We start from the raw sequence: 51,530 nt of genomic DNA, 5'->3' as shown, positions 1-51,530 counted from the left end.
CCGTCACCCCGGCTCCCGTCCCATCCCTACCACAGACGCACTCTTCGCGCCTGCAAGAGAAGAGGTACAGGAGTGACCGCCTCAGGGGCCCAAGCCAACCTCGCCGACATGATGAACGGCGCCATGGCGTCCACCATCCCGATCGCGCACAAGATGGGCGTCAAGGTCGTCGAGGCCCGGCCCGGTTTCGCGGCCACAACGGTGCCCGCCGAGGGCAACGGCAACCACTTCGGCGTCATCTATGCCGGCGTGCTGTTCACCGTGGCCGAAGTCCTCGGCGGCATCATCCCGCTCGTCACCTTCGACAGCGCCAAGTACTTCCCATTGGTCAAAAGCCTCGACATCCAGTTCGTCGCGATGGCCAAATCCGACGTGCGCGCCCAAGCCAGCCTCGACGAGCGGACGATCGCGCGCATCGAGGCCGAGGCCGCCGAGCGCGGCAAGGCCGACTTTGAACTGGAGGCGGTGGTCACCGACGCAGACGGTCAGACCGTCGCCACCACCCGCGGCCTCTACCAACTACGCGCGCACGCCAAATAACCGGCGAGAAGACGCAGAATCGCACGATTTCAGTTGTCGCAGTGCGATTTTACGTCTGCTCGACGTTGGCGCGGCGCGGCAACTTCCAGTCGGGGCGGACGTAGTGGCACGTATACCCGTTGGGGTAGCGCTCCAGATAGTCCTGGTGCTCGGGCTCGGCCTCCCAAAACTCCGCGGCGGGCGTCACTTCGGTGACGACCTTGCCCGGCCATAACCCGGACGCGTCGACGTCGGCGATGGTTTCCTCCGCGATCCGCTTCTGCTCGTCGTCGAGATAGAAGATCGCCGACCGGTAGCTGGTCCCGACGTCGTTGCCCTGCCGGTTCTTGGTGGTGGGGTCGTGGATCTGGAAGAAGAACTCCAACAGCCTGCGGTAGTCGGTGCGCGCCGGGTCGTAGATGATCTCGATGGCCTCGGCGTGGCCGGGGTGATTGCGGTAGGTGGGGTGGGCGTTCTCGCCGCCGGTGTAGCCGACCCGCGTCGACACCACGCCGGGTTGCTTGCGGATCAGGTCCTGCATGCCCCAGAAGCAGCCGCCCGCCAGGATCGCCTTGTTATTGCTCGTCATGCTTCGAGGATAGGAACTGCTCGACAAAGCTGGGTAGAACGTGTTCTAGTTTTCCCGTGACCACCCGCACCTTCAGCCGCGACGAACTGGCCGCGGCGTTCGAGGTCTTCGAGCAGACCGTCGCCCGGGCCGCCGAGACCAGGGACTGGGACGCCTGGGTGGAGCACTACACGCCGGACGTCGACTACATCGAACACGCCGCGGGCACCATGAAGGGCCGCGACGAGGTGCGGGCCTGGATCCGCAAGACCATGACGACGTTCCCGGGCAGCCACATGACGGCATTTCCGTCGCTGTGGTCGGTCATCGACGAGGCAGGCGGCCGGATCATCTGCGAGCTGGACAATCCGATGAAAGATCCCGGCGACGGCACGATCATCAGCGCGACCAACATCTCGATCGTCACTTACGCCGGCGACGGCCTGTGGTGCCGCCAGGAAGACATCTACAACCCGCTGCGCTTCGTGGCGGCCGCGATGAAGTGGTGCCGCAAAGCGCAAGAACTCGGCACGCTCGACGACGACGCCGCCCGCTGGATGCAGCAATACGGAGGATCTGCGTGAACGCACCCAAACTGGTTATCGGCGCCAACGGCTTTCTGGGCTCGCACGTGACCCGCCAACTCGTCGGCGACGGCGCCGACGTGCGGGCGATGGTGCGTCCCAACGCCAATACCCGATCCATCGACGATCTGTCGGTCACCCGATTCCACGGCGACGTGTTCGACACCGCCACGCTGCGCGAGGCGATGGACGGCGTCGACGACGTGTACTACTGCGTGGTCGACACCCGCGCGTGGCTGCGTGACCCGGCGCCGCTGTTTGCCACCAACGTCGACGGCCTGCGCAACGTCCTCGACGTCGCGAAAGATGCGGATCTGCACAGGTTCGTCTTCACCAGCAGCTATGCGACGGTCGGGCGGCGGCGCGGCCACGTGGCCACCGAAGACGACCAGATCGTCCGCCGCGGATTGACGCCCTACGTCGAATCCCGGGTCCAGGCAGAGGAATTGGTGCTGCGGTACGCCGCGCAGCACGCTTTGCCCGCCGTCGCAATGTGTGTGTCGACGACCTACGGCAGCGGCGACTGGGGGCGCACCCCGCACGGCGCCTTCATCGCGGGCGCGGTGTTCGGCAAGCTGCCGTTCCTGATGGACGGCATCGAGTTGGAAGTCGTCGGCGTCGACGACGCCGCACGGGCGTTGATCCTGGCCGCCGAGCGCGGCCGCAACGGCGAGCGCTACCTCATCTCGGAAAAGATGATGCCGTTGAAGGAGGTGGTGCGCATCGCCGCCGACGAGGCCGGTGTGCCGCCGCCCCGGCGCGCGATTTCGGTGCCGATGCTCTACACACTCGCAGCGATCGGAAGCCTGCGGGCCCGACTGGCCGGCAAAGACGCCGAACTCAGTCTGGCGTCGGTGCGGATGATGCGCGCCGAAGCCCCCGTCGACCACAGCAAGGCAGTCCGCGAATTAGGTTGGCAGCCAAGGCCGGTCGAGGAATCCATCCGAGAAGCCGCCCGGTTCTGGGCCGAGCTGCGAAACGCCAGAGGCAAAACCACCACCGCCGGCTGAACACCACGCCGACCGTCGTTCAGGACAGCCGGCGCCCGAGGGCAGGACTAGCCTCGGGCTACGTGACCACTGAAAAGGTGTCCGTCGATCTGAGCGGTGCGCCGCAAACCATGCTGGCGACGTTCTATGCCAAGGCGCTGGACGCCGACTTCGCGAAACCGATCCTGGGCGATCGGTACGCAAAGGAAATCGTCGAGCGCATCGATTACGACTGGACGAAAACGACTATCAACGCGCGCCGCGCGCCGTCGGCTGCAGCCGGGGCCCGGCGTGGCGTGGTACGACGTCGACTATCCCGAGGTGATCGCGCTGCGCACGCAGCTCTACCCGGGTGGCGAGCACTATCACGTCGTCGCCGCGTCGGTGACCGACCCGGCATGGCTGGCAGACATTCCTGCCGACCGGCCCACGCTGATGATCGGCGAAGGCCTGACCATGTACCTCACCGAGCACGACGGGGTCGCGTTGCTGCGCCGCGTGGTCGACCGATTCGGCTCGGGCGAGCTGCAATTCGACGCGTTCAACTGGCTCGGGATCCGCTCGCAGGTGCTCAACTCGGTGGTACGGCGATCGGGTTCCACGCTGCGGTGGGCCATCAACAAACCCGAAGACATCCTCGGCGCGATGCCCGGCGTGCGGCTGCTGGCCTGGCAGCGCTGGTTCGAGTCGCCCACCTTCGCGCAACTGCCGGCCTCGGCCCGCGCCACGGGCAAGGCCATGGCGTTGGTGCCGGCGTTGGCCAACATGGCGCAATACCACCGCTACGCGTTCTGAGCTGCCGGGAATGTTCACCGTAGCCTGGTGTTACATCTGCTATTCACCACTCGAGGAGATGTCACCATGAGCCACCGTCCTGTCTTGGAACCAACCGCCGGGCACCCGATCACGATCGAACCGACCGCAGGGCGGGTCCGGGTTCGCGTCAAGGGGGAGATCATCGCGGACACACGCGCAGCGCTGGGCCTCCGTGAGGCGACTATCCCTGTGGTGCAATATATTCCGTTCGACGACGTGGTCTCAGAGCGGCTGACGCCCAGCGACACCAGCACCTACTGCCCATTCAAGGGCGAAGCCAGCTACTACAACGTGACCACCGCGGCCGGCGACACCGTCGACGACGTGATCTGGACCTACCGCGAGCCCTACCCGGCGGTGGCGGCGATCGCCGGTCACGTCGCGTTCTATCCCGACAAGGCCGAGATCAGCGTCGAGCCTGATTAGCCGAAAACCTGTGCCGCCAACCGGGTGTCGCTGTATTCACGCACCGAGGTGATGAGGCCGTCGCGGGTCTCGACGATGAACACGAACGGGCTGTCGTAGCGCACGCCGTCGGAGGTGACGCCTTCGCCCTGCGCTTCGATCGCGACGTTTTCGCCGTCGTTGAGGCAGCGGATGAGGTCGAAGTTGAGGTGCAGGCTGCGTGTGCGCCGCTCGACCTCGCGGCGCAGCGCTGCCTTGTCGATCGACTTGCGGGTGTCGATGCTCCAATAGGTGAAGTCGTCGCTGAGCAAGGTGAAGCACTCGTCGACGTCGGCGCCCTCGGAGAGGCATTGCAAAAACATCCACGCCAGTTCGGCCTGCGGGTCGTCGAACGGGGTGGTCACAACCGCCATCCTGTCGCGGAAGACAGCAATGGGTCAATTGTCCACGGCGGAACCTATGATCCTTTGGAAGTGAAGACCGCCCGCACCGTCACGTTCCCGGGCGTGGTCAGTCCCGGGATCACGCTGGCGCCGCTGCGCCGCGGCCCGCGCGACCCGTGCTTCCAAATAGCCGACGACGGCGCGATCTGGCGGACCAGCCTGTTGCCCAGCGGACCCGTCACGGCGCGGCTCACGCGTGCGGCTGCCGACGCCGTCGAATGCACCGCATGGGGCAGCGGCGCCCAAGAGTTCCTTGACGCGCTGCCGGCTTTCCTCGGCGCGGACGACGACGCCTCGGATTTCGTGCCGAGTGATCCCACTGTCGCCGCCGCGCACCGGAAGGTTCCGCATCTGCGGCTGGGCCGTACGGGACGGGTGCTGGAGGCGCTGATTCCGGCCGTCCTCGAGCAGCGGGTGCCCGGCGCCGACGCGTTCCGGTCCTGGCGGGTGCTGGTGACCAAGTTCGGGACGCCGGCGCCCGGGCCGGCGCCGGCACGCATGCGGGTACCCCCGTCGGCCGAAGTGTGGCGCACGATCCCGTCGTGGGAGTTTCACCGCGCCAACGTGGACCCCGGACGCGCTCGTACCGTCGTCGGTTGTGCGCAGCGGGCGGCGTCGCTGGAACGGCTGGTGGCGCGACCCGCGATGCAGGCGCGCGAAGCGCTGACGTCGCTGCCGGGTGTCGGCGTGTGGACGGCGGCCGAGACCGCGCAGCGCGCGTTCGGCGACCCCGACGCGTTGTCGGTCGGCGATTACCACATTCCCAAGATGATCGGCTGGACGCTGTTGGGCTATCCGATCGTGGACGACGTCATGGTCGAGTTGCTGGCACCCATGCGGCCTCACCGTCACCGAGTGGTCCGTTTGCTGGAGGCCAGCGGGCTGGCTTATGAGCCGCGCCGCGGCGCGCGGTTGCCGGTGCAGGACATCCGCTCGCTTTAGCCGGCGGTGGTTACCGGGCGTGGTCATCGGGTATCCCGCAGGCCGGAAAGTGACCGTGTGCGAACGACCTTAGGGAGCAATTGATGACGCAGTTCACCGTCCCCGGGATGACCGACAAACAGGGTGCCCGGGTCGCTGAGTTGTTGCAGAAGCAGCTGAGCACCTACAACGATCTGCATCTGACGCTCAAGCACATTCACTGGAACGTGGTGGGGCCCAACTTCATCGGCGTGCACGAAATGATCGATCCGCAAGTGGAATTGGTGCGCGGCTATGCCGACGAAGTTGCCGAGCGCATCGCGACTTTGGGCGCGTCGCCGCAGGGCACCCCGGGCGCGATCATTCGCGACCGCAGCTGGGACGACTACTCGGTCGGCCGTGACACCGTGCAAGCGCACCTGGCGGCACTGGACGTCGTCTACAACGGCGTCATCGAGGACATTCGCCGAGCCATCGAGGAGACCGAGGAACTCGACCCGGTCACCCAGGACATCCTGATCGACCAGGCCGCCGAGCTGGAGAAGTTCCAGTGGTTTGTCCGGGCCCACCTGGAAAACGCCGGCGGCAAGCTGGCCCACGAAGGCAAACCCACCGAACGGGGCGCCGCCAAGGCCGCGCGCGGCAAGGCATAGCCGGGCTATAACCGGACCGTGGTCCGGTTATAGCGGGTATCGGCATAAGGAGGTAGCCATGCCCGCTATAACCGCAGACACCTTGACCCTGCCGCGAGTGGTCGCGGCCGGTCCCGCAGACACCGAACGACCGGTGCGGTCCATCACCACTGGGCCGCGGGGCTACGAGGGCGAGGGTTTTCCCGTCGTCCGGGCGTTCGCCGGAGTCAGCACCGCCGCACTGGATCCGTTTGTACACATGGACCAGATGGGCGAGGTGGATTACCCGCCGGGGGAGCCGCGAGGCACCGACTGGCATCCGCATCGCGGCTTCGAAACCGTCACCTACATGATCGACGGCCGGTTCGCCCACCAGGACACCCATGGCGGCGGAGGTCTGATCACCGACGGCGCGACGCAGTGGATGACGGCAGGTTCCGGCATCATGCACATCGAGACCCCGCCCGCCGAGCTGGTGGAGAGCGGCGGCGTCTTTCACGGTGTGCAACTGTGGGTGAACCTGCCCAGAAAGGACAAGTTCGCCTCTCCCCGCTACCAGGCCATCGAGGGCAACGACGTCACGTTGTTGTCCTCCGACGACGGCGGAGCGCTGATCCGCATCATCGCCGGCGACATCGACGGCCACCGCGGCCCGGGCGTCACCCACACGCCGATCACGTTGGCGCACACCACAATTGCACCTGGTGCCCGGCTGAACATCCCGTGGAACCGCGAGTTCAACGCGCTGGTCTACGTACTGTCCGGGCGTGGGTCCGTCGGCCCGGTGGCCCACCCGATCCACCAAGGCCAGTTGGCGGTTCTCGGGCCCGGCGACCGCATCACCGTCGCCGCCGAATCGTCCCAAGATGCGCATCGGCCCGCGCTGGAGGTGCTGATTCTGGGCGGTCGGCCGATCCGCGAGCCGGTGTTTCATTACGGGCCGTTCGTGATGAACACCAAGACCGAGGTGATCCAGGCACTCGAGGACTTCAGCGCCGGCAAGTTCGGCAGCATCCCGCCCAACGCGCTGATGCCCCACCGCGCCCGACGCTCGGCTAACTCGAGCTGACGGCAAGCCAGCAAACTCACCCGGACCCTTGCGCCGCCGCCGTCGACGGCCCCGCGAACGCCCGCCCGACAGGCTTGAGTGGTGCCGGTGATGCTGTCGGTACCCGACGCCGTTGACGTCGTTAGACGTGCGTAGAGTGCCGTCCGCGGGCTGTGCTTTCCCGGGGTCCGTGAAGTGATCTGTGGCACAATTAGAGGGTGCCGCATCCCGCGAGCCGGGGGCCCGGTCGTCCCCCCGCAGCGAAGGCGGCCGAGACCCGCAAGCGCATCCTGCTTGCGGCTCGCGAGGTGTTCAGCGAACGCGGATACGACGCGGCCACGTTCCAGGAGATTGCGCTGCGCGCCGACCTGACACGCCCGGCGATCAATCACTACTTTTCCCACAAGCGGATGCTGTACCGCGAAGTGTTGGAACAGACCAACGAAGTGGTCGTCAACGCCGCCATCGCACGTGCGCGGCGCGAGCCGACGCTAGTCGCGCGGATTTCGTCGTTCCTGGCCGCGGCGGCGGAGGCTGACTCCGAAAACTATTCCGCCGCACGGTTTCTGGTTACCGCGGTGCTGGAATCGCAGCGGCATCCCGACTTGGGTGATGCCGAGATGGACTCGCTGCGGCGTACCCGCGAATTCGTCGGCTGGGCCGTCCGGGACGCCGTCGAGCAGGGCGAGATCGCCGCCGACACCGATGCCGGATCGCTGACAGAGGTGTTGGTGGCGGTGCTGTGCGGGGTCGGCTTCTACTCGGGTTTTGTGGACAGCGCCCATGAACTGGCGGCGATCATCGAGCAGGTCGAGCGTTTGCTGGCCGCTGCACTGGCGCAGCCTCAGTGATATAGCACACAGCGGCATATAGCTTGCCTAACTTATTAGGTAGCATGATGCCGGCATGACTGATCTGGACGAAGTGCGCTCCGCGCGAACCGACGGCGACAGCTGGGACATCGCGACCAGCGTCGGCTCCACCGCCGTCATGGTGGCCGCGGCCCGCGCCGTCGAAACCGCGTCCCCGGCTCCACTGATCCGCGACGAGTACGCGCGGGTGCTGGTGTCGGCAGCGGGTCCGGCGTGGGAGCGACTGGCCAGCCCCGACCTGGAGTGGATCGGCGACGACGAGCATGGCCGGCGCTCGCACCGGGTCGCCTGCGACTACCAGGCCGTGCGCACCCATTTCTTCGACGAGTACTTCGACGCCGCTACTCAGACCGGCATCCGGCAGGCAGTGATCCTGGCCGCCGGCCTGGATTCACGCGCATACCGGCTGGAGTGGCCGGCCGGAACCACGGTGTACGAAATCGACCAGCCCAAGGTCCTGGAGTTCAAGACCAGCACCTTGGAATCGGCGGGTGCCGTGCCCAAGGCCACGCGACGGGCCGTCGCAATCGACTTGCGCGAGGACTGGCCGGCTGCGTTGGCAGCGGCCGGTTTTGACCGCGCCCAACCGACCGCGTGGCTGGCCGAAGGCTTGCTGCCCTACCTGCCCCCCGACACTCAAGACCGGCTCTTCGAAATGGTCACCGCGCTCAGCGCAGCCGGCAGCCAGATCGCCGTCGAGGTATTCAGCCTCGACAGCGGCAACGAGCGGCGCCGGGCCGCTCGCCGCGCGAGGTGGCAGCGCATGCAGCGCCTCGGCCTGGACGTCAACGTCGAAACCCTGACCTATCGCGACCCCGGCCGCGCCGACGCCGCCGCGTGGCTGACCGAGCACGGCTGGCAGGTGCATGCCGTGGGCAACCGCGAGGAGATGGCCCGGCTGGGCCGGGCGGTTCCCGAGGATCTCACCGAGGAGGCGGTCAGCAGCACACTGCTGCGGGCGCGGCTGGGAGGACGATGAGCGTCATGCGCACCCACGACGACACCTGGGACATCGCGACCAGCGTGGGGGCAACGGCGGTGATGGTGGCCGCGGCCCGCGCGATCGAGACCGACAAGCCGGACCCGCTGATCCGCGATCCCTACGCCAAGCTCTTGGTCAGCAAGGCGGGAACCGGTGTGTGGGAGACCATGCTCGACGAGTCGATGGTCGCCAAGGTGGAATCGCTCGACCCCGAGACCGCGGCGATCTTCCAGCACATGCGCAGCTATCAAGCGGTGCGCACCCATTTCTTCGACGAGTACTTCGCCGCCGCGGTGGCCGCCGGAATCCGCCAGGTGGTGATCTTGGCGTCCGGGCTCGATTCGCGCGCCTACCGGCTGCAGTGGCCGGCCGGCACCGTTGTCTACGAGATCGACCAGCCCAAGGTGCTGGACTACAAGTCCTCGACGCTGGCCGAACACGGCGTCACGCCGTCGGCCGACCGTCGCGAGGTGGCGATCGACCTGCGCCAGGACTGGCCGGCCGCGCTTCGCGGCGCGGGCTTCGACCCGGCGGCACCGACGGCCTGGCTGGCCGAGGGCCTGCTGATGTACCTGCCCGCCGACGCGCAGGATCGGCTGTTCACCCAGATCACCGAATTGAGCCCGGCCGGTAGCCGCATCGCTGTCGAAACCGCGGCGCGCCACGCCGACGAGCGGCGCCAGGAAATGCGCGAACGGTTCCAGAAGGTGTCAGAACAACTTGGCCTCGAGCAGACCGTCGACGTGCAGGACCTGATCTATCACGACGAGAATCGCGCGGTCGTCGCCGAGTGGCTCGCCGACCACGGCTGGCAGGCCACCGCGCAGAACTCGGGCGACGAGATGCGCCGGCTCGGCCGGTGGGTGGAAGGCGTGCCGATGGCCGACGACAAAGACGCGTTCGCCCAGTTCGTCACCGCCGAGCGCGCATAGTCCCCCGCGTTGCCGACCCTGTTGCCCAACCGGGTGGTTGATTAGGATTGGGCTTCCGCCGGTCTGGAAGGGGACCCCGATGACCACCGAAGCCGCAGCCAACACCACCAGCGCCGTCACGGATGTCGCGAAGACCGTCGCCCGATTACGGCAAACCTTCGCCAGCGGCAAGACCCGGCCGGTGGAGTGGCGGCGCCAGCAGCTCCGCAACCTCGAACGCATGATGGCCGAAAACGAGGCCAAGATCGCCGATGCGCTGAATCAAGACCTCTGCCGCAAGCCGTTCGAGGCGTGGATGGCCGATACAGCGACCACCGCCGGCGAGGCGCGCTACGCCGCCAAGCATGTCAAGAAGTGGATGCGCCGCAAGTACACCCGCCTCGAGCTCTCGCAGCTACCCGGCCGCGGCTGGATCGAATACGAGCCGTACGGCGCGGTGCTGATCATCGGCGCGTGGAACTACCCGTTCTACCTGACACTCGGCCCGGCAGTCGGAGCGATTGCAGCCGGAAACACCGTGGTGCTCAAGCCATCTGAGGTCGCGGAGGCCTCGGCCCACTTGATGGCGGAGTTGGTGCCGCAATACCTGGACAACGACGCGATCGCGGTGGTCGAAGGCGACGCCGCGGTCAGCCAGGAGCTGCTGGCGCAGGGCTTCGACCGGGTGTTGTTCACCGGCGGCACCGAGATCGGCCGCAAGGTCTACGAAGCCGCGGCGCCGCATCTGACTCCGGTCACGCTGGAACTCGGCGGCAAAAGCCCGGTGATCGTCGCCGCCGACGCCGACGTCGACGTCGCCGCCAAGCGGATCGCCTGGATCAAACTGATGAACGCCGGGCAGACCTGCGTCGCACCCGATTACGTGCTGGCCGACGCCAAGATCCGCGACGAGCTTGTCAGCAAGATCGGCGAAGCCATCACGACGTTCGGGTCCGAGGACCCGAACGGAATGCGGATCGTCAACCAGCGCCAATTCGACCGGCTGACAAGCTATCTGGCCGAGACGAAGGGGAAGATCGCGGTCGGCGGCAAGTCCGACGCCTCCGATCTGCGGATCCAGCCGACGGTGGTGGTCGACCCAGACCCCGACGACGCGCTGATGAAGAACGAAATCTTCGGTCCGATCCTGCCGGTGATATCGGTCCAATCCCTCGACGAGGCAATACGATTCGTGAACTCGCGGCCAAAGCCGTTGTCGGCGTATCTGTTCACCAAGACCCGGGCCGTCAGGGAACGGGTGATCAAAGAGGTGCCCGCCGGCGGGATGCTGGTCAACCACCTCGCGTTCCAGGTCACCACCGCCAAGCTGCCATTCGGCGGGGTCGGCGCGTCGGGGATGGGCGCCTACCACGGCCGCTTCGGTTTCGACGAGTTCAGCCACCGCAAGTCGGTGTTGACCAAGCCAACCCGACCCGATGTGTCGGCGATGATCTACCCGCCGTATACAGAGAAGGCGTGGAAGTTGGCGCGCCGGCTGTTCTGACCCGCCGCGTCCCGCCCTTGTAGCCAGAAAGGACAGTTATGCCCGGAGTGCAAGATCGCGTCGTCGTCGTCACCGGAGCCGGTGGGGGATTGGGGCGCGAATACGCGCTGACCCTCGCCCGTGAAGGCGCCAGCGTCGTCGTCAACGACCTCGGCGGAGCCCGCGACGGGACGGGCGCCGGACATTCGATGGCCGACCAGGTGGTCGCCGAGATCAAGGACGCGGGCGGGCGCGCGGTCGCCAACTACGACAGCGTGGCCGAGCAAGAGGGCGCAGAGAACATCATCAAGACGGCGCTCGACGAGTTCGGCAAGGTCGACGGTGTGGTCAGCAACGCCGGGATTCTGCGGGACGGCACGTTCCACAAGATGTCGTTCGAGAACTGGGACGCCGTGCTCAAAGTGCACCTCTACGGCGGCTACAACGTGATCCGCGCGGCGTGGCCGCATTTCCGGGAGCAGAGCTTCGGCCGGGTGGTTGTGGCCACGTCCACCAGTGGGCTGTTCGGCAACTTCGGCCAGGCCAACTACGGCGCGGCCAAACTGGGTCTGGTCGGCTTGATCAACACGCTGGCCCAAGAGGGCGCGAAGTACAACATCCACGCCAACGCGCTGGCGCCGATCGCCGCAACGCGGATGACGCAGGACATCTTGCCGCCCGAGGTGTTCGAGAAGCTCACCCCGGAGTATGTGGCACCGGTGGTGGCCTACCTGTGCAGCGAGGAGTCCGACGACACCGGCTCGGTGTTCATCGTCGGCGGCGGCAAGGTGCAGCGGACCGCGCTGTTCTCCAACGACGGTGTCACATTCCAGAATCCGCCGTCGGTCGACGAGGTGGCCGCGCAGTGGTCGAAGATCACCGACCTGTCGGGAGCTCAGCAGGCGAAGTTCTCACTCTGAGCCGCCGGCCGTGAAAGCCTGTGTGGTCCAGGAGCTGTCGGGCCCATCCGGTTTGGTGTACACCGACGTCGACGACGTCGTGGGCAGTGAGAACACGGTGGTCGTCGACGTGCGCGCCGCCGGTGTGTGCTTTCCGGACCTGCTGCTGAGCAAGGGCGAATACCAGCTCAAGCTGCCGCCACCGTTCATCCCAGGCATGGAAACTGCCGGCGTGGTGCGCTGGGCGCCCGAAGAATCCGGTTTCGCTGTGGGCGATCGGGTGTCGGCGTTCGGGATTCTCGGCGGCTTCGCCGAACAGATGGCCGTTCCGCTGGACAACGTTATGCCCAGTCCTGCGGAACTCGACGACGCCGAAGCCGTTGCGCTGCTGGTGAATTACAACACCATGTACTTTGCGCTGGCTCGCCGGGCCGCGATGCGGCCCGGCGACACGGTGCTGGTGCTGGGTTCGGCCGGCGGGGTCGGCACCGCGGCCATCCAGGTTGCTCGCGCAATGGACGCGGGCAAGGTGATCGCCATGGTCCATCGCAGCGGCGCAACGGATTTCGTCGAATCGCTGGGCGCGGACGTGGTGCTGCCGCTGACCGACGGGTGGGCCCAGGCGGTGCGCGACGTCACCGACGGCCGCGGGGTGGACATCGTCGTCGACCCGGTGGGCGGCCCGGCCTTCGAAGACGCCATCCGGGTGCTGGCTGTGGACGGCAAGCTGCTGGTGATCGGCTTCGCCGCCGGCGGCATCCCCACCGTCAAGGTCAACCGGCTGCTGCTTCGCAACGTCAGCGTGGTCGGCGTCGCCTGGGGCGAATACCTCAACAAAGTTCCGGGTTCGGCCAAGCTGTTCGCCTGGGGGCTCAACCAGTTGGTGGCTCGAGGATTGAAACCGCCTCCGCCGCAACGCTATCCGCTGTCCGAGGGGCGTGCCGCGCTGCAGACTCTGGCCGACGGCGGGGTGCTGGGCAAGGTCGTGCTCGAGCCGTAGCCCTGCTCGTCAGGCCAGCAGCGCTTCGCGGAGCCGGTCCACGTCGGACTCGGTGATGCCGGCGTCGCGCAGGTAGCCCCCCAGGGAGCCGAAGGTTTCATCGATCGTCTGCCGTGCCGCGTCCAGGTATTCCTCGCGGACGCCCAGGACCTCGTCGGAGAGCCGTGCCTCGGTGAACGTCATCACCTCGGGCGTCAGTTCGGTCTCGGAGCGCTGCTTGATCATCTCCAGGATCTGCGCCCGCAGCGCGGGGGCGGCGTCGTTGCTGCGCAAGTAGTCCGCCAGCACGGCGTCGCGGTCGATGCCGATCGTTTCGAGCACCGTCGCGACCATGAATCCGGTGCGGTCCTTGCCTGCGAAGCAGTGCGCCAGCACCGGACGGCCGGCAGCCAGCAGCATGATTACGCGGCGCAGCGCGCGCTGGGCGCCGTTGTAGGTGGGAAACCGGCGGTACTCGTCGACCATGTAGCGGGCGGCGGCGTCGGCGACCGACTCCTCGCTGGGCTTCTCGGTCATCATCCGCTGCCAGGCATGTTCGTGCGGCGCAGCGCCGTTGGTCTCCTCGGCGGCGAGGTCGGGGATCGGCAGCAGGTGGATGTCGACGCCCTCGGGCACCCGGCCCGGTCCGCGGCGCTCCACCTCGCGGGGCGAGCGCAAGTCGGCGACATCGGTGATTCCCAACCGGTGCAGCGCATCTCGGCCGTCGTCGTCGAGTTGGCTCAGCTCACCGGAGCGAAACAGCCGGCCGGGCCGAATTCCTGCCGACAGCGCGACGTCGCGAAAGTTCAACGCGCCGGACAGTTCGCGGATCTCAGTCGTCACGTTAGGTGACCGCCGCCGCGAAAGCGCTTTTCTCCCGGCCGATTTCGGCGCGCGCGATCGACCGCAGGTGCACCTCGTCGGGTCCGTCGAAGATCCGCATCGCGCGATGCCAGCCGTACAGCCGGGCCAGCGGTGTGTCGTCGCTGACGCCGGCCGCGCCGTGCACCTGGATGGCCCGGTCGATGACGTCGCAGGCTACCTGCGGAGCCACCGCCTTGATCTGCGACACCAACAAGTGGGCGGCCTTGTTGCCGTGCTGGTCGATGGTCCACGCCGCTTTCTCGCAGAGCAGCCTGGCTTGGTCTATCTCGTTGCGGGACTTGGCAATTGAATGCTGCACCATACCCTGCTCGGCCAGCGGCTTGCCGAACGCCACCCGGTTGCGGGCCCGGTCGACCATCAGCGCCAGCGCGCGTTCGGCCGCCCCCAGGGCGCGCATGCAGTGGTGGATGCGGCCCGGTCCCAGCCGCGCCTGCGCGATTGCGAAGCCGGCACCCTCTTCGCCCAGCAGGTTGCTGGCCGGCACCCGGACGTTGTCGTAGATCACCTCGCAGTGTCCGTGCTGGTCCTGCCACCCGAACACCGGCGTCGAGCGCACGACCGTCACGCCGGGAGTGTCCATGGGCACCAGGATCATCGACTGCTGTTGATGGCTGGCCGCATCCGGATTGGTGCGGCCCATCACGATCAGCAGCTTGCAGCGCGGGTCGGCCGCGCCCGAGGTCCACCATTTGCGGCCGGTGATGACGTAGTCGCCGCCGTCGCGGGTGATCGTGGTTTCGATGTTGCGGGCGTCGCTGCTGGCGACGGCGGGTTCGGTCATCGAGAACGCGCTGCGGATCTGGCCGTCGAGCAGCGGCTGCAGCCATTGCGTGCGCTGCTCGTCGGTGGCGAACATGTGCAGGATCTCCATGTTGCCGGTGTCCGGCGCCGCGCAGTTGAGCGCCTCCGGGGCAATCTCCACACTCCAGCCGGTCTGCTCGGCCAGCGGTGCGTATTCCAGGTTGGTCAGCCCCGACTCGGCGGGCAGGAACAGATTCCACAGCCCGCGCTCTTTGGCTTTGATCTTCAGTTCCTCGACGATCGGCGGCACGGTGTGGTCGCCGGGACCGGCTTCGTGGCGATAGCGGTCGTATTCGACTTCGGCCGGAAAGACGTACTCGGTCATGAAGTCGGCCAGCCGCTTGTGGTAGTCGTTGCCCTTGGCCGACATCGCGAAGTCCATGACGGTCACGATATGCCACCGCTGTGCGGGAGCAGGATGGACGTCGTGACCGAGACCCGACCACCGCTTCCGCCGTTCACGCGCGAAACCGCGATTCAGAAGGTTCAGTCCGCCGAGGACGCGTGGAACACCCGCGACCCGGAGAAGGTCGCGGCCGCCTACACGCTCGATTCGCACTGGCGCAACCGCGACCTGCACATCGTCGGGCGCGACGAGATCGTCGCGTTTCTGACCCGCAAGTGGCAGACCGAGCTCGACTACTGCCTGCGCAAAAGCCTGTGGGCGTTCGCCGGGAACCGGATCGCCGTGCGGTTCCAGTACGAATGCCACGACCACGCCGGACAGTGGTACCGCAGCTACGGCAACGAGCTGTGGGAGTTCACCGATGCAGGCCTGATGTCGCGGCGCGAAGCCAGCATCAACGACGTCGCGATCGCCGAGTCCGAGCGCCGCTACTTCGGGCCCCGTCCCGAAGCGGAGTACGGCGCAGACATCCCGCTCTGGTAGCAGCGGGAAGCCGACGACTGTGCGTTTTCATACGCCCGCCGCGGCGCGTCGCGGATAAAACCGCACAATCGGTCCCCAGGCGGCTGCAGGGGAGCGGCGCCGGGCAGTCAGGTTAGGGTGAGTGCCGATCCACTGGGGGCAGGGAAAGAAGACGGACGCGCTATGACGGAAACGCAGACGACGGTCGGGGTGGTCGCCGAGTCCGGGGCCGACGAGCGACGGGTCGCGCTGGTACCCAAGGCCGTCGGGCCGCTGGTCAAGAGCGGTGTCGGGGTGGTCGTGGAGTCCGGCGCCGGGGAGCGGGCGCTGCTTCCCGACGAGCTCTACACCGAGGCCGGCGCGAGTATCGGCGATGCCTGGGCCGCCGACATCGTCGTCAAGGTGGCGCCGCCGACCGCCGACGAGGTGAGTCGGCTCCGCAAAGGGCAGACCCTGATCGGGTTCCTCGCGCCGCGCAACGCCGACAACCAGATCGACGCGCTGACCAAGGCCGGCGTTCAGGCCTTCGCGCTGGAGGCGATCCCGCGGATTTCCCGCGCCCAGGCGATGGACGCGCTGTCGTCGCAGGCCAACGTGGCCGGCTACAAGGCCGTGCTGCTGGCGGCCTCCGAGTCGACCCGGTTCTTCCCGATGCTGACCACCGCGGCGGGCACGGTGAAGCCGGCCACGGTATTGGTACTCGGCGTCGGCGTGGCGGGGCTGCAAGCACTGGCGACCGCCAAACGACTCGGCGCCCGTACCTCCGGGTACGACGTGCGGCCCGAGGTCGCCGACCAGGTCCGGTCGGTGGGGGCGCAGTGGCTCGAGGTGGGGATCGACGCGTCGGGGGAGGGTGGCTATGCCCGCGAGCTCACCGACGAGGAACGCGCGCAGCAACAGAAGGCTTTGGAGGAGGCGACCACCGGTTTCGACGTGGTGATCACCACCGCGTTGGTGCCGGGCAAGCCGGCGCCGCGGCTGGTGACCGCCGCGGCGGTGCAAGGCATGAAGCCCGGCAGCGTGGTCGTCGACCTGGCCGGGGAGACCGGCGGCAACTGCGAACTCACCGAGCCGGGCAAGACCGTCGTCAAACACGACGTCACGATCGCCGCGCCGCTGAACCTGCCGGCGACCATGCCCGAGCACGCCAGCGAGCTCTACAGCAAGAACATCACCGCGCTGCTGGAGCTGTTGATCAAGGACGGCAAGCTGGCCCCGGATTTCGACGACGAAGTCGTGGCCGCCGCCTGTGTGACACGCGGAGAGGACAGCTAGATGTACGACGAACTTCTGGCCAACCTGGCGATCCTGGTGCTGTCCGGGTTCGTCGGCTTCGCCGTGATCTCCAAAGTGCCCAACACACTGCACACCCCGTTGATGTCGGGCACCAACGCGATCCACGGCATCGTGGTGCTCGGCGCACTGCTGGTGCTCGGGACCATCGAGCACCCGTCGCTCGCCTTGCAGATCATCCTGTTCGTTGCCCTGGTGTTCGGCACGCTCAACGTGATCGGCGGCTTTATCGTCACCGACCGGATGCTGGGCATGTTCAAGGGAAAGAAGCCTGCTCCGGTGAAATCTGAGGAGCCGGTGGCGAAATGAGCTACCTCGTCACGGTTCTCTACATCATCTCGTTCGCGCTGTTCATCTACGGGCTGATGGGCCTGACCGGGCCCAAGACCGCGGTGCGCGGCAACTTGATCGCCGCGTTCGGCATGGCTATCGCTGTGGCCGCCACGCTGATCCTGATCCGGCACACCCATCATTGGCCGCTGATCATCGCCGGCCTGGTGCTCGGCGTGGTGCTCGGCGTGCCACCGGCGCGACTGACGAAGATGACGGCGATGCCGCAACTGGTGGCGTTCTTCAACGGCGTCGGTGGTGGCACCGTCGCGCTGATCGCGCTCTCGGAATTCATTGACACGACCGGCTTTTCGGCGTTCCCGCCGGATGAGTCGCCGACCGCGCACGTCGTGGTGGCGTCGTTGTTCGGCGCCATCATCGGGTCGATTTCGTTCTGGGGCTCGCTGGTCGCGTTCGGCAAGCTGCAGGAGATCATCTCCGGCCGGCCGATCGGTATCGGCAAGGCGCAACAGCCGCTGAACCTGCTGCTGCTGGCCGGCGCCATCGCCGCCGCGGTGGTCATCGGGCTCGGCGCCCAGCCGGGCAGCGGCGGGGTGTCGTTGTGGTGGATGATCGGGCTGCTGGCTGCCGCCGGTGTGCTGGGCCTGATGGTCGTGCTGCCGATCGGCGGTGCCGACATGCCGGTCGTCATCTCGATGCTGAACGCGATGACCGGGTTGTCGGCAGCCGCGGCCGGGTTGGCGCTGAACAACACCGCGATGATCGTCGCCGGCATGATCGTCGGCGCCTCCGGTTCGATCCTGACCAACCTGATGGCCAAGGCGATGAACCGCTCCATCCCGGCGATCGTCGCGGGCGGGTTCGGCGGCGGCGGGGTGGCGCCGGGCGGCGGCGACGGCGGCGACAAGCACGTCAAGTCCACCTCGGCCGCCGATGCGGCGATCCAGATGGCCTACGCCAACCAGGTGATCGTGGTGCCGGGCTACGGGCTGGCGGTCGCGCAGGCCCAGCACGCGGTCAAGGACATGGCCACGCTGCTGGAAAGCCGTGGCGTGCCGGTGAAATACGCGATCCACCCGGTCGCCGGCCGCATGCCCGGCCACATGAACGTGCTGCTGGCCGAGGCCGAGGTCGACTACGACGCGATGAAGGACATGGACGACATCAACGACGAGTTCGCCCGCACCGACGTCACGATCGTCATCGGGGCCAACGACGTCACCAACCCGGCGGCCCGCAACGAGGCGTCGAGCCCGATCTACGGCATGCCCATCCTCAACGTGGACAAGTCGAAGTCGGTGATCGTGCTCAAGCGATCGATGAATTCAGGGTTCGCGGGCATCGACAACCCGCTGTTCTACGCCGAGGGCACCACGATGCTGTTCGGCGACGCCAAGAAGTCGGTGTCAGAAGTGACCGAGGAGCTAAAGGCGCTCTAGACGGGCGGGTAGGCGGGCGGCGGGTAGCCGTTGCCATCGACGACGCCGCGGAAGCCCCACGGCATGTACTTGAAGAAGAACTCGAGCTCGTCGGAAAAGTCGTAGCTCGGATCAGGATCGGGATTCATCTGAGCACCTCTCGACTTGACGATTCGGTTCGCCAGGCAAGTCTAGTCCCATCGCACAACGCCGCGACAGTAGTTGCCTAGACTACTAACCAGTTGATTGATACCGGCACGTGGACCCGGCCGGCCGACAGGGAGTACACATGCCATCCGAGAACGGGCTCTCCCGCCGCGAAGAGTTGCTGACCGTTGCCACCAAACTGTTTGCCGCGCGCGGCTACCACGGTACCCGGATGGACGACGTCGCCGACGTCGTCGGGTTGAACAAGGCCACGGTCTACCACTACTACGCCAGCAAGTCGCTGATCCTCTACGACATCTACCAGCAGGCCGCCGAGCGCACGCTGGCGGCCGTCCATGACGATCCGTCGATCTCTGCGCGCGAGGCGCTCTACCAGTACACCGTGCGACTGCTCAACCAGATCGCCGCCAACCCCGAAGGCGCGGCGGTGTACTTCCAGGAGCAGCCCTACATCACCGAGTGGTTCACCGAGGAACAGGTCGCCGCCGTGCGCGAGAAGGAGATTCAGGTCTACGAGCACGTGCACGGCCTCATCGACCGCGGCATCGCCAGCGGCGAGTTCTACGAATGCGATTCGCATGTGCTGGCGCTGGGCTATATCGGGATGACGCTGGGCGCCTACCGGTGGCTGCGGCCACACGGCCGTCGCACCGCGCAGGAGATCGCCGCCGAGTTCAGCACCGCGCTGTTGCGGGGTCTGATTCGCGACGAGCAGGTACGGGTGGAGTCACCGCTGGGAGTCAAAACCGAAATCGAAACAGCCGGTCAAAGTTCCTGACGACCGGGATTGCGCCGAGTGTCCGGTAGAGCACGCGTTGCGGCCGCAACGGGATTTTCGTGGCGTCGATGATCGGTGATATCTCGACGAGTTTCAGCCGCGGGTTCCACTCGCTGAATTCGCGGCCGTCGCGCGTGCCGGATTTGGTGATTCCCGATGTGATCACCTTGGACAATTGCGGTCCCCACCACGTGCCGAGGTCTGCCAGCAGTTCACCGTGGTCGAACCGATCGAGCAGCCGCTGCAGCAGGTCGCGTATCTCGGCCTCGGTCAGATACATCAGCAGCCCTTCGGCGACGATCAACGCGTTACGGCCCGCGGGTATCTCGTCGATCCACTGCGGGTCGGTCACCGAGGACCCGATCATCCGGTAGCCGTTGGTGTCGTCGTACAGCTGGCGACGCAAGTTGATGACTTGCGGGACGTCGACGTCGAACCACTGCTGTGCCGGCTGCAGCCGCTGGTACCGGGTGTCCAGTCCGCAACCCAAGTGAAGCACCACGGCATCCGGATTGCGGTTCAGGAAGTCAGCAGCCCAATCGTCAAGTTGCTTGGCGCGCAACGCAACCAGGAACTGGTAGATCGACGGCTGGACTCTGCGGTGCACGCGGGCAAAGTCGTAGTCGATCCGCTCCACCGCCTCGGCGGCCGCTCGGTCGCCGAGAATCGGTTGTGCCAAACGGCTTTCGTAGGCACGCAGATACAGCGTGCACAGGTTCGTCCACTCCACCGAGCCCCAGCGCACGCCGGAAAAGTCCACTTTGCCCGTCACCGCTTCCTCCTCTTGTCCCGGTAGTCCGTCCACAACCGCGCTAACTCGTCGCGGTAGTCGTTGTTGCAGAACTCGCAGAAATCCCTGAAATCCTCTAGCCGCTCGCGTTGTTCGGCACGGTCCTCGCCGAGCACCTGGAGGCCGAAGTCGGCCGCGTGCACCCCGGGCTGCATGAGGCTCAATTGCACCTTGAGGACATGGGTGAACCCGCCGGGAGTGACGCGGTAGAGGTGTTGACGAGACGCCGACGGCAGCCGCTCGATCATCCCGGCCGTCTGCAGCTGCCGAGCCACCGTGCTGACGGATGCCTTGCTCACCGACAGCGCCGTCGCCAATTCGGTCAACGATTGCTGCGGTGGATCGCAGATCATCAGCCAGCCGTAGACGCGGCCCATCGTCCGCGGCCCGCCGAGCCCCTCGAAGAACAGCCCGATGCGGTCGACGAACTCGGCCTCCTCTGGACGCATTCTGCTCCGTACGTTAAGTATGAACTTAACGTACTTTACATGACTTCGGCAATGGCGTGAAGCACCATTGGTTACGCGGCCTTCAGGTGCCTGTCCAGGAACGCGACCTGGTCGGCCACGACGCGCTCGAACGCGTCGTCGACGTAGATCGCGAAATGGCCTTCCGGATAGACCTTGACCTCGCCCCGCGGCGCCTTGGCGGCGTAGCGCAGCGTCGGACCGGCCGGTGCCACCGAGTCGGTTTCGCAGACGCAGAACAAGATTGGACAGGGGATCTTCGCGGTGAGCCGGCCGGGGCGATAAGCCAGGATCTTCAGCCCGATCCGGGCCGCGACCTCGTTAGGCGGCTGCGCTTCGTCGGGCATCAGCCGCAGGTAACCGGCATACGCGTCGGGGGCGTTCATCAACGCTACCTCGCCCGGCTTGCCCGCCGTCGCCACCATCACCGGGTCCTTGCCGAGCCGCGCCGCGACGAGGTCGCCGATCGCCAGAGCACTGATGCGTGCGGTGACGAGCGGGCTGAGTGTTCGCGCCGAGGCGATCCCGTCGGTGAACGGACATTGCGCGACGACGGCCGCGATGCCGGGCAGTTGCGCCGCGGTGGCGATGACATGCCCGCCGCCGAATGACGTGCCCCACAGGGCGATTCGGCGATCGTCGATCCCGGGTAGGGTGCGGCCGTAGGCGACGGCGGCGGTCCAGTCCTGCAGTTGCATACCGACGTCGAGCAGCTGCCGGGGTTGGCCCTCACTGTCGCCGAAGTTGCGGTAGTCGAATACCAGGCACGAGTATCCGGCGGCGCTGAACCGTTCGGCGTAGGCGTCCAGCCCCATGGTGCGCACCGCACCCAGCCCGTGAGCCATCACCAGCAGCGGCGCATCGCCATTGCTGTCCGGCCGGTAGAGCCACGCGCTGACCCGGTCGTGGCCGGAGTTGAACCAAACGTCCTCCCGTTGCACCATGTGCCGCATCATTCCGTACGGTGAGGTGACACGAAAGACCGACGGCGGAGGACGCGGGTGAAGTCGACATTGCTCTCGCGGCGAGACTTGGACTTCTTGCTCTTCGAGTGGTTGCGGGTCGACGAGTTGACCAAGCGGGAACGCTTCGCGGAGCACTCCCGGGAGACATTTGGCGACGTGCTCGAGCTGTGCGAGCAGTTGGCGGTCCGGTATTTCGCCCCGCACAACAAGAAGAGCGACGCGCACGAGCCCAGCTTCGACGGCACGACGGTCACGATCATTCCCGAGGTGAAAGAGGCGCTGGACGCCTTCGCGGCCGCCGATCTGCTCGGCATGGCCATGGACTCCGAGCTCGGCGGGGCGCAGCTACCGGCGACCGTGGCGCAAGCCGGGTTCGCCTGGCTGGCCGCGGCTAACGTCAGTACCGCCGGCTACGTGATGCTCACGATGGCCAACGCGAACCTGATCGCGAAATTCGGTACCGCCGAGCAGGTCTCGACCTTTGTCAAACCGATGCTGGCCGGCCGGTTCTTCGGAACCATGTGCCTGTCGGAAACCCAGGCGGGGTCGTCGCTGGCCGACATCACCACCCGGGCCGAGCCCCGCGACGACGGCAGCTACCGGCTGTTCGGCTCGAAGATGTGGATATCCGGTGGCGAACACGAACTGACCGACAACATCGTGCATCTGGTGCTGGCCAAGATCCCGGGCGGACCGCCGGGCACCAAAGGCATCTCGCTGTTCATCGTGCCCAAATTTCTCGTCGGGCCGGACGGCGCGATCGGGGAGCGCAACGACGTAGTGCTGGCCGGGCTCAACCACAAGATGGGCTACCGCGGAATCACCAACACCGTCCTGAACTTCGGTGAAGGGGCGTTTCGGCCCGGCGGGCAAGCCGGGGCCGTCGGCTACCTGGTCGGTGAACCCCACCGCGGCATCACCTACATGTTCACGATGATGAACGAGGCCCGGCTCGGGGTTGGCATGGGCGCGATCGCGCTGGGCTACACCGGCTACCTCAAGTCGCTGCAATACGCCATCGAACGCCCCCAAGGTCGGCCGGTGACGTCGAAAGACCCAGCGACGCCGCAGATTCCGATCATCGAGCACGCCGACGTCAAACGGATGCTGCTGGCGCAGAAGTCCTACGTGGAAGGTGCGCTGGCGTTGGGGCTGTATTGCGCCAGGCTCGTCGACATCCAGCACAGCGCGGAGTCTGCCGAAGAGCGCGACAACGCCACGCTGCTACTCGATATCCTGACGCCGGTCGCCAAAAGCTGGCCGTCGCAATGGTGTCTGGCGGCCAACGACCTGGCGATCCAGGTGCACGGCGGCTACGGCTACACCCGCGAATACGACGTCGAGCAGCACTACCGCGACAACCGACTCAACCCGATTCACGAGGGCACCCACGGCATCCAGAGCCTGGACCTGTTGGGGCGCAAGGTGACTCAACGCAACGGTGCCAGCCTGCTGGCACTGGGCGACGTGGTGGCACAAAGCATCGCCGCCGGCGAGGCCGCGGGCGGCGACGTGGCCGACTTCGCCGCGGAGCTGGACGCGGCGAGCCGACGGTTGACGTCAGTCACCATGGCCATGTTCTCGTCAGGGGACATCGAGGCGGCGATGGCCAACAGCGCGATCTACCTCGAGGCATTCGGCCACATCGTCGTCGCCTGGATGTGGCTGGAGCAACTGTTGGCCGCAAACGGCAAGACGGGCGACTTCTACGACGGCAAACGCCAAGCGGCCCGCTACTTCTTCTGCTACGAATTACCCAGGACCGCACCACAACTCGACCTGCTGGAAAGCCTCGACCGGACCACGCTGGAGATGCGCCCGCAGTGGTTCTAGCGAGTCTGGCCAGCGTGGTGGGTGCCCGCCACGTCAGCGCCGATCCGGACGTGCTGGCCGCGCGCAGTGTCGACCACACCGGTCGCTACCGGGGACGTGCCAGTGCGCTGGTGCGGCCGGGATCGTCCGACGAGGTGGCCGAGGTGCTGCGGATCTGCCGCGACGCCGGAGTGCACGTCACGATCCAGGGCGGGCGCACCTCGCTGGTGGCCGGCACCGTACCCGAGCACGACGACGTGCTGCTGTCCACCGAACGCCTCAGTGCCGTCGGCAAAGTCGACACCGCCGAACGCCGCATCGAAGTGGGCGCCGGCGCGACGCTGGCCGCGGTGCAGCGCGCCGCGGCCGCCGCCGACCTGGTGTTCGGTGTCGACCTGTCCGCACGCGACACCGCCACCGTTGGCGGGATGGCGTCCACCAACGCCGGCGGCCTGCGCACGGTGCGCTACGGCAACATGGGCGAGCAGGTCGTCGGTGTGGACGTCGCGCTGCCCGACGGCTCGGTGCTGCGCCGGCATAGCCGGGTGCGGGCCGACAACACCGGCTACGACCTGCCGGCGCTGTTCGTCGGCGCCGAAGGAACGCTGGGCGTCATCACCGGACTGGATCTGCGGCTGCACCCCAACCCGACGCATCGGGTGACTGCGGTGTGCGGGTTTTCCGACCTGGCCGCATTGGTCGAGGCCGGCCGGGTGTTCCGCGATCTCGACGGCATCGCCGCGTTGGAGCTGATCGACAGGCGGGTCACATGGGCCGCACCAGTTGATGGTGACTGGCTGCTGTTGGTGGAGCTCGCGTCCGACCACGACCAAACCGATCGCCTGGCCGACGCGCTCGCGGGTGTGGCGATGTGCGGCGAGCCGGCCGTCGGCGTCGACCCCGCCGCGCAGCAGCGGCTGTGGCGGGTGCGCGAATCGGTGGCAGAGCTGTTGGGCGTCTACGGACCGCCCCTGAAATTCGATGTCTCCCTTCCTCTTTCATCGGTCGACGGGTTCGCCGCGGAGGCCGCGTCGTTGACCCGTCGCCATGCGCCCGACGCGGTTCCGGTGCTGTTCGGGCATATCGGCGAGGGCAATCTGCATCTCAACGTGCTGCGCTGCACATCCGACGCGGAAGCCGCGGTGTACGCGGCGATGATGGAGCTGATCGCGGGCTGCGGCGGCAATGTCAGCTCCGAGCACGGCGTCGGCAGCCGAAAACGCGGCTACGTCGGCATGTCGCGCGAACCGGCCGACATTGCGGCGATGCGGCGGATCAAGGCCGCTTTCGACCCGACGGGTTACCTCAACGCCGCGGTGCTGTTCAGTCCCGGCGACTGATTCCCACGGCGTGCCGCAGCTGGGCGAGGAATTGGTCGGCGTCGTCGCTGCGCACGATGTAATGCGAGATCGCCACCCGGATCGCCGTCGCCGCCTTCACCGCGCCGCCGGGCCCGGGCATCAGCCGCTGGAGACCCGCCCGCATCGGAGGCAGGATCCGGGAGAGCTCGGCGATGACGTGTTCGGGCTCGATGTCGACCATCCGCACACCGGTATAGGAGTACTGGTACTCCACCATGAAGCGCAGCGCGGCGTCCAGCTTGTCGACGCCCTTCAGGCCGGCCGTCGCCTGGGCCAGGCCCCTGTCGAACACTTGCCGCTCGTAACGCGAAAACGCCGACAGCAGTTCCTCTTTGGACGGGAACCAGCGATACAGCGTCGGGCGGGAGACGCCGGCCTGGGTCGCGACGTCGGACAGGCTGAGCTTGCGCTTGCCGTTGCGACCGAGCACCTCCGCGGTGGCGGCAAGGATGCGCTGCTGCGTCGAGGTGTCTTCCGCGAACGTCGTCTCCACATCCAACCTTTACAAAATATCGCCGAAATGTCACGCTGTGTTGGTGCCACCGTCAACGGTCGTCGACCCCCAGATTTTAGCTACGACAAGCAGGTCATGACCGAGTTTCGCGCCGTAGTGGTTACCGAGGCCGCCTCGCCGGTCGCGCTGGCTACCGCTGGCCGACTGGCCCGCCGCGGCGATCTCGTGCTGATGGGCGCCCGCCGTGTCGACATCTGTGAGCGGCTGGCCACCCGGCTACGGGTGTCGGGTGCGGCGGCGTTCGCCGCGCACCTGGATCTGGCCGACACGTGCTCGATCGACCGGTTCGTCGAGTCTGCCCGCTATCTGGTCGGCGAGGTCGACGTGCTGGTCACCGGCGCGGGACTCGGCGACGGCTCCTGGGTCGGTGCGCAACACCTTGCGGCACAAGTGATTCCACCGATGGTCGAGGCAGGCCGTGGCGACGTGATCCTGGTCAGCCCCGAGCTCGTCGGGCCGCCGCCGCGCGGGGCGCAGCGAGATTTGGACACCTGGATGGCGGCGCTGGACGCCGAATTCATCGGTACCGGCGTGCGGGCGTCGCTCATCCGCTCGGCGCCGACCGGAAGCCCGGTGGTGCCCGATGACGTCGGGCGTCTGGTCGCCGCCATGGTGGGCTCCCGCGGGCGAATGCACCTGCGGCACGTCGAGATCGTCCCACCAGTCGCCGCGCCGAGATTGAGCAAGGAGCCAGACATTCGATGACAACACCGGACATCTCGACGCGGGATTTCTGGAGTCAGCCGTTCGCCGTCCGCGACGCCACCTTCGCCCAACTCCGCGCGGCCGAGGGACTGACCTGGCATCCGCCGCTGCCATCGCTATTTCCCGTGGAGGAGCCCGGGTTTTGGGCGCTGACGCGCCGCGAGGACATCGTCTACGCCAGCCAGCACCCCGAGCTGTTCAGCTCCGCGCAGGGGGTGGCGCTCGATCCGATGCCCGCCGAGGTGCAGCGCATCGCGACGTTCTTCCTGACGATGGATCCGCCGCAGCACACCATCTACCGCCAGCTGATCAGCTCGGCGTTCACCCCGCGAAACATCCGGCTGATCGAGGACCAGATCCACAAGAACGCGGTCAGCGTCGTCGACGATCTCGTCGGCGCCGGAGAGGTCGACTTCGTCGCGGCCTGCTCGGCGCGGCTGCCGATGATGACGATCTCCGACATGCTCGGTATCGCACCGTCGGACCGCGAAACCGTGGCCAAGGCGGCCGAAAAGCTGTTCAGCATGAGCGATGACGAGTACAGCACGCTCGAGGAACGGGCCGCCGACACCGTCGACGAGATGATCTTCTTGAGCACCTGCGGCATCGAGTTGGCCAAGTTCCGGCGGCGCCATCCGGCCGACGACCTGATGACCAGCATCGTCAACGCGGAAGTCGACGGCCACCGGTTGACCGACGAGGAAGTGGGCGCCTTTTTGGTGCTGCTGGCCTCGGCCGGCAACGACACCACCAAGCAGACGACGACGCACGCGATGATGGCGCTGGCGGCCAACCCTGCCCAGCGCGACTGGCTGCTGGAGGACTTCGACGGCCGAATCGGTTTGGCCATTGAGGAATTCGTGCGGTGGGCCACACCGGTGATGCAGTTCGCCCGGTTCGCCAGCACCGACACCGAGATCGCGGGCCAACCGATCAAGGCCGGTGACAAGCTGGGCTTGTTCTACTGCTCGGCCAACCGCGACGAGAAGGTCTTCGGCGAGCCGCACACCTTCGATCTGCGACGCTCACCCAACCCGCACTTGGGATTCGGCGGCGGCGGTCCGCATTTCTGCCTGGGTAACCGGCTGGCCAAGATCGAGCTGCGGCATTTGTTCCGCGAGTTGCTGAAACGTTTGCAGCGGGTCGAGTTCGGCGAGCCGGATTACCTTTTCAGCAACTTCGTGCATGGCGTCAAGCGGGTCCCGGCCTTCGTCCGGTAGCGCTCAGCCCGGACGTCGGCGCACCAGCACCGACTGCTGGATGCCGCCGACCAGGCCCTGTTCGTCGAACAGCGTGCCGATCGTGGTGCCGATCCCGTCGGGGCCGTAATTGGTTTCGGCGCGGATACCGATCCACTGCCCGGCGGGAACCCGGTGCACGTGCACGACGAGGTCGGTGTTGAGGAAGGTCCACTTGGTGATGTCGAGTTTGGAGCCGATGCCGTTGGCGTCGTCGGCCACCGCGAACAGCCGTTCCAGGGGTGTCATCGTCTCGCCCTTGACGAGGTCGACGGTGGGCCTGATCCAGGATTCGCCGGGGCCATTGTTCAGCGGTTCGGTGAGCCAGCGCCAGTCCAGGCTGTGCACGTAGTTGGGATCCCAATCCTTCGCGAGGTCACGGCTTTTGGCCTCGCTCGGCGGGCGCAGCGGCGAAGCGCCGGCGCGGACCAGCTTCTGGGTGTCGAGGTGCTGCAGCCGCCAGCCGCTGGCGCGCGCGACGGGCCGCGGCTGCCCGTCCGGTCCGGGGCCCAGCATTTCGGCGCTGACCAACTCGATCTGCTTGCCAGCGCGGTCGAGTTGCGCGCGCACCCAGATGTCGCCCTCGGCCGGTACGGGACCCAAGAGGTCGATCACCACTCGGCTCAGCCGAGTGTCGTCGCGCTGCGCGTAGCGCTCGAGGGCCCGCACCAACAACGCCGACACCGGCGCGGCGTGCTGGATGGCAGCCGACCAGGTGCTTCGCACCAGATCCGTGGCTCTGAACTTTTCGCCGAGCTGGTCGTCGGCGTCGAGCAGTTCGTAGTACGAATCGGTCATGGTGCACCTTTCAGGGCAGGCCGGCGCCCGGGACGTCGACGGTCACTGTGTCGAGCTGGCAGAGCCGGGTTCCTTTGAGCCGTTCGGGGTAGGCATCGGCGCTCGACAGCAGGAACAGGGTGCGGCGTTCCGGCCCGCCGAGCGTGCAGGCGATCGCGGCGCGCTCGCCGATGTCGATGCGATGAGTCACGGTGCCGCCTAGAGTGATTCGCTCGAACTGGTGCGCCAGCGTCATCGACGTCCACACTGCGCCCTGCGCGTCGAGCGCTATGCCGTCCGGCGGGCCGTCGAGTCCGTCCGCGAAAACACGGCGGTCATGTAGGGCGCCTGCCTCGTCGATGGTGTACGAGGTGAGTCGCCGGCCGATCGACTCGGCGACGATCAACGTCCTGCGGTCCGGCGTGATCACCATCCCGTTGGGGAAATCGAGGTCTTTGGCGACGACGGTGACCGCGTCGTCGGGATCGAGGCGCACGATGACGCCGCCCTCGAACGCCTGCGACCCGATGTAGGCGCGCCCGGCGTCGTCGACGACCATGTCCCCGAGGTTGGCGGGCACCGTGTTGGCGAGATCGGCGACGGGAGTGACGGTTTCGCCGTCGTAGCGCAGCACCTGCCGGTCTTCGGCGGAGACGATCAGCAGCGACCCGTCCGGGCGAAAGCCGAGCCCGGACGGTGTGTGACCGGGCAGGGGCAAGGTGGTGACCGCGCCACTCAGGGTGACGGTGTGCACGGCCTCGTCGAGCATGTCGGAGAACCAAAGCAGTCCCTCGAACCACCGCGGGCCTTCCCCGAAGCAGAATCCGTTGGCCAGGGGCTTCATGCGAGTTCTCGCGCGACGGCCGCGTGGTAGGCGTCGATGTTGGCGGGGTTGACGATCCGGAAAAACATGTCGGGCAGCGGGGCTTCTTTGTAGGCCTCGATCGTCATCGTGCGCCGGAACAGCGTGACGCCCTGCCCCGGGCTGGTGAAGTGATACTCGACCGTCATGCGGCCCTCGAGGCCGCCGTTGCCGTCGCGGTCGTGGCTCAGACGGCCGACCGAGTTGAACACGAACAGCTTGGGCCGCATGGCAATGGCGAGATGCCAGGTGAACAGCTTGTCAGCGGCCGGGCCCGCCTCCACCCAGGTGTCGCCGATCTTCAGCGGAACCTGGGGCAGCTCGCCAATGTGGGCGCTGCCGGGATAGGTCTTGGTCCAGTTGGCCGGGTTGGTGACGAAGTCGTAGACGGCCGCGGCGGGGTGGCCGAAGGCTGTCTCGGAACTGGTGGTGACGATGCCCAATGTCATACCTCTCGTGCGGGGCCTGGGTTAGCTTTACATATATGCCTTAAAGTGTCACGCTGTAGGCCATGACCACCGATGCCGATCAGACCCAGTGGTCCGTCACGGGCCTGCTTGATTTGTTCGACGTGCGCGCCGACGGTGACAACCGGTTTGTCGCCGACACCGGGCTCGCCGGAGCCGACGAGCGCCAGGTAGTGGAAGGCACCCAGGTGCTTGCACAGGCGATTGTCGCTGTGGCCAAACGGTTTCCGGAAAAGTCGGTGCGATCCGCGCACGCGGTGTTTGTCCGTGCTGTCGTCGTCGGACCGCCGGTCGAATTCGAGATCGACGTGGTGCACGAGGGCCGGTCGACGGCCACGGCGGTCGTGGCGGCCATGCAGAACGGGCGCCGGTGCGTGACCATGACGGTGCTGGCCGACGTCCCGTCACCGGACGTCATCCGCCACCACATTCCGCGGCCGGAGGTGGCCGGGCCCGCCGAGGCGAACCCCTCGGAGATGCCGATGGCCGGTCGGGAGCTGCGGCTGGTCGACGTCGTCGACGTCAACAGCCCCGACGAGGTGGGCCCGCCGGAGTTGTACGCATGGCTGCACTACGACCCGATCCCGACGCGCGACGACCTGGCCAAGGCGTTGCTCGCGTACTTCACGGGCCACCTGGGCATCTCGACCACGATGCGGGCGCACGCGGGTATCGGCACCAGCCAGTCGCACCTGACGGTGTCGACGGCGCCGATGACGGTCACGGTCAGCTTCCACGAACCGGTGCGCTGGGACGGCTGGCTGCTGTACTCGCACGAAAGCACTCAGGTGGGTGCGGGAATGTCGTACATCCGCGGCATGGTGCACACCGAAGAGGGCGAATTGCTTGCGTCGTTTACGCAGGAGGCGTTGATTCGTCCCATGCGGCAGATCGACACCACGATCGCGGTCCAGTCACGGTTGTGACGGCAGCTCCGCGACGACGTCGGCCCGCGACGCGTCGAAACTGAGAAACCCTTTGATCGGCAGGCTTTCCGGCGGCGGGTCCGGGTAGCTCCAGGCGACGTCGTCGACAACCGTGTCGCCGATGACCGCAGCCCAATACGTCGCTGTCCCTTTGTAATTGCAGTAGGTCGACGTCTCGGTAGGCCGCAGTAGATCGGTGCGGACCAACGATGGGTCGACATAAAGCCGCGGCGCTAGCGCCGTCTCGAACACAATCACCGTGTCCTCGGTGTCCACCAGCATCGTCCCGGCGACCTCGACACGCAGTCGGCGCCGCGTCGGACGGCAGTCCACCCGGTGATACGGGTTGGGCGGGTAGTGCACGAGCGTGCGGCCTTCCTCCATCCAGGTGTCGACCGCATCCCACGGCACCCGGACATAGCCGGGCGCCTCGGGCTCCGGCTCGGTAGGAAGTCCGCCGACCACCTCGGCCGGAAACGCGTATGACAGTGGGTGATTCGGGCGGTGCACCAGCAATGCCCGCTCGGTGTCGATGACCGTGCGTCCGCCTTTGAGGGCCTGCACGCGACGAGGGTGCGGCTCGACGTAGACCAAGTCGGGCGGCACGGGAGCGGAAAACCGACCCGCCGGGTCAGGGCTCAGCGGTCCTCTGCCGGCCACAAGGCTCATGCCTATACGATATGGCGCTAGTAGCGCCATAATGGCGCCGTGCCGAGCGTGCAGATCAAAGACGTGCCGGAAGAAACCCACCGGGTCTTGCGTGAGCGCGCCGCACGCGCACACCAGTCTCTGCAGGAGTACCTGCGCAGTCGGCTCATCGCGGAAGCGGCTCAGCCGACTCTCGATGAGGTACTGGACCACGTGGCGATCCGGAAAGGCGGCTCCGTCTCATTCCGCTCGGCGGTAGAGCACCTTCGGGAACAAGGTGATCGTCGTTGATGCGAGCGTATTGACCTGAGTGGTCAGTCAGTGGTTTTGAGCCCCACCGCGTGGCGAAGCTGTGCCAGAAACTGGTCGCCGTCGTCGCTGCGCACCAGATAGTGCGATACCGCCACCCGGATCGCGGTCGCCGCCTTGACCGCTCCATTCGGGCCCGGCAGCAGCCGTTGCAGACGTGTTCGCATCACCGGAATGACCTCGGACAGTTGGGCAATGGTGACTTCGGGCTCGACGTCGACCAGCCGGACGCCCGAGTAGGACTGCTGGTATTCCACGATGAACCGCAACGCCGCGTCGAGTTTGTCGGTCCCGTGTAAGCCCGCGGTCGCCCGGCTGATGCCGGTGTCGAACATCTGGCGCTCGTGGTCACCGAACGCGTCGAGCAGCTCCTCCTTGGACGCAAACCATCGATACAGCGTCGGCCGCGAAACCCCCGCCTGCGCAGCGACATTGGACAGGCTTAGTTTGGTCCTGCCGTTGCGGCTGAGCACTTCGGTGGTGGCCATCAAGATCCGGTCGCGGGTGCTCATGCCGACAGCGACTTCTCGAGCAGGGCCACGGTGTCCAGATCCTCTAGTGCGGCGACGCCGCGACGCACCCCTTCCAGCGCGATGCGTTCGGCTTGCATCCCGCCCATGCCCGCGGTGATCAGCGAAGCCACATAGGCATACAGCGCGGCCGTCCGGTAGCGGTCCCACAACTCGTCGCGGTCCAGTTGCGGCCCACCGGCCGCGGCCAGCGCCCGCCGATACTCGTCGAGCAGGTCACGCTCGCTTGCCTGCCGATCCTCGGTGGTCATGCCGGTGATCAGGGTGTAGGACAGTTCGCGGCTGGGATGACCGCGGCGCACCGCCTGCCAGTCCAGCAGTCCGGCCTCGCCGTGGCGGAAGTAGACGTTGCCGGGGTGGGCATCTCCGTGCATCACCGTGTGCGGCGGCGTGTCGATCAGCGCCGCCGCGGCGCGATAGTTGTCGTCGATGAAGCGACCCGCTTCCACCGGTATCGACGTGCGCTCGGCCAGCCGGCGCGCGGAAACCTTCAGCAACGACCCGGTCAACAGCGACGTGTGGTCACCCGACGCGCTGTAGACCCAGGCGGGCAGTCGCTCCCAGAAGGACGCGTGCAACCGCGCGAGCAGCTGGACGACCAGAGCCGCTTGGTCCTTGTCGAGCGGATGCAACGTGTCGGGGAAGTTGCACCGGCCAACCGCTAGATCCTCCAGCACCAGCACGTACCGACCGGTCAACGGATCGAATGCGGTGCCATACGCCTTCGGCACCCCGGTCAGCTGCGGCGAAAGTTGGCTGTAGAAGCGGACTTCGGTGTGCGCGAGTCGGCCCAGCTCACCCATCAGCCGCGTCGCGGCCGTTTCGGCCGGCATCTTCACGAATACCGAGGCGGGCACGCCGTCGCCGGTGAGCGCCAGCCGGGCGCGCGAGGACGTGCCCGCGTCGCCGTCGAGGACTGACACCGATGTCACAGTCCGGCCCAACAGCCGCGACAATACTGCTTCGTCGAGGTCGGCGACCCGCCGCGGAAACGACCGGAACCCGCCCAGCACGGCATCGGTGGCAACGCGCTGCAAGCCCCGGCCGAGGTGTACGGCCAGACCCACCACATTGCTCGCCACCGGTCGATAGCCTCCTAATTCCGCTAGCGTACCCGGCTAGCTTACAAATCAAAGCAAAAGTGTAAACACGATTGGGGGCCCTGGTGGCGGGACCACTGGAAGGCATGCGGGTCGTCGAGCTCGGCGTCTGGGTGGCGGCTCCGGCCACCGGCGGCATCCTCGCCGATTGGGGCGCCGACGTCGTCAAGATCGAGCCGCCGACCGGCGATCCGGCCCGCATGTTCGGCCGGATGCTCGGGGTCGAGGACGGGACGAGCCCGCCGTTCGAAATGGACAACCGCTCCAAACGCAGCATCGTGCTGGACCTCACCAGCGACGACGGCCGCGGCACCGCACTCGAATTGCTCAGCGACGCAGACGTTTTCCTGACCAACATCCGTCCCGGTGCGCTGCGCAGGCTGGGCCTGGACTACGAGAGCGTGGCCGCGGGCAACCCCGCCCTGGTGTACGGCTTGATCACCGGCTACGGGCTGACGGGACCGGACGCCGACCGAGCCGCCTACGACATCGCGGCGTTTTGGGCTCGCGCCGGGCTGGCGCATCTACTCACCCGTCCCGGCGACACACCTCCGTTCCAGCGCGGCGGGATGGGCGACCACACCGCGGGCATGACCCTGGCCGCGGCGATCTGCGCGGCGCTGATCGCCCGCACCCGCACCGGGACCGGCCAGCTGGTGACCACGTCGCTGTACCGGCAGGGCGTCTACACCGTCAGCTTCGACCTCAACACTTTTCTGCTCACCGGCCACCCGATCGCGATCGGGCAGCGCGAGTCGATGGGCAACCCCTGCATGAACAACTACACCGCCGGCGACGGCCGGCGGTTCTGGATCGTGGGGCTCGAAGGTGAGCGACATTGGCCGCCGCTGTGCCGGGCGGTCGGTCGCTCCGACTGGCTGACCGATCCACGCTTCGCGCAGCCCCGGGCGCGTGCCGCCAACGCCGCCGAGCTCATCGCCGAACTGGACGAGATCTTCGCGACCAAATCGCTGGACGAGTGGGCGGAAACCTTTGCCTGCGAACCGGATTTGTTCTGGTCGCCGATCAACACGGTCGAGGATGTGATCGCCGACGAGCAGTTCCACGCCGGCGGCGGCCTCGTGCATGTGCCGTACGGCGACGGCGGTGTGCCGATGATCGCGACGCCGGTCGACTTTCACGGCACGCCCTGGGAGCCGCGCTCGACCGCGCCTGCTCTGGGCGAGCACACCGACGAAATTCTGGCCGAACTGCGGGCCCGCCGGGACAAGTAGAGACTTTACAGTTTCGCTTAAAAGTGTCACGCTGTAGTCGCTCTGCCCGCTACGCACCAAGGATGATGCGATGACGACGCCGACCGTGGCATTCGGCGCTGCACCGGCCAGCTGTTCGCGCAGCCGTGAACTGAACTATCGGCTCGACGTCGTGGCCTGCGACGTTGTCGATGTCGTGCTGTCGGCCGGAGGATGGCTGTTCGACCGGGCGATGGCCGGCTGGGAGGTCAGCGTGCTGCTTCCCGCGCCATTCGATGCGCGGCCGCTGCAGATCTTGGGTGTGCGGACCCTGGAGTGGCAGGCAGATCTTGTCGGCGGTGCGGGGTTAGCCGTCGGCGCAGAGGCTTTCGCGGCCGATGCGGGCATCCGCGACGCGGTGCTCAAGGCGCTGGACCACAGCCTGACCGAAGTGACGCTGTGGGGCGACGAGTGGCCGCGCGGCGTCGATCGTGCGACGACGGCTGTGCACCATCGGTTGAGTGCTGCGGCGCGCGTATTCAAACGCCACGCCCTTGGCTCGGCCGGCAACTCGGCGACGGTCGGTCCGATCGAAACATTGCGCAGCGACCAGAACACCTGGTTGTCGGTCTGATGCGCAAGTACTACAGCCACACCCTGCTCTACCTCCACGAGACCGTCGCGCTGGGCTCCGGGCGCAGCGACCAGTTCACCGAGGTGTTCGACGACACCTACCACCCGATGATGGCCGACCTGGGCGCCCGGTTGTTTGCCATGTGGGAAACCACGCCCTACAACGGCCACTGGCCGCAGGTCACGATCATCTGGGAGATCGACGGATTCGCCGACTACGCGCGGATCGGTGCCGCCCAGGCGCGCGGCGGCAGCCACGAGGCGCCGGCGGCGAAATGGTCGGCGTTCCTCGCCGAAATCAGGGCGTCGGGCGAGGGACGCATCATGTATCCGGGGCCCAGCAACAAGACCCTGTCCCAGCTGACCGACGCGAAATTCGATGCGTCCCTGGTGATTCAGGAGATCATGCAGACCAAACCCGGCCGCCAGGACGACTACATCCGCGAATTGGAGCGGCTGTACGTGCCGTGGTCGGAACGGACGGGCAAGCGCTGGCTCGGCTCGTTCACCACCACGTTCCGCTACAACGAGGTCATCCACTACTGGGCGCTCGACGGCGGCTGGGAATGCTTCGCGGAGCACTACCCGTCGTGGAAAGAGAACCCGCCCGCCGAGATCGTCACCTGGATGAGCGTGGCCCCGGCGCTGCGCGACGGCTGGGAAGACTCGATTCTGCAGGCACTGCCGCCCTCGCCGCTGCGATGAGTTTCTCTTACGACCCGTTCGACCCGGCGGTGATGGCCGACCCGCTGCCCTACTACCGCGTGCTGAGAGAGCAGTATCCGCTGTATTACCTGCCGCAGTGGGACACCTACGCGTTGTCGCGCTTCGACGACATCTGGCAGGTGTTGGAGGTCAACGACGGCACATTCGTCGCTTCGGAGGGAACCCTGCCCGCCGCAACGGTTTTGGCCCGGCACAACGACGGGCCGGTGCCCGACCCGCCGTGGCATCCGTTGCCGTTTCACGCCGTGTTCGACGCGCCGATCTACAACGGCGTCCGCCGCGCACACAGCCAGCCCTTGCGGCCGAGGCCGGTCGGCCAGCTGGAAGAACGGATCCGACGCCTGGCCAACGAGCGGCTCGACCTGCTGTTGCCGCGGGGCCGTTTCGACCTCACCCAAGACTACGGCGGCATCGTGGCAGCCTCGATGGTGTGCGACTTGCTCGGCCTGCCAACCGATCTCGCGGCCGACATCCTCGCCGCGGTCAACGCCGGCAGCCTGCCCCAGCCCGACACCGGTGTCGACACCGCCCAGGCCCGCCCCGGTTACCTGGAATATCTCACCCCGGTGGTCAAACGGCGGCGTGCCAACCCGTCCGAGGGCGAACTCCCTGTCGTTGACGGGCTACTCGGCTACCGGCTGCCCGATGGCAGCGAACTCGACGACGTCGAGACCGCGACCCAGCTGCTGTGCATCCTGATCGGCGGGACGGAGACCGTGCCCAAGATCGTCGCCCAGGGACTGTGGGAACTCAGCCGGCGTCCCGAGCAGCTGGCCGCGGTGCGCGCGGACCCGGAGACCAATGTGCCCATCGCCCGCGAGGAGATGATCCGCTATTGCGCTCCGGCGCAATGGTTTGCGCGGACGGTGCGAAAACCGTTCACGATCCACGGCACCACGATCCGGCCGGGGCAGCGGATCATCACGCTGCTGGCGTCGGCCAACCGCGACGAGCAGGAATATCCACAACCCGACGACTTCATCTGGAACCGGCCGATCCAGCGGTCGCTGGCGTTCGGCCGCGGCCAGCATTTCTGCCTGGGCTATCACCTCGCCCGCCTGGAGATCTCGGTGATGGTTCAGGAGTGGCTACGACGGGTTCCGGACTACCGCGTCAACAGCGAAGACGCGTTCCGGCCCCCGTCCAGCTTCCAGTGGGGCTGGAGCAGCGTCCCGGTGGAGGTCTGACGTGTGGTCATACCGGATCACCGCCCCGTATCAGTTCGAGCGGACCTCGATCCCCGAGAAGACGCCGGACGAGCTAGGCGAGGGCCAGGTGCTGCTGCGGTTCCTGGCCGCCGGGGTGTGCGGCAGCGACCTGCCCGCGTTTCGCGGTGTGCGGGGCCGGCTTCCGGGGGACGACGGCCGCAACGCCGCCGACAAGGACGGCTACCCGATTCACGAGGTCGCCGGCGAAGTGATCGCCAGCCGCCATCCCGAGCATCGGCCGGGCGATCGCGTGGTGGGGTGGGCGTCCGGATTCGACGGGCTGATGGAGCGGCTGGTCAGCGACGGCGACGGGCTTGCCCCGTACGACCCGGCGCTCACACCACAGCAGGCGATCGTATTGCAGCCGCTGGCGTGTGTGCTCTACGCGCTCGAGCAGTTGCCCGACCTGGCCGGCCGCCATGTCGCGATCCTGGGCCAGGGCTCGATCGGGCTGCTGTTCTCCTACACGGCCAAAGCGGCCGGCGCCCAACAAGTCACCGGTGTCGACCCCGTCGACAGGTCCGCCGTAGCAACGACATTCGGCGTCGACACCATGGTGCGCGCCACCAGCGACCGGTGGGTCAGCCAACTGGTCGACCGGCCGGACATCGTGATCGAAGCGGTCGGCCACCAGGTCGCCACTTTGAACCATGCCATCCAGGCGGCAGCGCCGGGCGGCACCGTGTTCTACTTCGGCGTCGCCGACGACGACAGCTATCCGATCAGCATGCGCACCATGCTGCGGAACAACCTGACACTGAAATCCGGTGTGACGCTGGACCGGCGGCGAATGCTGGACCTCGCGGGCAAATTCGCCGCCGAGCACCCTGAGCTGCATGCAGCCTACCTGACGCACACCTTCGACATCGATGACGTGCAAGCAGCATTCGAATTGGCCTGCCGCCCGGAACCGGACCGGGTCAAGATCGCGATCGTGGACACCGCATGACTCCCAGTCGTCTGCAGCAAGAACTCGGCCGGAAGACGCCGATCTGGGGCGGCTGGATCACCGGGCCCACGCTGATGGGCCCCGAGGAATTCGCCCGGGCCGGTTATGACTACGTCGGGTTCGACGCGCAGCACAGCTATCTCGACGACACCGACATCGCCAGTATGCTGCGCCGCCTCGAACATGTGCCGATCGCGACCGTGGTGCGCCTGTCGTCGGCTGACCCGGCGCCGATCGGACGCGTGCTCGACGCCGGCGCCGACGGCATCGTCATCGCGATGATCGAATCGGCCGAGCAGGCCGCCGCCGGCGTGGCTGCCACCCGATACCCGCCGACCGGGGTGCGCAGCTTCGGTCCGCTGCGGGCAAGCCTGGGCTACGACACCGCGGCGCTGGAGGAGCGGGTGAGTGTCTTCGCGATGATCGAAACCGCCGCGGCGCTGACCGACTTGGCGCGAATCTGCGCCGTGCCAGGACTTTCCGGCATCTACGTCGGACCCGCCGACCTGGCGCTGTCGATGGGCGTCGACGTGCGCCAGTCCGCCGGCCACCCAGAGGTGCTGGACGCCATCGCGCGCATTCAGCGCACGGCGACGGCGGCGAACCGGGTCACCGGAATCCACGCGGGGACCGGTGTCAACGGGCGTGCGATGGCCGGCCTGGGATATCAGATGATCACCCTGGCAGCGGAATCCCAGGCGCTGCGCCGCGGCGCGGCGGAATTCCTCAAGGAAGCATCGTCGTGAGCCGGCGGGTCGCACTCGTCACCGGGGCCGCCCGCGGCCAAGGCTGGGCCATTGTGCAACGGCTGCGCGCCAATGGTTTTCGCGTCGCGGCTTGCGATGTGAACACTCAGCAGCTGTCAGCCGCGGTGGAGGAGCTGCACGACGACGGGGTCGTCGCCGTCCCGCTCGACGTCACGTCGCCGTCGCAATGGGAACAAGCCGTCACCACGGTCGTCGACCGGTTCGGCGGGTTGACCACTCTGGTCAACAACGCCGGGCTGCTGCATCGCGCGCCGATCGCCGAGGAAACGGTCGAGGGATTCGAAACTGCGTGGCGGGTCAACTGTCTGGGCGCCTTCCTGGGCATCCGCGCCGCCCTGGCTCACCTGCGGGCCGCGGAGGGTGCGGCGATCGTCAACACATGCAGCACCGGGGCGCTGCGTCCGTTCCCGGGGCACAGCGCGTACGGGTCGGCGAAGTGGGGACTGCGGGGGCTCACCCAGATCGCCGCCGCCGAGCTCGCGCCGTCCAAGATCCGCGTCAACGCCGTGTTCCCCGGCCCGATCGCGACGCCGATGCTCGACGACGCCACTCAGGCGCGGCTGGCGGCGACGTCACCCTCCGGGCGCATCGGACAGCCGGCCGAAGTAGCCGACGCCGTCGCCTTCCTGGTTTCGGACCAGGCGTCGTTCATCACCGGCGCCGAGCTCGTCGTCGACGGTGGCCAATGCCTGCAGCTTCCATGAAGGTCGGCATCATCGGTGCCGGGCCGGGCGGTCTCGCCTTGGGAATATTGCTGCGGCGAGCCGGTTTTCGCGACTTCACGATCTTCGACCGGGAGGATGGCGTCGGCGGAACCTGGCGGATCAACACCTATCCCGGGCTGGCCTGCGACGTCAAGTCGCATCTGTATTCCTACTCGTTCGAGTTGAACCCGCACTGGTCGCGGCTATGGTCGGGGCAGCCGGAAATCCTGGCGTACTTCGAACGCTGCGCCGAACGGTACGGGCTGGACCCACATCTGCGGCTGGGCACCGAGATTCGCTCGGCCCACTGGAACGCCGACACACAACAGTGGTGGCTGACCACCGCAGCAGGGGAGCAGCATTGCTTTGACATCGTGGTGTCGGCCGTCGGGTTGTTCACCCGGCCGGTGATGCCGCCTCTAGTCGAGGAAGAGCCGTTCACCGGAACGGTGATGCATTCCGCGCGCTGGGATCATTCCGTCGACCTCACCGGCGCGCGGGTTGCCATTCTGGGAACCGGGTCGAGCGCATCCCAATTGGTGCCCGAGCTGGCGAAGGTCGCCGCAAAGGTCTACTCGGTGCAGCGCTCGCCGACGTGGATACTGCCCAAACCCGATCGGCCATATACCCGCAGGGAGCGTTGGGTTTTCGCTCACGTCCCGTTGGCAAAAAAGCTGTACCGCACCCGCCTATGGCTGCGCAGCGAGGCCAACATCTCGGTGATCGAACACGGCAGCGACAAGACCCACGAGTTCACCTCGATTGCGCTGCGGCTGTTGGAGAACACCGTCGACGACGAGCAGCTGCGCCGCGCGCTGACCCCAGATCATCCGATGGGCTGCAAGCGGCTGGTCTTCTCCTCCGACTACCTGCAGGCGTTGACGCAACCCAACGTCGAGGTGCTGAGCAGCCCGGCACGCGCCCTGCGCGCCCGCTCTTTGGTCACCGAGGACGGCGGCGAACGCGACGTCGACGTCGTGGTCTGCGCCACTGGCTACGCCGCCGCCGACTATCTCGGCGAGATCGACGTGATCGGCGAGGGTGGGGTAGCGCTGCGCGACGTCTGGTGCGACGGCGCCCACGCTTATCTGGGCATGGCGGTGCCCGGATTCCCGAACTTCTTCATGCTTTACGGGCCCAATACCAACGTCGGCTCCAACAGCGTGATCTTTGTGCTGGAGGCGCAGGCTCGCTACATCGTGCGGGCCGTGAAATACCTGCGGCGCCAACGCAAGCGGTATGTATCGGTGCGGCCCGACGCGATGGCTCGATTCCTCGCCAAGATCGACCAATGGATGCAGGGCACGGTGTGGACCACCCAGTGCAGCAACTACTTTCGCGCAGCCAACGGGCGCGTCGTCACGCAGTGGCCGCGCAGCGCGCGCGCCTTCTGGAGCATGACGCGCCGATTCAAGCCCGCCGACTTCACCTTCGAGCCCGCCGAGGCCCGCTAGTGGACCGACTCGATCCGGTTTTGCGCGCGCTGCCGTTGACGCGCACCGACCTGTCCGCGATCGGGCCGGCCCGCGAATCGCTCAACGAGCGCCGGCGCGCCGCCGCCGAAACCGACGACACCACGGGCTTGCGGATCTGCGACGCCGTCGCCGGGTCGGTTCCGGTGCGGATCTACCGCGGCGGGCCGTCGCCCGCGCCCGTCGTTGTCTACTGCCACGCCGGGGCGTTTGTGCTGGGCAACCTCGACATCGACCACCGGCAATGTGTGGAGCTGGCCAAGCGGGGCCGCTGCACGGTGGTGTCGGTCGACTACCGGCTGGCCCCGGAGCACCCGTACCCGGCCGCGCTCGACGACGTTGCCGCGGTGCTGAAGTGGGTGATCGGCAATGCGGGCGAACTGAATGTCGACCGGTCGCGAGTTGCGGTCGCCGGCAACAGCGCGGGCGCCGCGCTGGCGGCGTGCCTCGCGCAACAGGCCGGGCCCGCGGTGGCGTTCCAGCTGCTGCACCAGCCGGCGCTCGACGACCGGCCCACCCCCTCGAAAGGCGAATTCGCAGCGACGCCGGCGTTCGACGGTCCCGCCGCCGAGCTGATGTGGCAGCACTACCTCGGTCCGACGGCGCCATCGGCCGACGCTGTGCCGGCCCGGCAGAACGAATTTGCAGGCCTGCCACCGACTCTCATTACCTGCTCGGAGCTCGACCCGCTTCGCGACGAAGCGCTCGACTACGCAACACGGCTGCTGAGCGCCGGCGTCGCCACCGAACTGCACGTCTTTCCCGGAACCTGTCACGGCTTCGACTCACTGCTGCCCGACTGGGAGGTGTCGCAGCAGTTGTTCGATCTGCAGGCCCTGGCGCTGCGCCGCGCATTCAAAAAGTGATGAGTTGCCGCACGGCAATCCCGTCGGCCAGGTGATCCATCGCCACGTTGATGTCGTCCAACCCGATCCGCGACGACACCAGTGACTCGACCGGTAACCTGCCCGCGCGCCACAACTCCACGAACCGCGGAATATCACGCGCCGGCACCGCTGAGCCCAGGTAGCTGCCGATCAGCGACCGGCCCTCGGCGACAAAACCCAACGGCGACACACTGATCCGGGCATCCGGGGGCGGCAGCCCCACCGTGATGGTCCGACCGCCCGGGGCGGTCAGCTCGATCGCCGTCTGCAGCGCGCAGGGGTGGCCGACCGCCTCGACGACGATCGGCGCCTTGACGCCGGCCTCAGTGGCGGCCTGCGGTGTATAGGTCTCGTGCGCGCCGAGTCCCTGTGCGGCCGTCAGCTTGTCAGTCAGCTGGTCGATCGCGACCACGCGGACGTCGTTGTGCGCCAACGCAGTCAGCACCGCCGCCATGCCGACACCGCCGAGCCCGACGACGGCCACCGTCTGCCCGGGCCGCGGCGCACCGACGTTGAGCACTGCACCGCCGCCGGTCAGCACCGCGCACCCCAGCAGCGCCGCCACACCGGGCGGAACGTCGTCGGGCACCGGGACGACGCTGGCGCGGTGGACCACTGCATGCGTCGCAAAACCCGACACACCGAGGTGGTGATACACCGGCTGCCCGTCGCGGGACAACCGCATTCCGCCGCCCAGCAGTGTGCCGGCGGTGTTGGCGGCACTGCCTGGTTCGCACGGCGTCAGCCCATCGGTGGCGCAGGCCGCACACTGCCCGCAGCGCGGCAGGAACGCCATCACCACCCGCTGGCCGACCCTCAGGTCACCAACGCCGTCGCCGACGCGTTCGACAATCCCGGCTGCCTCGTGCCCCAGCAGCATCGGCACCGGCCGGACCCGATTGCCGTCGACCACCGACAGGTCGGAATGGCAGACGCCGGCCGCCTCGATGCGGACCTGCAGCTCACCCGCGCCGGGCGGTGCCAGGTCGACGTCGGTGACATTGATCGGCCGGGACGTCGCGTACGGCCGAGGCGAGCCGATGTGCTCCAGGACGGCGCCGCGGATTTGCAGCATGTTCGAATACAACCATGACGTCAGTTCCGCCCACACCGGACAACCTGACCAGCCGCGACTTTCTGGTGCTCTGGCCCGTGCTCACCCGATGGGCTGACAACGACATGTTCGGCCACCTCAACAACGCGGTCTACTACCAACTCTTCGACACCGCGATCAACGCCTGGATCAACACGAACGTCGACTTGGATCCCGTCACCGCGCCCGTGCAAGGCATCGTCGCGGAATCGGGCTGTCGCTACTTTTCCGAACTGCACTTCCCGCAGCGTCTGGTCGTCGGCCTGGCGGTTACTCGCCTCGGGCGCAGCAGCGTCACCTATCGCCTGGGGGTGTTCCGTGCCGGCGAAGAACTCGCTGACGGCGAACAACAGGCGGTCGCCGCGCTCGGACACTGGGTGCACGTTTACGTCGACCGGACCAGCCGCAAACCGCAACCGATTCCCGACCCCATCCGGGCCCTGCTGTCGACGGCCTGCGTGGAGTCTTAGCACCCTGCGAAATCACGGCCCGGGCTTCTAATTCGCGTCGGATAACCTAGCCCAATGCCCATCGTGAGCAAGACCGTCGAAGTCGCCGCCGACGCGGCCTCGATCATGGCCATCGTCGCCGACTTCGAGTCGTATCCCCAATGGAACGAAGAGATCAAGGGTCTGTGGGTGCTGGCCCGCTACGACGACGGCCGGCCGAGCCAGCTACGGCTCGACGCGGCGTGGCAGGGCATCGAAGGCACCTACATCCAAGCGGTGTACTACCCCAGCCCGAACCAGATTCAGACCGTCATGCAGCAGGGCGACCTGTTCACCAAACAGGAGCAGTTGTTCAGCGTGGTCGAGATGGGATCGACATCGCTGCTCACCGTCGATATGGATGTCGAGACCGAGATGTCGGTGCCCAAGCCGATGGTCAAGTCGATGGCCAACAACGTGCTGGACTACCTGGCGGAGAATCTCAAGAAACGCGCCGAGCAGCTGGCCGCCAACCGTTAGTCCCAGATCCCGCTGTCGTCCAGCTTGTCGGTGAGCCGGCGCGCGCCGTCGACGAACTGCCAGTTGGTGTGCTCCACGATGGCCGCGGCGTCGCGGCGGCGCAATGCGGCGATCAACTGCCGGTGGTTCTCCACGGCTGCCTCACCCCAACTCGGGTCCGCGGCGTAGACCCGCAGCGGCATGTAGCGCGCGGCATGCAACAGAAACCACGCCAGCTTGATCCGGCCGGTGGCACGGTTGAACGCCCGGTGAAACGCGAACTCAGTGGACGCGATCGCGTCGACGTCGGCGGACGCGACGGCCGCCGCCAACGACTGGTTGATCCGTTCGAGTTCGTCGATTTCGGCATCGGTCATCCGCTGCGCGGCCGTCGCGGCCAGCTCCTTGGCGATCGTGGCCTGCAACCAGAAAATGTCGTCGACGTCCTGGCGAGTCAGCGGCACCACCACATGACCGCGGTGCGGCTCCAACCGCACCATGCCCTCGCCGCTCAGCTTCAGCAGCGCCTCGCGCACGGGGGTGATGCTCACGCCGAGCCTGGCAGCGGTCTCGTCGAGCCGGATGAACATCCCCGGCGCCAGGGCGCCCGACATGATCGCGGCCCGCAAATGTTTTGCGACCTCGTCGGATAACTGCGCCCGGCGCAGCGGAAGCCGACTACGAGGATGCGCGGAAGCGGGCGCGTTCACAGGACTTGTCTTCGTGGCACCAAGACCATAATGTGACCCAGACAACACGAAGTTTTATCAAATATCAACTTCATACCCGGGACCGATGAAGGGAATCGCTCGTTGACCGCACAGTTGGCCGCCACCACCAAACAGCCCCACCTATCCCGCCGACAGAACTGGGTGAATCAGCTTGAGCGCCATGCATTGATGCAGCCGGGTGCGACGGCGTTGCGGTTCCTCGGCCGCACGATCATGTGGTCGGACCTTCACCGCCGTGTCACCGCACTGGCCGACGCACTGAGCCGCCGCGGGGTTGCGTTCGGGGACCGGGTCATGATCCTGATGCTGAACCGGCCCGAGTTCGTCGAGTCGGTGCTGGCCGCGAACATGCTCGGCGCGATCGCGGTCCCGGTGAACTTCCGGCTCACGCCGACCGAGCTTGCGTTCCTTGTCGACGACTGCGAGGCGCGGGTGATGATCACCGAGCCCGTGCTCGCCGCCGTCGCCGCCGGCGTCCGCGACGTCACCTCGGTGCTTGACATGATCATCGTTGCCGAGGCGGCCGGCGACGACGGCGTGATCGGCTACGAAGAACTGATCGACGAGCCCGGCGACGCACACCAACCGGTCGACATACCCAACGACTCGCCGGCGCTGATCATGTACACCTCGGGCACCACCGGCCGGCCGAAGGGCGCCGTGCTGACCCACACCAATCTCACCGGGCAGACGATGACGGCGCTCTATACCAGTGGCGCCGACCTCAACAACGATGTCGGATTTATCGGGGTGCCGTTCTTCCACATCGCCGGGATCGGCAACATGCTGACCGGGATGCTGCTGGGCATCCCCACCGTGATCCATCCGCTGGGCGCATTCGATCCCGGACAGCTGCTCGACGTCCTGGCCGCCGAGAAGGTGACCGGTATTTTCCTGGTCCCGGCCCAATGGCAAGCGGTATGCGCTGCGCAGCAGGCGAATCCGCGCGACGTCCGGCTGCGGGTGATGTCGTGGGGTGCCGCCCCCGCGTCGGACACCCTGCTGCGCCAGATGTCGGAAACGTTCCCCGGCACCCAGATACTGGCTGCGTTCGGCCAGACCGAGATGTCTCCGGTCACCTGCATGCTGCTCGGTGAAGACGCGATTCGTAAGCGAGGATCGGTCGGCAAGGTGATTCCCACCGTCGCCGCGCGGGTGGTCGACGACAACATGAACGACGTTGCTATCGGCGAAGTTGGTGAAATTGTCTACCGCGCACCGACGTTGATGAGCGGCTACTGGAACAACCCGCAGGCGACGGCGGAGGCATTTGCCGGCGGCTGGTTCCACTCCGGTGACCTCGTCCGGATGGACGAGGACGGCTACGTCTGGGTGGTCGACCGCAAGAAGGACATGATCATCTCCGGCGGCGAGAACATTTACTGCGCGGAGGTGGAGAACGTGCTGGCCAGTCATCCCGCCATCGTCGAGGTCGCGGTGATCGGTCGACCGGACGAAAAGTGGGGTGAGGTGCCCATCGCGGTGGCCGCGGTCGCGGGCGACGATCCGCAAAACAGGTTGAGCCTCAAGGACCTCGATGAGTTCCTCACCGAGCGGCTCGCGCGCTACAAGCATCCGAAGGGCCTGGAGATCGTCGACGCGCTGCCGCGCAACCCGGCGGGAAAGGTGCTCAAGACCGAACTGCGGGCTCGCTACGGTACGCCGAGAGCCTCCCAAACCGCGTCTGCATCAAGAGATTCTGCGAACGGCCCAGGAGGCTGACATAACAATAAGGTCCCAGGTCAAACTGACGAAAGGTCAATAGTGCGGATGCGGTGCGCAGCGAGCGTGCCATCGGGTATGGTCCTGTGGTCTCGCTTACTACCCCTGGGTAACGAGGCGGCGGTCACACACGTTGGGTTGGGGCAAGGAGGAGGCGTGCGACATGATCCGCCGCGACGTCGCAAGGCGCGCGGTTACGCCGTAAGGGGGCTCCGGTGACGACGACGCAGCCACGGCTACACGATTATGTTCGCGACCAACTCGGTCCACCGCTGGTGCTCGTCGGCGGCTTCTTCCGGATGTGCACGCTCACCGGAAAGGCGTTGTTCCGCGTGCCATTTCAATGGCGCGAGTTCATCCTGCAGTGCTGGTTCATCATGCGGGTTGCGCTGTTGCCGACCATGGCGGTCTCGATCCCGGTAACAGCGCTTTTCATCTTCACCTTCAACATCCTGCTGATACAGGTTGGCGCCGCCGATATCTCCGGCGCCGGCGCCGGGATCGCCGTGATCACGCAGATCGGCCCGATCAACACAGTGCTGGTGGTCGCCGGGGCGGTGTCCACCGCGATCTGTGCCGACCTGGGTGCGCGCACTATCCGGGAAGAGATCGACGCGATGGAGGTGCTGGGCATCGACCCCATCCATCGGTTGGTGGTTCCCCGCGTCCTGGCCTGCGCATTGGCCTCGATGTTGCTCAACGCGCTGGTGTGCATGGTCGGCCTGGTCGGTGGCTTCCTATTCGGCGTCTACCTGCAAAACATTTCAGCCGGCGCCTACTTGTCCTCGCTGACCCTGGTCACCGGGTTGCCCGAGGTGGTCATCGCGACGGTCAAGGCTCTGACGTTCGGACTCATTGCCGGCCTGGTCGGTTGCTACCGCGGGCTTACGGTGCGCGGCGGTTCCAAAGGTCTTGGCACCGCGGTCAACGAGACCGTGGTGCTTTGTGTGGTCGCGCTGTTCGCGGTCAACGTGGTGCTGACCACCATCGGTGTGCGATTCGGAACGGGGGCCCTGGGATGAGCATGGCCCAAGTACTGCGGACCCGTTTCCCGCGGGCATCCGCGAACCTTCGCCGCTACGGCGGCAGTGTCGCCCGACCGCTCGACGAAGCCGGCAGGCTGGGCTGGTTCGCGGTCATCGGCGGGCGTGACATGGCATGGGCCGTCACGCGTTATCGCAAGGAAATCCTGCGGCTCATCGCCGAGATCGGCATGGGCACTGGGGCGATGGCCGTCGTCGGCGGGACCGCGGTCATCATCGCGTTCGTGTCGCTGTCCGCCGGTTCGCTGGTTGCGATTCAAGGCCTCGCCTCGCTGGGCCACATCGGACTTCAGACCCTGCTAGGGTTCCTCGCCGCATTCATCAACGTGCGTCTTGTCGCCCCTATCGTCACCGGTATCGCTCTAGCGGCCACGGTCGGTGCCGGCGCGACCGCCGAACTCGGCGCCATGCGAATCAGCGAAGAGATCGACGCGCTGGAGGTCATGGGCATCAAGTCGATGGCGTACCTGGTGTCCACCCGGGCGCTGGCGGGACTGGTGGTGATCATCCCGCTCTACTCGGTGGGCCTGATCCTGTCGTTCCTATCTCCGCAGGCGCTGACGACCGTGTTGTACGGACAGTCGTCTGGCACCTACGAGCACTATTTCCGAACGTTTTTGCGCCCCAACGACGTGTTTTGGTCATTCGTGGAGGTCATCATCATCGCGGGGGTCGTGATGCTCACCCATTGCTATTACGGATACAACGCCAGTGGCGGTCCGGTCGGGGTCGGTGAGGCGGTCGGCCGCTCGATGCGCTTCTCGCTGGTCTCGACGCCCGTCGTCATGCTGTTGGCCGAAATGGCGCTTTACGGCGTCGACCCGAACTTCGCATTCACGGTGTGAGGCAACGGGATACGCCATGACAACTCCGCAAGGCAAAGTAAACAAACCACCGGCGCAGCCATACAGGGTGGCCGGTGTGGTGGTTGCGTTGGTCAGTGCGCTGGTGCTGTGGCTGGTGTATATGCAGTACAAAGGGAACTTCACACCGAAGACACAGCTGACGATGCTGTCGGCTCGAGCGGGTTTGGTGATGGATCCCGGTGCGAAGGTCACCTACAACGGCGTGCAGATAGGCCGGGTGGCCAGCATCTCGGAGGTCCAACTAGACGGCAGACCAGCGGCCAAGTTCACCTTGGACGTCTACCCCCGCTACCTTAGGCTTATTCCGGCCAACGTGGACGCCAACATCAAAGCGACCACAGTGTTCGGCCAAAAGTATGTGTCGCTCACGTCGCCGAAAAACCCTGCACCACAACGGATCACACCAAGTCGTGTGATCGACGCAAGGTCGGTGACCACCGAGTTCAACACGTTGTTCCAGACGATCATGTCGATCTCGGAGAAGGTCGATCCGGTCAAGGTGAACCTGACCCTCTCCGCGGCCGCGGAAGCGTTGAACGGGTTGGGCGACAAGTTCGGTCAGTCGATCGTCAACGGCAACGCCATCCTCGACGACGTCAACCCGCGCATGCCAACCATCCGCCACGACATTCAACAGCTGGCCACGCTCGGTGACACCTACGCCAACGCGGCGCCGGACCTGTTCGACTTCCTCAACAACGCTGTCGTCACCGCGCGCACGCTGCACCAGCATGAGAAGGACTTGGATGAGGCGTTGCTGGCGGCGACGGGATTCGGCAACACCGGCGCCGACATCGTCAACCGCGGCGGGCCGTACCTGGCGCGGGGCGCGGCCGATCTGGTGCCCAGCGCGCAGCTGCTCAAAACCTATGCTCCGGAGATCTTCTGTGCCGTCCGCAACATCAGCGAGGCGGAACCCAAGGTCGCTGCGTTCACCGGTGGCTTCGGCGGCTACGAGCTGCGAACCAATGTCGCACTGCTTTCCGGATTGGGAATGCTGGCGTCTCTGCCCGGGGCAGGCATCACGGCGGCCACCATGGGCCTGGCAGGGTTGGCCGGGCTCGTCGGCGGGTCGCCGAATCCCTACATCTACCCGGAGAACCTGCCGCGGATCAACGCTCGCGGTGGGCCGGGCGGGGCACCCGGCTGCTGGCAGAAGATCACCCGTGAGCTGTGGCCGGCGCCGTACCTGGTCGTTGATACCGGCGTCAGCCTGGCGCCGTACAACCACGTGGACGTCGGCTCGCCGTACGCAATCGAGTACGTATGGGGCCGCCAAGTAGGGGACAACACGATCAACCCATGAGTATCAGAGGCACTGTCATCAAGCTCGGCATCATCGGAACGGTGTTGCTGGCGTTCACGGCGCTCCTCGTTGTGGTGTTCGGGCAGATTCGCTTCGACCGGACCTACAGCTACTCCGCGGAATTCAGCAATGCCAGCGGATTACGCAACGGGCAATTCGTCCGCGCCTCCGGTGTGGAGATCGGCAAGGTCAAAAAGATCAAGCTTGTCGACAACGGCCACAAGGTGCATGTGGACTTCGACGTCGACCGCAAAGTGCCGCTGTACCAGTCCACGACCGCGCAGATCCGCTACCTGAACCTGATCGGTGACCGCTACATGGAGCTCAAGCGCGGGGAGGGCGAAGGCTCCGACAAGGTGCTGCCGCCCGGAGGATTCATTCCGCTGTCGCGCACCCAGCCGGCGCTGGACCTCGACGCGTTGATCGGTGGTTTCAAGCCGCTGTTTCGGGCGCTGGACCCGGACAAGGTCAACAACATCGCCTCGTCCATCATCACGGTCTTCCAGGGCCAAGGCGGCACCATCAACGACATCCTCGACCAGACAGCACAATTGACGTCCCACATCGCCGAGCGCGACCAGGCAATCGGCGAGGTGATCAAGAACCTCAACACCGTGCTGGACACCACCGTCAGGCACCGCAAGCAGTTCGATGAGACCGTCGACAACTTCGAGAAATTGATCAGCGGGCTGGACAATCACGCCGACTCACTGGCCGCGGGCACCGCGCACATCAGTGACGCCGCGGGAACAGTGGCCGACCTACTGGCAGAGAATCGGTCCCTGTTGCACGACACGATCAACTACCTGGACCCGATCCAGCAGGCGATCATCGACCAGCGCGACCAGTACGACGATCTGCTGCGCCGCGCGCCGGTCGGCGTGAACACGGTAGGCCGCGCCGTCGGCAGCTACGGAGACTGGGTGAACTTCTACTTGTGCGATGTCACTTTGAAGACCAACGGGCTTCAGCCCGGTGGGCCGGTCCGCACGGTCAGAGTCTGGACGCAGCCGACTGGTAGGTGCACGCCGCAATGAGAACCCTCGAACCTGCTAACCGGCTTCGTATCGGCCTGATGGGCATTGTGGTCACGCTGCTCGTCGTCGGTGTCGGCCAAACCTTGACCAGTGTCCCGATGTTGTTCGCCAGCCCGATCTACTTCGCGCAGTTCCCGGATTCGGGCGGATTGAATAAGGGTGACAAGGTGCGCATCGCCGGCATGAACGTCGGCAAGGTCGAGGGAATCAAGATCGACGGCGACCACGTCGTGATGAGTTTCTCGACTGGCACCCAGACCATCGGCACCGAGAGCCGGCTGGCGATCAAGACCGATACCATCCTGGGCCGGAAAGTGCTTGAGATCGACCCGCGAGGCACCCAAAGGCTGCGTCCGAACGGCACGCTGCCGCTGGGCCAAAGCACCACCCCGTACCAGATTTACGACGCGTTCTTCGACGTCACCAAGGCCGCCTCGGGCTGGGACATCGACACCGTCAAGCGGTCGTTGAACGTGCTGTCGGAAACCATCGACGAGACCTACCCGCACCTGAGCGCGGCTCTGGACGGGGTGGCCAAGTTCTCCGACACCATCGGCAAGCGCGATGAACAGGTCACTCACTTGCTCAAGCAGGCCAACCAGGTGGCTAGTGTGCTCGGCGAGCGCAGCGATCAAATCGACCGGCTGTTCGTGAACGGGAATACGCTGCTGGCCGCCTTCAACCAACGAAGCCGGGCCATCGGCGCACTGCTAGGAAACGTGGCTGCCCTGTCGACGCAGTTGCAGGGCGTGATCAACGACAACCCCAACCTGAATCACGTACTGGAGCAGCTGCGCACCGTCAGTGACCTGTTGGTGGCGCGCAAGGACGACTTGGCTACCGCGGTAACCCTGCTCTCCAAGACCATCGCCGCCTTCAACGAAACTGTTGCGTCGGGACCGTATTTCAAGGTGTCGCTGGCTAACTTCTTGCTGACGCCGGGCTGGATCCTGCAGCCGTGGGTGGATGCCGCATTTAAGAAGCGCGGGATCGATCCGGAGGACTTCTGGCGCAGCGCGGGGCTGCCGGCGTTCCGGTTCCCCGACCCCAACGGCACCCGGTTCCCCAACGGTGCGCCGCCGCCGGCGCCGCCGGTATTGGAGGGCACGCCGGATCATCCGGGACCGGCAGTGGCTCCGGGCTCACCGTGTTCGTACGCGCCAACGCCGGATCTGCTGCCGCGGCCGTGGAACCCGATGCCGTGTGCGGGTGTCGACCAGAA

Annotated in this window: 58 protein-coding genes and 1 pseudogene (1 of these 59 cut by a window edge); 42 read left to right on the top strand and 17 right to left on the bottom strand. The window is 66.5% G+C overall.

What is annotated here, in order from left to right; genetic code table 11:
* Positions 1–108 precede the first annotated feature (108 nt).
* Positions 109–540 carry a PaaI family thioesterase gene (locus tag AWC14_RS20415; RefSeq protein WP_045375585.1) on the top strand — a complete coding sequence of 144 codons (432 nt, stop codon included), beginning with the start codon at positions 109–111 and terminating at the stop codon, positions 538–540.
* A 49-nt stretch (positions 541–589) separates the two neighbouring features.
* On the opposite strand, the gene msrA is transcribed toward AWC14_RS20415, so the two are convergent.
* Entirely contained in the window at positions 590–1,108 is a 519-nt protein-coding gene (gene msrA, locus AWC14_RS20410; protein WP_045375462.1) for a peptide-methionine (S)-S-oxide reductase MsrA, read from the bottom strand.
* A 56-nt stretch (positions 1,109–1,164) separates the two neighbouring features.
* Here msrA and AWC14_RS20405 point away from each other — a divergent pair, with 56 nt between their 5' ends.
* The 4 genes and pseudogenes from AWC14_RS20405 (at position 1,165) to AWC14_RS20390 (ending at position 3,902) form a co-directional block, all read left to right on the top strand.
* Positions 1,165–1,671, top strand: a complete 507-nt coding sequence (locus tag AWC14_RS20405; RefSeq protein ID WP_045375464.1) for a nuclear transport factor 2 family protein — start codon at positions 1,165–1,167, stop codon at positions 1,669–1,671.
* Complete coding sequence (locus tag AWC14_RS20400) at positions 1,668–2,681, top strand: NAD-dependent epimerase/dehydratase family protein (RefSeq protein WP_045375466.1); 1,014 nt, start codon at positions 1,668–1,670, stop codon at positions 2,679–2,681. Before AWC14_RS20405 ends, AWC14_RS20400 begins: the two co-directional genes overlap by 4 nt.
* Positions 2,682–2,791: 110 nt before the next feature.
* Positions 2,792–3,455, top strand: a pseudogene (locus AWC14_RS20395) (class I SAM-dependent methyltransferase).
* 66 nt (positions 3,456–3,521) lie between these two features.
* Positions 3,522–3,902: a DUF427 domain-containing protein gene (locus AWC14_RS20390; protein ID WP_045375468.1), complete on the top strand. Its 381-nt coding sequence runs from the start codon at positions 3,522–3,524 to the stop codon at positions 3,900–3,902.
* Here the strand turns inward: AWC14_RS20390 and AWC14_RS20385 are convergent.
* Positions 3,899–4,294 carry a nuclear transport factor 2 family protein gene (locus tag AWC14_RS20385; RefSeq protein WP_142281776.1) on the bottom strand — a complete coding sequence of 132 codons (396 nt, stop codon included), beginning with the start codon at positions 4,292–4,294 and terminating at the stop codon, positions 3,899–3,901. The two genes, AWC14_RS20390 and AWC14_RS20385, sit on opposite strands and share 4 nt — an antisense overlap.
* Positions 4,295–4,354: 60 nt before the next feature.
* Between AWC14_RS20385 and AWC14_RS20380 the strand changes: the two genes are divergently transcribed.
* The 9 genes from AWC14_RS20380 (at position 4,355) to AWC14_RS20340 (ending at position 13,072) form a co-directional block, all read left to right on the top strand.
* Positions 4,355–5,266 carry a DNA-3-methyladenine glycosylase family protein gene (locus AWC14_RS20380; protein WP_057003097.1) on the top strand — a complete coding sequence of 304 codons (912 nt, stop codon included), beginning with the start codon at positions 4,355–4,357 and terminating at the stop codon, positions 5,264–5,266.
* Positions 5,267–5,349: 83 nt separating this feature from the next.
* The gene (locus AWC14_RS20375; RefSeq protein ID WP_045375470.1) at positions 5,350–5,898 is read left to right on the top strand and encodes a Dps family protein; all 549 of its coding nucleotides are present in this window, start codon (positions 5,350–5,352) and stop codon (positions 5,896–5,898) included.
* Positions 5,899–5,956: 58 nt separating this feature from the next.
* The gene (locus AWC14_RS20370; protein ID WP_045375472.1) at positions 5,957–6,946 is read left to right on the top strand and encodes a pirin family protein; all 990 of its coding nucleotides are present in this window, start codon (positions 5,957–5,959) and stop codon (positions 6,944–6,946) included.
* A gap of 197 nt (positions 6,947–7,143) precedes the next feature.
* The gene (locus AWC14_RS20365; protein ID WP_045375473.1) at positions 7,144–7,776 is read left to right on the top strand and encodes a TetR/AcrR family transcriptional regulator; all 633 of its coding nucleotides are present in this window, start codon (positions 7,144–7,146) and stop codon (positions 7,774–7,776) included.
* A gap of 55 nt (positions 7,777–7,831) precedes the next feature.
* Entirely contained in the window at positions 7,832–8,776 is a 945-nt protein-coding gene (locus AWC14_RS20360) for an SAM-dependent methyltransferase (protein WP_045375475.1), read from the top strand.
* A gap of 5 nt (positions 8,777–8,781) precedes the next feature.
* Entirely contained in the window at positions 8,782–9,711 is a 930-nt protein-coding gene (locus AWC14_RS20355; RefSeq protein WP_142281775.1) for a class I SAM-dependent methyltransferase, read from the top strand.
* Positions 9,712–9,790: 79 nt separating this feature from the next.
* The gene (locus tag AWC14_RS20350) at positions 9,791–11,194 is read left to right on the top strand and encodes an aldehyde dehydrogenase family protein (RefSeq protein WP_045375477.1); all 1,404 of its coding nucleotides are present in this window, start codon (positions 9,791–9,793) and stop codon (positions 11,192–11,194) included.
* A 38-nt stretch (positions 11,195–11,232) separates the two neighbouring features.
* Positions 11,233–12,093, top strand: coding sequence for an SDR family oxidoreductase (locus AWC14_RS20345; protein ID WP_045375480.1), 861 nt, complete (start codon positions 11,233–11,235; stop codon positions 12,091–12,093).
* Between the two features lie 10 nt (positions 12,094–12,103).
* Positions 12,104–13,072, top strand: coding sequence for an NADPH:quinone oxidoreductase family protein (locus tag AWC14_RS20340; RefSeq protein ID WP_045375482.1), 969 nt, complete (start codon positions 12,104–12,106; stop codon positions 13,070–13,072).
* Positions 13,073–13,081: 9 nt separating this feature from the next.
* On the opposite strand, the gene AWC14_RS20335 is transcribed toward AWC14_RS20340, so the two are convergent.
* Together AWC14_RS20335 and AWC14_RS20330 are read right to left on the bottom strand one after the other, a co-directional pair.
* Positions 13,082–13,894: a tyrosine-protein phosphatase gene (locus tag AWC14_RS20335; protein ID WP_045375484.1), complete on the bottom strand. Its 813-nt coding sequence runs from the start codon at positions 13,892–13,894 to the stop codon at positions 13,082–13,084.
* A 1-nt stretch (position 13,895) separates the two neighbouring features.
* Complete coding sequence (locus AWC14_RS20330) at positions 13,896–15,107, bottom strand: acyl-CoA dehydrogenase family protein (RefSeq protein WP_162267176.1); 1,212 nt, start codon at positions 15,105–15,107, stop codon at positions 13,896–13,898.
* A 57-nt stretch (positions 15,108–15,164) separates the two neighbouring features.
* On the opposite strand from AWC14_RS20330, the gene AWC14_RS20325 reads away from it, so the two are divergent.
* From AWC14_RS20325 to AWC14_RS20310, 4 genes are all read left to right on the top strand, one after another.
* Positions 15,165–15,626: a nuclear transport factor 2 family protein gene (locus AWC14_RS20325; protein ID WP_045375591.1), complete on the top strand. Its 462-nt coding sequence runs from the start codon at positions 15,165–15,167 to the stop codon at positions 15,624–15,626.
* 162 nt (positions 15,627–15,788) lie between these two features.
* The gene (locus AWC14_RS20320; protein ID WP_045375485.1) at positions 15,789–16,880 is read left to right on the top strand and encodes a Re/Si-specific NAD(P)(+) transhydrogenase subunit alpha; all 1,092 of its coding nucleotides are present in this window, start codon (positions 15,789–15,791) and stop codon (positions 16,878–16,880) included.
* Positions 16,881–17,207, top strand: coding sequence for an NAD(P) transhydrogenase subunit alpha part 2 (locus AWC14_RS20315; RefSeq protein WP_045375487.1), 327 nt, complete (start codon positions 16,881–16,883; stop codon positions 17,205–17,207).
* Positions 17,204–18,628 carry an NAD(P)(+) transhydrogenase (Re/Si-specific) subunit beta gene (locus AWC14_RS20310; RefSeq protein ID WP_045375489.1) on the top strand — a complete coding sequence of 475 codons (1,425 nt, stop codon included), beginning with the start codon at positions 17,204–17,206 and terminating at the stop codon, positions 18,626–18,628. The genes AWC14_RS20315 and AWC14_RS20310 overlap by 4 nt, the downstream gene beginning before the upstream one ends.
* Here AWC14_RS20310 and AWC14_RS29770 read toward each other — a convergent pair.
* Positions 18,625–18,756, bottom strand: coding sequence for a hypothetical protein (locus AWC14_RS29770; RefSeq protein WP_142281774.1), 132 nt, complete (start codon positions 18,754–18,756; stop codon positions 18,625–18,627). The two genes, AWC14_RS20310 and AWC14_RS29770, sit on opposite strands and share 4 nt — an antisense overlap.
* Before the next feature lie 140 nt (positions 18,757–18,896).
* Here AWC14_RS29770 and AWC14_RS20305 point away from each other — a divergent pair, with 140 nt between their 5' ends.
* Complete coding sequence (locus tag AWC14_RS20305) at positions 18,897–19,553, top strand: TetR/AcrR family transcriptional regulator (protein WP_045375491.1); 657 nt, start codon at positions 18,897–18,899, stop codon at positions 19,551–19,553.
* Here the strand turns inward: AWC14_RS20305 and AWC14_RS20300 are convergent.
* The 3 genes from AWC14_RS20300 to AWC14_RS20290 form a co-directional block, all read right to left on the bottom strand.
* Positions 19,516–20,325: a class I SAM-dependent methyltransferase gene (locus tag AWC14_RS20300; protein WP_045375493.1), complete on the bottom strand. Its 810-nt coding sequence runs from the start codon at positions 20,323–20,325 to the stop codon at positions 19,516–19,518. The two genes, AWC14_RS20305 and AWC14_RS20300, sit on opposite strands and share 38 nt — an antisense overlap.
* Positions 20,322–20,792 carry a GbsR/MarR family transcriptional regulator gene (locus AWC14_RS20295; protein ID WP_045375494.1) on the bottom strand — a complete coding sequence of 157 codons (471 nt, stop codon included), beginning with the start codon at positions 20,790–20,792 and terminating at the stop codon, positions 20,322–20,324. The genes AWC14_RS20300 and AWC14_RS20295 overlap by 4 nt, the downstream gene beginning before the upstream one ends.
* A 71-nt stretch (positions 20,793–20,863) precedes the next feature.
* The gene (locus AWC14_RS20290) at positions 20,864–21,754 is read right to left on the bottom strand and encodes an alpha/beta hydrolase (RefSeq protein WP_085241417.1); all 891 of its coding nucleotides are present in this window, start codon (positions 21,752–21,754) and stop codon (positions 20,864–20,866) included.
* A 57-nt stretch (positions 21,755–21,811) separates the two neighbouring features.
* Between AWC14_RS20290 and AWC14_RS20285 the strand changes: the two genes are divergently transcribed.
* On the top strand, positions 21,812–23,608 hold the full coding sequence (locus AWC14_RS20285) for an acyl-CoA dehydrogenase (RefSeq protein ID WP_057003096.1): 1,797 nt from the start codon (positions 21,812–21,814) through the stop codon (positions 23,606–23,608).
* Positions 23,599–24,927: an FAD-binding oxidoreductase gene (locus AWC14_RS20280; RefSeq protein ID WP_045375496.1), complete on the top strand. Its 1,329-nt coding sequence runs from the start codon at positions 23,599–23,601 to the stop codon at positions 24,925–24,927. Before AWC14_RS20285 ends, AWC14_RS20280 begins: the two co-directional genes overlap by 10 nt.
* Here AWC14_RS20280 and AWC14_RS20275 read toward each other — a convergent pair.
* Entirely contained in the window at positions 24,911–25,441 is a 531-nt protein-coding gene (locus tag AWC14_RS20275) for a TetR/AcrR family transcriptional regulator (protein WP_235215842.1), read from the bottom strand. The genes AWC14_RS20280 and AWC14_RS20275 overlap by 17 nt on opposite strands.
* Positions 25,442–25,537: 96 nt before the next feature.
* On the opposite strand from AWC14_RS20275, the gene AWC14_RS20270 reads away from it, so the two are divergent.
* Together AWC14_RS20270 and AWC14_RS20265 are read left to right on the top strand one after the other, a co-directional pair.
* Positions 25,538–26,167, top strand: coding sequence for an SDR family NAD(P)-dependent oxidoreductase (locus tag AWC14_RS20270; RefSeq protein ID WP_052425514.1), 630 nt, complete (start codon positions 25,538–25,540; stop codon positions 26,165–26,167).
* Positions 26,164–27,387 (top strand): cytochrome P450, encoded by a 1,224-nt coding sequence (locus tag AWC14_RS20265; RefSeq protein WP_045375500.1) that lies wholly within the window; start codon positions 26,164–26,166, stop codon positions 27,385–27,387. The genes AWC14_RS20270 and AWC14_RS20265 overlap by 4 nt, the downstream gene beginning before the upstream one ends.
* 3 nt (positions 27,388–27,390) lie before the next feature.
* Here the strand turns inward: AWC14_RS20265 and AWC14_RS20260 are convergent, their stop codons facing one another.
* From AWC14_RS20260 to AWC14_RS20250, 3 genes are read right to left on the bottom strand one after another with little or no spacing between them, the layout of a single operon-like run.
* Positions 27,391–28,203 (bottom strand): thioesterase family protein, encoded by an 813-nt coding sequence (locus AWC14_RS20260; RefSeq protein WP_045375502.1) that lies wholly within the window; start codon positions 28,201–28,203, stop codon positions 27,391–27,393.
* A gap of 10 nt (positions 28,204–28,213) precedes the next feature.
* On the bottom strand, positions 28,214–29,026 hold the full coding sequence (locus tag AWC14_RS20255) for an SMP-30/gluconolactonase/LRE family protein (protein ID WP_045375504.1): 813 nt from the start codon (positions 29,024–29,026) through the stop codon (positions 28,214–28,216).
* On the bottom strand, positions 29,023–29,487 hold the full coding sequence (locus AWC14_RS20250; protein ID WP_045375597.1) for a polyketide cyclase: 465 nt from the start codon (positions 29,485–29,487) through the stop codon (positions 29,023–29,025). The genes AWC14_RS20255 and AWC14_RS20250 overlap by 4 nt, the downstream gene beginning before the upstream one ends.
* A gap of 68 nt (positions 29,488–29,555) precedes the next feature.
* Between AWC14_RS20250 and AWC14_RS20245 the strand changes: the two genes are divergently transcribed.
* Positions 29,556–30,437 (top strand): acyl-CoA thioesterase, encoded by an 882-nt coding sequence (locus AWC14_RS20245; protein WP_045375506.1) that lies wholly within the window; start codon positions 29,556–29,558, stop codon positions 30,435–30,437.
* Here AWC14_RS20245 and AWC14_RS20240 read toward each other — a convergent pair.
* Positions 30,426–31,106 carry a DUF427 domain-containing protein gene (locus AWC14_RS20240; protein WP_045375508.1) on the bottom strand — a complete coding sequence of 227 codons (681 nt, stop codon included), beginning with the start codon at positions 31,104–31,106 and terminating at the stop codon, positions 30,426–30,428. The genes AWC14_RS20245 and AWC14_RS20240 overlap by 12 nt on opposite strands.
* Before the next feature lie 39 nt (positions 31,107–31,145).
* Between AWC14_RS20240 and AWC14_RS20235 the strand changes: the two genes are divergently transcribed.
* Positions 31,146–31,376, top strand: a complete 231-nt coding sequence (locus tag AWC14_RS20235; protein ID WP_045375509.1) for a FitA-like ribbon-helix-helix domain-containing protein — start codon at positions 31,146–31,148, stop codon at positions 31,374–31,376.
* Positions 31,377–31,399: 23 nt separating this feature from the next.
* On the opposite strand, the gene AWC14_RS20230 is transcribed toward AWC14_RS20235, so the two are convergent.
* On the bottom strand, positions 31,400–31,906 hold the full coding sequence (locus AWC14_RS20230; protein WP_045375511.1) for a TetR/AcrR family transcriptional regulator: 507 nt from the start codon (positions 31,904–31,906) through the stop codon (positions 31,400–31,402).
* Positions 31,903–33,006 carry a phosphotransferase gene (locus AWC14_RS20225; RefSeq protein ID WP_045375513.1) on the bottom strand — a complete coding sequence of 368 codons (1,104 nt, stop codon included), beginning with the start codon at positions 33,004–33,006 and terminating at the stop codon, positions 31,903–31,905. Before AWC14_RS20225 ends, AWC14_RS20230 begins: the two co-directional genes overlap by 4 nt.
* A gap of 83 nt (positions 33,007–33,089) precedes the next feature.
* Between AWC14_RS20225 and AWC14_RS20220 the strand changes: the two genes are divergently transcribed.
* The 9 genes from AWC14_RS20220 (at position 33,090) to AWC14_RS20180 (ending at position 41,542) form a co-directional block, all read left to right on the top strand.
* Entirely contained in the window at positions 33,090–34,259 is a 1,170-nt protein-coding gene (locus AWC14_RS20220) for a CaiB/BaiF CoA transferase family protein (protein WP_045375515.1), read from the top strand.
* Between the two features lie 70 nt (positions 34,260–34,329).
* A complete protein-coding gene (locus AWC14_RS20215; protein WP_045375517.1) occupies positions 34,330–34,851 on the top strand; it encodes a hypothetical protein in 522 nt (173 codons plus the stop codon).
* Positions 34,851–35,555, top strand: coding sequence for an NIPSNAP family protein (locus AWC14_RS20210; protein WP_045375519.1), 705 nt, complete (start codon positions 34,851–34,853; stop codon positions 35,553–35,555). The genes AWC14_RS20215 and AWC14_RS20210 overlap by 1 nt, the downstream gene beginning before the upstream one ends.
* The gene (locus AWC14_RS20205; RefSeq protein ID WP_045375521.1) at positions 35,552–36,763 is read left to right on the top strand and encodes a cytochrome P450; all 1,212 of its coding nucleotides are present in this window, start codon (positions 35,552–35,554) and stop codon (positions 36,761–36,763) included. Before AWC14_RS20210 ends, AWC14_RS20205 begins: the two co-directional genes overlap by 4 nt.
* 1 nt (position 36,764) lies before the next feature.
* Positions 36,765–37,733 carry a zinc-binding dehydrogenase gene (locus AWC14_RS20200; protein ID WP_045375523.1) on the top strand — a complete coding sequence of 323 codons (969 nt, stop codon included), beginning with the start codon at positions 36,765–36,767 and terminating at the stop codon, positions 37,731–37,733.
* Entirely contained in the window at positions 37,730–38,479 is a 750-nt protein-coding gene (locus tag AWC14_RS20195; RefSeq protein ID WP_045375525.1) for an HpcH/HpaI aldolase family protein, read from the top strand. Before AWC14_RS20200 ends, AWC14_RS20195 begins: the two co-directional genes overlap by 4 nt.
* Positions 38,476–39,204, top strand: coding sequence for an SDR family NAD(P)-dependent oxidoreductase (locus AWC14_RS20190; RefSeq protein ID WP_045375527.1), 729 nt, complete (start codon positions 38,476–38,478; stop codon positions 39,202–39,204). The genes AWC14_RS20195 and AWC14_RS20190 overlap by 4 nt, the downstream gene beginning before the upstream one ends.
* On the top strand, positions 39,186–40,658 hold the full coding sequence (locus tag AWC14_RS20185) for a flavin-containing monooxygenase (RefSeq protein ID WP_193393790.1): 1,473 nt from the start codon (positions 39,186–39,188) through the stop codon (positions 40,656–40,658). Before AWC14_RS20190 ends, AWC14_RS20185 begins: the two co-directional genes overlap by 19 nt.
* Positions 40,658–41,542: an alpha/beta hydrolase gene (locus tag AWC14_RS20180; protein ID WP_045375531.1), complete on the top strand. Its 885-nt coding sequence runs from the start codon at positions 40,658–40,660 to the stop codon at positions 41,540–41,542. Before AWC14_RS20185 ends, AWC14_RS20180 begins: the two co-directional genes overlap by 1 nt.
* Here AWC14_RS20180 and AWC14_RS20175 read toward each other — a convergent pair.
* Complete coding sequence (locus AWC14_RS20175) at positions 41,532–42,638, bottom strand: alcohol dehydrogenase catalytic domain-containing protein (RefSeq protein WP_045375599.1); 1,107 nt, start codon at positions 42,636–42,638, stop codon at positions 41,532–41,534. The two genes, AWC14_RS20180 and AWC14_RS20175, sit on opposite strands and share 11 nt — an antisense overlap.
* Positions 42,639–42,652: 14 nt before the next feature.
* Between AWC14_RS20175 and AWC14_RS20170 the strand changes: the two genes are divergently transcribed.
* Both AWC14_RS20170 and AWC14_RS20165 read left to right on the top strand, forming a co-directional pair.
* Positions 42,653–43,126 carry an acyl-CoA thioesterase gene (locus tag AWC14_RS20170; protein ID WP_142281773.1) on the top strand — a complete coding sequence of 158 codons (474 nt, stop codon included), beginning with the start codon at positions 42,653–42,655 and terminating at the stop codon, positions 43,124–43,126.
* A 54-nt stretch (positions 43,127–43,180) separates the two neighbouring features.
* On the top strand, positions 43,181–43,624 hold the full coding sequence (locus AWC14_RS20165; RefSeq protein ID WP_045375533.1) for an SRPBCC family protein: 444 nt from the start codon (positions 43,181–43,183) through the stop codon (positions 43,622–43,624).
* Here the strand turns inward: AWC14_RS20165 and AWC14_RS20160 are convergent.
* Entirely contained in the window at positions 43,621–44,313 is a 693-nt protein-coding gene (locus AWC14_RS20160) for a GntR family transcriptional regulator (RefSeq protein WP_045375535.1), read from the bottom strand. The two genes, AWC14_RS20165 and AWC14_RS20160, sit on opposite strands and share 4 nt — an antisense overlap.
* A gap of 102 nt (positions 44,314–44,415) precedes the next feature.
* On the opposite strand from AWC14_RS20160, the gene fadD5 reads away from it, so the two are divergent.
* The 6 genes from fadD5 to AWC14_RS20130 all read left to right on the top strand — a co-directional run.
* A complete protein-coding gene (gene fadD5 / locus AWC14_RS20155) occupies positions 44,416–46,056 on the top strand; it encodes a fatty-acid--CoA ligase FadD5 (protein WP_045375537.1) in 1,641 nt (546 codons plus the stop codon).
* A 215-nt stretch (positions 46,057–46,271) separates the two neighbouring features.
* The gene (locus tag AWC14_RS20150) at positions 46,272–47,078 is read left to right on the top strand and encodes an MlaE family ABC transporter permease (RefSeq protein ID WP_045375539.1); all 807 of its coding nucleotides are present in this window, start codon (positions 46,272–46,274) and stop codon (positions 47,076–47,078) included.
* Positions 47,075–47,944, top strand: a complete 870-nt coding sequence (locus tag AWC14_RS20145) for an ABC transporter permease (RefSeq protein WP_045375540.1) — start codon at positions 47,075–47,077, stop codon at positions 47,942–47,944. The genes AWC14_RS20150 and AWC14_RS20145 overlap by 4 nt, the downstream gene beginning before the upstream one ends.
* 16 nt (positions 47,945–47,960) lie before the next feature.
* Positions 47,961–49,271 (top strand): MCE family protein, encoded by a 1,311-nt coding sequence (locus tag AWC14_RS20140; RefSeq protein WP_045375541.1) that lies wholly within the window; start codon positions 47,961–47,963, stop codon positions 49,269–49,271.
* On the top strand, positions 49,268–50,308 hold the full coding sequence (locus tag AWC14_RS20135) for a virulence factor Mce family protein (RefSeq protein WP_045375543.1): 1,041 nt from the start codon (positions 49,268–49,270) through the stop codon (positions 50,306–50,308). Before AWC14_RS20140 ends, AWC14_RS20135 begins: the two co-directional genes overlap by 4 nt.
* Positions 50,305–51,530, top strand: partial view of a virulence factor Mce family protein gene (locus tag AWC14_RS20130; protein ID WP_045375546.1) — the 5' portion only. Its footprint extends 379 nt past the window's final position; 1,226 of the gene's 1,605 nt are visible here — the first part of the coding sequence; its start codon is at positions 50,305–50,307; the stop codon falls past the right edge of the window. The genes AWC14_RS20135 and AWC14_RS20130 overlap by 4 nt, the downstream gene beginning before the upstream one ends.

The sequence above is a fragment of the Mycobacterium kyorinense genome (assembly GCF_002101735.1).
GTDB lineage: Bacteria > Actinomycetota > Actinomycetes > Mycobacteriales > Mycobacteriaceae > Mycobacterium > Mycobacterium kyorinense.
The sequence above is the reverse complement of the archived record's forward strand: the minus strand, read 5'-3'. Positions and strand labels throughout refer to the sequence as shown.

Bases quoted from the DNA above. Each gene is read 5' to 3' on its own strand.
- AWC14_RS20170 (WP_142281773.1), top strand. From the start codon at position 42,653: ATGACGTCAGTTCCGCCCACACCGGACAACCTGACCAGCCGCGACTTT.
- AWC14_RS20260 (WP_045375502.1), bottom strand. From the start codon at position 28,203: ATGACCGATTCGTACTACGAACTGCTCGACGCCGACGACCAGCTCGGC.
- AWC14_RS20140 (WP_045375541.1), top strand. From the start codon at position 47,961: ATGACAACTCCGCAAGGCAAAGTAAACAAACCACCGGCGCAGCCATAC.
- AWC14_RS20210 (WP_045375519.1), top strand. From the start codon at position 34,851: ATGCGCAAGTACTACAGCCACACCCTGCTCTACCTCCACGAGACCGTC.
- AWC14_RS20310 (WP_045375489.1), top strand. From the start codon at position 17,204: ATGAGCTACCTCGTCACGGTTCTCTACATCATCTCGTTCGCGCTGTTC.
- AWC14_RS20355 (WP_142281775.1), top strand. From the start codon at position 8,782: ATGCGCACCCACGACGACACCTGGGACATCGCGACCAGCGTGGGGGCA.
- AWC14_RS20375 (WP_045375470.1), top strand. From the start codon at position 5,350: ATGACGCAGTTCACCGTCCCCGGGATGACCGACAAACAGGGTGCCCGG.
- AWC14_RS20360 (WP_045375475.1), top strand. From the start codon at position 7,832: ATGACTGATCTGGACGAAGTGCGCTCCGCGCGAACCGACGGCGACAGC.
- AWC14_RS20305 (WP_045375491.1), top strand. From the start codon at position 18,897: ATGCCATCCGAGAACGGGCTCTCCCGCCGCGAAGAGTTGCTGACCGTT.
- AWC14_RS20290 (WP_085241417.1), bottom strand. From the start codon at position 21,754: ATGGTGCAACGGGAGGACGTTTGGTTCAACTCCGGCCACGACCGGGTC.
- AWC14_RS20265 (WP_045375500.1), top strand. From the start codon at position 26,164: ATGACAACACCGGACATCTCGACGCGGGATTTCTGGAGTCAGCCGTTC.
- AWC14_RS20135 (WP_045375543.1), top strand. From the start codon at position 49,268: ATGAGTATCAGAGGCACTGTCATCAAGCTCGGCATCATCGGAACGGTG.
- AWC14_RS20345 (WP_045375480.1), top strand. From the start codon at position 11,233: ATGCCCGGAGTGCAAGATCGCGTCGTCGTCGTCACCGGAGCCGGTGGG.
- AWC14_RS20415 (WP_045375585.1), top strand. From the start codon at position 109: ATGATGAACGGCGCCATGGCGTCCACCATCCCGATCGCGCACAAGATG.
- msrA (WP_045375462.1), bottom strand. From the start codon at position 1,108: ATGACGAGCAATAACAAGGCGATCCTGGCGGGCGGCTGCTTCTGGGGC.
- AWC14_RS20350 (WP_045375477.1), top strand. From the start codon at position 9,791: ATGACCACCGAAGCCGCAGCCAACACCACCAGCGCCGTCACGGATGTC.
- AWC14_RS20390 (WP_045375468.1), top strand. From the start codon at position 3,522: ATGAGCCACCGTCCTGTCTTGGAACCAACCGCCGGGCACCCGATCACG.
- AWC14_RS20145 (WP_045375540.1), top strand. From the start codon at position 47,075: ATGAGCATGGCCCAAGTACTGCGGACCCGTTTCCCGCGGGCATCCGCG.
- AWC14_RS20270 (WP_052425514.1), top strand. From the start codon at position 25,538: ATGACCGAGTTTCGCGCCGTAGTGGTTACCGAGGCCGCCTCGCCGGTC.
- AWC14_RS20215 (WP_045375517.1), top strand. From the start codon at position 34,330: ATGACGACGCCGACCGTGGCATTCGGCGCTGCACCGGCCAGCTGTTCG.
- AWC14_RS20165 (WP_045375533.1), top strand. From the start codon at position 43,181: ATGCCCATCGTGAGCAAGACCGTCGAAGTCGCCGCCGACGCGGCCTCG.
- AWC14_RS20295 (WP_045375494.1), bottom strand. From the start codon at position 20,792: ATGCGTCCAGAGGAGGCCGAGTTCGTCGACCGCATCGGGCTGTTCTTC.
- AWC14_RS20315 (WP_045375487.1), top strand. From the start codon at position 16,881: ATGTACGACGAACTTCTGGCCAACCTGGCGATCCTGGTGCTGTCCGGG.
- AWC14_RS20205 (WP_045375521.1), top strand. From the start codon at position 35,552: ATGAGTTTCTCTTACGACCCGTTCGACCCGGCGGTGATGGCCGACCCG.
- AWC14_RS20255 (WP_045375504.1), bottom strand. From the start codon at position 29,026: ATGAAGCCCCTGGCCAACGGATTCTGCTTCGGGGAAGGCCCGCGGTGG.
- AWC14_RS20230 (WP_045375511.1), bottom strand. From the start codon at position 31,906: ATGAGCACCCGCGACCGGATCTTGATGGCCACCACCGAAGTGCTCAGC.
- AWC14_RS29770 (WP_142281774.1), bottom strand. From the start codon at position 18,756: ATGAATCCCGATCCTGATCCGAGCTACGACTTTTCCGACGAGCTCGAG.
- AWC14_RS20240 (WP_045375508.1), bottom strand. From the start codon at position 31,106: ATGAGCCTTGTGGCCGGCAGAGGACCGCTGAGCCCTGACCCGGCGGGT.
- AWC14_RS20320 (WP_045375485.1), top strand. From the start codon at position 15,789: ATGACGGAAACGCAGACGACGGTCGGGGTGGTCGCCGAGTCCGGGGCC.
- AWC14_RS20370 (WP_045375472.1), top strand. From the start codon at position 5,957: ATGCCCGCTATAACCGCAGACACCTTGACCCTGCCGCGAGTGGTCGCG.
- AWC14_RS20185 (WP_193393790.1), top strand. From the start codon at position 39,186: ATGCCTGCAGCTTCCATGAAGGTCGGCATCATCGGTGCCGGGCCGGGC.
- AWC14_RS20330 (WP_162267176.1), bottom strand. From the start codon at position 15,107: ATGTCGGCCAAGGGCAACGACTACCACAAGCGGCTGGCCGACTTCATG.
- AWC14_RS20245 (WP_045375506.1), top strand. From the start codon at position 29,556: ATGACCACCGATGCCGATCAGACCCAGTGGTCCGTCACGGGCCTGCTT.
- AWC14_RS20175 (WP_045375599.1), bottom strand. From the start codon at position 42,638: ATGCTGCAAATCCGCGGCGCCGTCCTGGAGCACATCGGCTCGCCTCGG.
- AWC14_RS20195 (WP_045375525.1), top strand. From the start codon at position 37,730: ATGACTCCCAGTCGTCTGCAGCAAGAACTCGGCCGGAAGACGCCGATC.
- AWC14_RS20385 (WP_142281776.1), bottom strand. From the start codon at position 4,294: ATGGCGGTTGTGACCACCCCGTTCGACGACCCGCAGGCCGAACTGGCG.